32 protein-coding genes and 1 tRNA gene are annotated in these 56,206 nt (G+C 70.3%); 13 read left to right on the top strand and 20 right to left on the bottom strand.

From position 1 onward, the window contains the following. Positions 1-111: 111 nt before the first annotated feature. Positions 112-1,647: a CehA/McbA family metallohydrolase gene (locus tag ACFWX1_RS00250; RefSeq protein ID WP_378382604.1), complete on the bottom strand. Its 1,536-nt coding sequence runs from the start codon at positions 1,645-1,647 to the stop codon at positions 112-114. Between the two features lie 100 nt (positions 1,648-1,747). On the opposite strand from ACFWX1_RS00250, the gene ACFWX1_RS00245 reads away from it, so the two are divergent. Next, positions 1,748-2,422: a response regulator transcription factor gene (locus ACFWX1_RS00245; RefSeq protein WP_378382603.1), complete on the top strand. Its 675-nt coding sequence runs from the start codon at positions 1,748-1,750 to the stop codon at positions 2,420-2,422. Continuing rightward, positions 2,422-3,732 (top strand): sensor histidine kinase, encoded by a 1,311-nt coding sequence (locus ACFWX1_RS00240; RefSeq protein ID WP_378382602.1) that lies wholly within the window; start codon positions 2,422-2,424, stop codon positions 3,730-3,732. Before ACFWX1_RS00245 ends, ACFWX1_RS00240 begins: the two co-directional genes overlap by 1 nt. 342 nt (positions 3,733-4,074) lie before the next feature. Here ACFWX1_RS00240 and ACFWX1_RS00235 read toward each other — a convergent pair whose 3' ends face one another. From ACFWX1_RS00235 to ACFWX1_RS00215, 5 genes are all read right to left on the bottom strand, one after another. Further along, the gene (locus tag ACFWX1_RS00235) at positions 4,075-5,304 is read right to left on the bottom strand and encodes a DUF1501 domain-containing protein (protein WP_378382601.1); all 1,230 of its coding nucleotides are present in this window, start codon (positions 5,302-5,304) and stop codon (positions 4,075-4,077) included. 6 nt (positions 5,305-5,310) lie between these two features. Further along, positions 5,311-6,609 (bottom strand): DUF1800 family protein, encoded by a 1,299-nt coding sequence (locus ACFWX1_RS00230; RefSeq protein WP_378382600.1) that lies wholly within the window; start codon positions 6,607-6,609, stop codon positions 5,311-5,313. Between the two features lie 110 nt (positions 6,610-6,719). Then, positions 6,720-7,046 (bottom strand): hypothetical protein, encoded by a 327-nt coding sequence (locus ACFWX1_RS00225; protein ID WP_378382599.1) that lies wholly within the window; start codon positions 7,044-7,046, stop codon positions 6,720-6,722. Between the two features lie 196 nt (positions 7,047-7,242). Further along, positions 7,243-9,207 carry a glycerol kinase GlpK gene (gene glpK, locus ACFWX1_RS00220; protein WP_378382598.1) on the bottom strand — a complete coding sequence of 655 codons (1,965 nt, stop codon included), beginning with the start codon at positions 9,205-9,207 and terminating at the stop codon, positions 7,243-7,245. 13 nt (positions 9,208-9,220) lie between these two features. Further along, the gene (locus ACFWX1_RS00215) at positions 9,221-9,988 is read right to left on the bottom strand and encodes an IclR family transcriptional regulator (RefSeq protein ID WP_378382597.1); all 768 of its coding nucleotides are present in this window, start codon (positions 9,986-9,988) and stop codon (positions 9,221-9,223) included. Between the two features lie 154 nt (positions 9,989-10,142). Here ACFWX1_RS00215 and ACFWX1_RS00210 point away from each other — a divergent pair, with 154 nt between their 5' ends. From ACFWX1_RS00210 to ACFWX1_RS00195, 4 genes are all read left to right on the top strand, one after another. Then, positions 10,143-10,967 (top strand): MIP/aquaporin family protein, encoded by an 825-nt coding sequence (locus ACFWX1_RS00210; RefSeq protein ID WP_378382596.1) that lies wholly within the window; start codon positions 10,143-10,145, stop codon positions 10,965-10,967. Between the two features lie 20 nt (positions 10,968-10,987). Then, on the top strand, positions 10,988-12,505 hold the full coding sequence (glpK, locus tag ACFWX1_RS00205; RefSeq protein WP_378382595.1) for a glycerol kinase GlpK: 1,518 nt from the start codon (positions 10,988-10,990) through the stop codon (positions 12,503-12,505). Next, positions 12,502-14,211, top strand: coding sequence for a glycerol-3-phosphate dehydrogenase (gene glpD, locus ACFWX1_RS00200; RefSeq protein ID WP_378382594.1), 1,710 nt, complete (start codon positions 12,502-12,504; stop codon positions 14,209-14,211). Before glpK (ACFWX1_RS00205) ends, glpD begins: the two co-directional genes overlap by 4 nt. Before the next feature lie 138 nt (positions 14,212-14,349). Then, the gene (locus ACFWX1_RS00195) at positions 14,350-15,318 is read left to right on the top strand and encodes a zinc-binding dehydrogenase (protein ID WP_378382593.1); all 969 of its coding nucleotides are present in this window, start codon (positions 14,350-14,352) and stop codon (positions 15,316-15,318) included. An 8-nt stretch (positions 15,319-15,326) separates the two neighbouring features. Here ACFWX1_RS00195 and ACFWX1_RS00190 read toward each other — a convergent pair whose 3' ends face one another. Then, positions 15,327-16,205, bottom strand: coding sequence for an alpha/beta fold hydrolase (locus ACFWX1_RS00190; RefSeq protein WP_378382592.1), 879 nt, complete (start codon positions 16,203-16,205; stop codon positions 15,327-15,329). Between the two features lie 97 nt (positions 16,206-16,302). Here ACFWX1_RS00190 and ACFWX1_RS00185 point away from each other — a divergent pair, with 97 nt between their 5' ends. Continuing rightward, positions 16,303-19,464, top strand: a complete 3,162-nt coding sequence (locus tag ACFWX1_RS00185) for a BTAD domain-containing putative transcriptional regulator (protein WP_378382591.1) — start codon at positions 16,303-16,305, stop codon at positions 19,462-19,464. A gap of 31 nt (positions 19,465-19,495) precedes the next feature. Here ACFWX1_RS00185 and ACFWX1_RS00180 read toward each other — a convergent pair whose 3' ends face one another. Then, positions 19,496-19,903 carry an HD domain-containing protein gene (locus tag ACFWX1_RS00180; RefSeq protein ID WP_378382590.1) on the bottom strand — a complete coding sequence of 136 codons (408 nt, stop codon included), beginning with the start codon at positions 19,901-19,903 and terminating at the stop codon, positions 19,496-19,498. Positions 19,904-19,932: 29 nt separating this feature from the next. Then, complete coding sequence (locus tag ACFWX1_RS00175; RefSeq protein ID WP_378382589.1) at positions 19,933-20,088, bottom strand: hypothetical protein; 156 nt, start codon at positions 20,086-20,088, stop codon at positions 19,933-19,935. A gap of 148 nt (positions 20,089-20,236) precedes the next feature. Between ACFWX1_RS00175 and ACFWX1_RS00170 the strand changes: the two genes are divergently transcribed. The 4 genes from ACFWX1_RS00170 to ACFWX1_RS00155 all read left to right on the top strand — a co-directional run bounded on the left by ACFWX1_RS00170 (position 20,237) and on the right by ACFWX1_RS00155 (position 23,720). Then, complete coding sequence (locus tag ACFWX1_RS00170; protein ID WP_378382588.1) at positions 20,237-21,499, top strand: DUF222 domain-containing protein; 1,263 nt, start codon at positions 20,237-20,239, stop codon at positions 21,497-21,499. Positions 21,500-21,592: 93 nt separating this feature from the next. Then, complete coding sequence (locus tag ACFWX1_RS00165) at positions 21,593-22,453, top strand: helix-turn-helix transcriptional regulator (RefSeq protein WP_378382587.1); 861 nt, start codon at positions 21,593-21,595, stop codon at positions 22,451-22,453. A 4-nt stretch (positions 22,454-22,457) separates the two neighbouring features. After that, positions 22,458-22,649: a DUF397 domain-containing protein gene (locus tag ACFWX1_RS00160; RefSeq protein ID WP_378382586.1), complete on the top strand. Its 192-nt coding sequence runs from the start codon at positions 22,458-22,460 to the stop codon at positions 22,647-22,649. 6 nt (positions 22,650-22,655) lie between these two features. Continuing rightward, positions 22,656-23,720: an FkbM family methyltransferase gene (locus ACFWX1_RS00155; protein WP_378382585.1), complete on the top strand. Its 1,065-nt coding sequence runs from the start codon at positions 22,656-22,658 to the stop codon at positions 23,718-23,720. Positions 23,721-23,730: 10 nt separating this feature from the next. Here ACFWX1_RS00155 and ACFWX1_RS00150 read toward each other — a convergent pair whose 3' ends face one another. The 3 genes from ACFWX1_RS00150 to ACFWX1_RS00140 all read right to left on the bottom strand — a co-directional run bounded on the left by ACFWX1_RS00150 (position 23,731) and on the right by ACFWX1_RS00140 (position 31,621). Next, the gene (locus ACFWX1_RS00150; RefSeq protein ID WP_378382584.1) at positions 23,731-25,620 is read right to left on the bottom strand and encodes an alpha-L-fucosidase; all 1,890 of its coding nucleotides are present in this window, start codon (positions 25,618-25,620) and stop codon (positions 23,731-23,733) included. An 11-nt stretch (positions 25,621-25,631) separates the two neighbouring features. Beyond that, positions 25,632-27,446: an alpha-L-fucosidase gene (locus tag ACFWX1_RS00145; RefSeq protein ID WP_378382583.1), complete on the bottom strand. Its 1,815-nt coding sequence runs from the start codon at positions 27,444-27,446 to the stop codon at positions 25,632-25,634. Positions 27,447-27,568: 122 nt separating this feature from the next. Next, on the bottom strand, positions 27,569-31,621 hold the full coding sequence (locus ACFWX1_RS00140; protein WP_378382582.1) for a glycoside hydrolase family 2 TIM barrel-domain containing protein: 4,053 nt from the start codon (positions 31,619-31,621) through the stop codon (positions 27,569-27,571). A 302-nt stretch (positions 31,622-31,923) separates the two neighbouring features. On the opposite strand from ACFWX1_RS00140, the gene ACFWX1_RS00135 reads away from it, so the two are divergent. Both ACFWX1_RS00135 and ACFWX1_RS00130 read left to right on the top strand, forming a co-directional pair. Then, complete coding sequence (locus ACFWX1_RS00135) at positions 31,924-32,352, top strand: hypothetical protein (protein ID WP_378382581.1); 429 nt, start codon at positions 31,924-31,926, stop codon at positions 32,350-32,352. Between the two features lie 132 nt (positions 32,353-32,484). After that, positions 32,485-32,568: transfer RNA gene (locus tag ACFWX1_RS00130), tRNA-Leu, on the top strand. A 35-nt stretch (positions 32,569-32,603) separates the two neighbouring features. Here the strand turns inward: ACFWX1_RS00130 and ACFWX1_RS00125 are convergent. The 8 genes from ACFWX1_RS00125 to ACFWX1_RS00090 form a co-directional block, all read right to left on the bottom strand. Further along, a complete protein-coding gene (locus tag ACFWX1_RS00125; protein WP_378382740.1) occupies positions 32,604-32,927 on the bottom strand; it encodes a hypothetical protein in 324 nt (107 codons plus the stop codon). A 124-nt stretch (positions 32,928-33,051) separates the two neighbouring features. Further along, complete coding sequence (locus ACFWX1_RS00120) at positions 33,052-34,122, bottom strand: MupA/Atu3671 family FMN-dependent luciferase-like monooxygenase (protein ID WP_378382580.1); 1,071 nt, start codon at positions 34,120-34,122, stop codon at positions 33,052-33,054. A gap of 36 nt (positions 34,123-34,158) precedes the next feature. Continuing rightward, complete coding sequence (locus tag ACFWX1_RS00115) at positions 34,159-35,472, bottom strand: MFS transporter (RefSeq protein ID WP_378382579.1); 1,314 nt, start codon at positions 35,470-35,472, stop codon at positions 34,159-34,161. Next, positions 35,469-42,548, bottom strand: a complete 7,080-nt coding sequence (locus ACFWX1_RS00110; RefSeq protein WP_378382578.1) for an amino acid adenylation domain-containing protein — start codon at positions 42,546-42,548, stop codon at positions 35,469-35,471. The genes ACFWX1_RS00115 and ACFWX1_RS00110 overlap by 4 nt, the downstream gene beginning before the upstream one ends. Next, the gene (locus ACFWX1_RS00105; protein ID WP_378382577.1) at positions 42,548-53,365 is read right to left on the bottom strand and encodes an amino acid adenylation domain-containing protein; all 10,818 of its coding nucleotides are present in this window, start codon (positions 53,363-53,365) and stop codon (positions 42,548-42,550) included. The genes ACFWX1_RS00110 and ACFWX1_RS00105 overlap by 1 nt, the downstream gene beginning before the upstream one ends. A gap of 23 nt (positions 53,366-53,388) precedes the next feature. Beyond that, positions 53,389-54,336 (bottom strand): pyridoxal-phosphate dependent enzyme, encoded by a 948-nt coding sequence (locus ACFWX1_RS00100; RefSeq protein WP_378382576.1) that lies wholly within the window; start codon positions 54,334-54,336, stop codon positions 53,389-53,391. A 35-nt stretch (positions 54,337-54,371) separates the two neighbouring features. After that, the gene (locus ACFWX1_RS00095) at positions 54,372-54,596 is read right to left on the bottom strand and encodes an MbtH family protein (RefSeq protein WP_378382575.1); all 225 of its coding nucleotides are present in this window, start codon (positions 54,594-54,596) and stop codon (positions 54,372-54,374) included. 33 nt (positions 54,597-54,629) lie between these two features. Next, entirely contained in the window at positions 54,630-55,844 is a 1,215-nt protein-coding gene (locus tag ACFWX1_RS00090) for a Zn-dependent hydrolase (protein WP_378382574.1), read from the bottom strand. Between the last annotated feature and the right edge of the window lie 362 nt (positions 55,845-56,206).

The raw sequence follows: 56,206 nt of genomic DNA, 5'->3' as shown, positions 1-56,206 counted from the left end.
GCCCGGCCCCGCGCGGTCCCCGGCGCGGCCGGGTGGTGCGGGGCGCCAATTGCCGCCACGGCCGCGCTAGCTACGCCCCCTTCAGCTCATCCGACGAGACGAAAGTCCCCTTCAGCTCTCCGTGCGGGGGAAGCGGTCTTGGCCGAGGAAGATCGGGTTCGACATCGCGACCATGGCGTTCGGCACGGTCGTCTTCGGGCCGCCGGAGGGGCGCCGTACCTCGACCCGCATCCAGCGGCTGTAGCGCGGGTAGGTGGTCCAGGTGACCGTCGCGGTGCCCGAAGCGGGAACGGTTTCGGTGTGTTCCGGGCCCAGCTGGTCGAGGAACGTCACCGTCGTGCCCGGCACCCCGCCGACGACGGCCTTCACGGTGACCGGGGTGCCGATGCCGGCCGACAGCCGTTCGCCGATCCCGGCGGTGCGTGATCCGGCGGCGGCCGTGAAGTCGAGGGACACGTCTGCCGACTCGGCCAGCCAGGAGCGCCCGGCCTTCAATCCTGCCAAGAGGTCTTTGCGGGCGAGGCTGTCCGCGCGGACGACGGTGTGCGGCAGACCGACGGTGTGATCCGGGGTGTGCGCGTCGGAGTCGCCGATCGCCGGGATCCAGCGTCCACCGCGCAGCAGGCCGTCCCAGTGGATGACGCTGGCCTGGTCGTCCTCGGTCCACGGGCCGTTCCACACCTCGACGAGGTCGGCCAGTTCGTAGGCGTACTCGTAGGTGCAGCCGAAGCAGTTGGCGAACGGATGCGCCGCGGTCACCAGCCCGCCGGTGCGGTGCACCTGATCGACGAAGCGCCGGAACTCCACCGGATCCGACGCGCGGTACCGCCAGTCGATCCATTTCCCGGCCGGGATGCCGATCGCGGGCCAGTGCCCGGAGCGGGTGGTCACCTCTTCGCCGTTGAGGATCAGCAGATCGTCGGTCGCGTGATCGCCCCACTGCAGGGACGCGCTCGGCGTGTTGTGCTCGGTCGAGACGATGAAGTCGAGTTTCGCCGCGCGGGCGGCGGCCACGAGTTCGGCGGGCGTGCGCTTGCCGTCGGAGTGCACGGTGTGCAGATGGCTGTCGCCGCGGTACCAGGACGCGCCGCGCTGACGGGCGGGCGCGGTTTCCGGCGCGGGATGCGGCTTGAACGGCGCGCCTTGCGGGCCGAACGTCAGGGTGATGTCCACCCGGTAGTTCAGGCCCTGCGGCGCGACGGTGTAGGGCCCGAGGATGACGTGCCATCGGCCCGGCGTGATCGGGCCCGCCAGGTATCCCGGCGTCGCTTCCGAGGCGCTGATCGAGAACCGGTCCCGGAACCCGCCCGACCAGCCGCGGAAGCCGCGCTCGTTGCCCAGCTGGTGCCCTTCCGGGCCGAAAACGCCGATGTCGCAGGCATTTCCGCGGACGCCGCCGGGCACCTGCGGCCGGTCGTAGGAGTAGACGACGTCGATCCGGGCGACCCCGCGCGGGACGTCGACGGGGAGGTAGTACCAGTCCGGGATGTCCGGGGTGAAGGTGCCGGTGACGGTCTTCGTCACCGGGCCGCCGCCCGCTTCCGGCGCCGCGAACGCCACGCCCGGCAGCATCGCCATGGCCGCGCCCGCGGCCGCCGCGCCGCCGCCCCACAACACCGAACGCCTGCTGATGTCCCCAGTAGACATGCGTACCTCCGCATTTCCGCTCGGGCTCGACGCTAAGTCACCGCGACGCGGCCGCTCAACCACCAACGGGTGAACACTGGCCCGGGGTTAAGCTGCCCCGGTGTCAGGTGAGCCGCGGATCCTGGTGGTCGAGGACGCCGAAGCCATCCGGGTCTCGGTGGAGACGGCGTTGGCGGCGGCGGGCTTCTCCGTGCGCGTGCTCGCCGACGGCACCACGCTGGAACCCGAACTCGCCCGTTTTCGCCCGGATCTGGTGATTCTCGACGTCATGCTCCCCGGCCGCGACGGGTTCGAGCTGCTCGGTGTCGTCCGGCGGCGTTCCGCGGCCGGGGTGGTGATGCTGACCGCCCGTGACGGCGTCGAGGACCGGCTGCGCGGCTTCGGCGAGGGCGCGGACGACTACGTGGTGAAGCCGTTCGTGCTGGCCGAACTCGTCGCCAGGGCGGGCGCGGTGCTGCGGCGGACCGGACGGACCCGGCCCGCCATCGAAATCGGCGATCTCGTCGTGGACGTCGAAGCCGGGACGGTGCACTACGGCGGGAAACCGGTCGACCTCACCGCGACCGAGTGGAAGCTGCTGGGCTATCTCGCCACGCACCGCGACCGCGTCGTCGGGAAGACGCAGATCCTGACCGCGGTGTGGGGCTACGAGGACTACGCCGCGAACCTCGTCGAGGTCAATGTCAGCACGCTGCGCAAGAAACTCGAGGCGCACGGGCCGCGGTTGCTGCACACGGTGCGCGGCCAGGGGTACATCCTGCGCGGGGATTCGTGATGAGCGGGCTCCGCACGGCGTCGTTGTACCGCAGGGTCACCGTCACCGCGCTCACCGTGCTGGTGGTCGTGCTGGTGATCGTCTTCTTCGTGGTCAACGCGGTGTTCCGCGCGCAGGCGGAAAAGGACGTCAACGGGTTGCTGGCCGCGCGCGTCCAGCTGGCCCAGCAGCTGGCGAAGCAGAACCTGAGCCCGCCGAACCTGCTCCGGCGGGTCGAAACACGCGGGGTGCGCGGGCAGCTCGCCATGCCGGACGGCGCCGTGTACGGGGCGCTGCAACCGCCGTCGACGACCCGGCTGCGCCAGGTGAAGGCGACGTTGTCCGGCGGCACGAAGATCAACGGCGCCAAGCTGACGCTGACCGCCGACGACTCGATCGTGGCGGGGACGGAACGGACGCTCCAGCGGCTCCTGCTGATCACCGGGCTGGTCGCGGTCCTGGTCACCGCGCTCGCCCTGCTGGCCGGTGTCCGATTCGCACTGTCCCCTTTGGACGCCATGACGCGGCTGGCGCGATCGATCGTCTCCGGCCGCAGGGGCGGCAGGCTGGCGCCGGTGCGCACCACCACCGAGCTGGGCCGGACCGCGGCGGCCTTCGACGCCGCGCTCGACGCTCTCGAAGGCGCCGAGCGGACGGCCAGGGCCTCGGAGGAACGCACGCGCCGGTTCGTCGCCGACGCCGCGCACGAGCTGCGCACTCCGCTCACCGGCGTCCAGGCCGCGGCCGAGGCCGTCCTCCAGCTGCCCCCGGACGCCGACCCCGAACAGCGGGAACGGCTCCAGCTCCTGGTCGTCCGCGAATCGCGACGGGCCGGGAAGCTGGTCAACGACCTGCTGGAGCTGGCCCGGCTGGACGCCGGTGCGGAGATCGGCCGCGTCCCGGTGCCGCTGCTCCCGCTGGCCGAAGCTCAGGCGGAGCGGGTGGGCCTGCTCGCCCCGGAGGTCACCGTGACGGTCGGCGGCGCGGACGCCAGGGTGCTCGGCGACGCCGACCGGCTCACCCAGATCCTGGCGAACCTGGTCGACAACGCCCTGCAGGCGATGGACGGGCACGGCACGCTGACGATTTCCGTGGCGCCGGACGGGTTCGCGGTGTCCGACACCGGTCCCGGCGTGCCGGAAGCCGACCGTGAACGGATCTTCGACCGGCTCGTCCGGCTCGACGACGCCCGCGACCGGCGCGCTGGCGGCTCCGGCCTCGGCCTGGCGATCGCCCGGGGTTTCGCCCGCGCTCACGGCGGCGACCTGCGCTGCGACGCGGCCCCCGGCGGCGGCGCCAGCTTCGTCCTCACCGGCCTCACCCCCGCCTGACGCACCCTCGCCGCCTCCGTGAAGGCCCCCTTACCGGCGCTCAGGTCCGTGAAGGACTCCTTACCGGCGCTCAGCGCTGTGAAGGTGGCCTTCACGGACCCGCCCGCCCGCTCTCGACCCCGTTTCGTCGGTCCCTCTCCCTATGCTGTTCGGCAAGGGGGCCTCGGGGTGTCCTGAACGACGCGTTCGGGACGATGAGCGTCTCGTACGCGTCGTTCGCGACACGTTCCTCGCCGACCGCGAGCCGTCCGACCTGCCGTGAACGCTCCGTTGCCGACGTTCATCGTCCTGAACGGAGCGTTCGCGACATACGGACGCGGCCGCCGGGGAACCCGCGTGGGATCAGGCAAGGAGGCCGTCGACGCGGCCGGAGTGGCCCGGCAGCACGCGTCCGGCGTCGGTGCCCAGCACCTTCTCCAGCATCGTCGCGTAGACGTCGCGGAAATCCGTGCTCTGCTTCAGGTCGCCATTGTCCAAATCGGACAGACTCGGCTCGGTGCCGTGGAAGCCGCCGCGTACCCCGTTGCCCAGCACGAAGACCGGGCCCGCGGTGCCGTGGTCGGTACCCTCGCTGGCGTTGGCCGCGACCCGGCGCCCGAACTCCGAGTACACCAGCACGACGGCCTGCTTGCCGCGGTCGGTCTTCCCGAGCCGCTGCACGAACGGCGTCAGCGCGCCGTCGAGTTCGGTCAACAGCCGTTGCTGGGTGCCGCGCTCGTCGGCGTGGGTGTCGAAACCGCCCAGTGACACCGAATACGCGCGGGTCGGGACGCCCGCCTCGATCAGCCCGGCCACGACGTCGAGCTGCGCCGCCAAGGCGCCCTTGCCCTTCGCCTTAGGCGCGCCGCCCGCCTGGTGCGCGCCCGCCGGGTGGACCGCACCGCCGAGCACCCGGACGGCGTTGTGCAGGTCGCCGATCGACTTCGCCGCCTTCGCCTGCCAGAATCCCTCGCCCGGCTGCGCGGCGCCGAGTCCCTCGAACGACTTCCCGAGCGCTCCCTTCGGCAACGCGAGCCCGCCGACCGGCAGCGACGCCGCCGCGGTCTGCGCCCCGGCCAGCAGCGGGGGCAGCACGGGTTCGACCGAGACCGCGCGCAGCGGGTCGTCCCCCGACGTGTCGAGCCACCGGCCGAGCCAGCCGGTCGGCACCGAGGTCTCCGGCGAGGCCGTCTGCCAGATCGCCATCGACCGGAAGTGGCTGTGATCCGGTTTCGGGTAGCCGACCCCGCGCACGATGGCGAGTTCCTCGCTGTCCCAAAGCCCTTTGAGGCCCTTCATCCCCGGGTTCAGGCCGAGTCCCTCGCCGAGGTCGAGCACCTCCTCGGGCTTGTACGCCAGCTCGGGCCGGGCGTCCTGGTAGCGGCTGTCGCCCGCGGGCACGACAGTGTTCAGCCCGTCGTTGCCGCCGTAGAGCGTCACCACGACGAGCACGCCCGCCTTCGGGTCGAGCGGTGTCTGCTGTGCCGCGGTCATGAGGTCCGCCCAGTCGACCTGGGTCGCCCCGGCCGCGAGCGCGCCCGCCGCGGTGACACCGGAGGCGATCAGGAACCTCCGCCGAGTCAGTTTGTTCATCGGAATCTACCCGCTCACCACGTATTCGGGGGCACAAGCGGCCACAGTGGACAGTTGCTTGACGTCGCCGCCGACACCGGCGAGCGCCGCGCGGGTCCGGTTCGACCAGGCGTCCACGCCCAGCAGGTCGCCGATCGCGGCGGGCTTGTCGGACGCCTTCGCGACCGCGCCGAGATCCGCGTGCTGCACGATCAGCTGCGCCAGATGCAGCCGGGCCACCCCGGCCGACGTCGTCAGCCAGGCGCCACCCGCCGCCCAGCCGCCCACGCTCGGCGGCTGGAACGGCACCTGGCCCATGCCCCGCAGCCCGGCCAGCAATTGGGTTTTCCCCTTGTCGTCCAGTTTCGACGGCCGGACGCCGAGCGCGCGCATAAGCCCGGCAAGCCACTCCACCGGCTGTTTCACCAGCGACGTCGCGCTGTCACGGAACAACGGCTCCGCGGCGATCGCGGTGAGCAGGGCGCGGATGTCCCGGGCGCCGCCGTAGGCCGCGACGAGCCGGTTCAGCACGTCGGCCGGGGGTGGCGTCGCCGAGACGAGCCGGAACCACAGCCGTCCCACCACGAACGGCGCCGATTCCGGTCTGGCCAGCACGAGGTCCACAAAGGACTTGGCGTCGAAGTTCGCCGTGCTGCCGAGGACGTTTTTCGCGGTGTTGTCGTGCCGTTTGGCGACGAACTGCGCCGTCGTGGTGTCGCGCTTGGCCGCCCAGCCGGTCAGCGCCCGCGCGGCCTCCCGGACATCGGTTTCGCTGTAGTGACCAACCCCGAGGGCGAACAGTTCCATGAACTCGCGGGCCAGGTTCTCGTTGGGCTTGCCCGCCTTGTTGCTGTTCCCGTCCAGCCACAGCAGCATCGCGGGGTCGACGATCATCGCCTGCGCCAGCGCGGTGAAGCCGCCCATGCCGAGCGTGCGCTGGGCTTCGTTCTGCGCGAGCATCAGCTCCGGGCTCTTGACCTTCTGCTCACTCGTCGCGAAATGCCCGTGCCAGAACCAGGTCAGGCGCTCGACCGAGGCGAGATCGGCCGCGACCATCCGGTCGAGCCACCAGATCGCCGCCTGGGTGGCCTGCGCCTGCAGGCTCTTCGCGTACGCCTGCTTTCCCGGCTTGTCCTGCTTTCCCGGCCGGTCGGGCGGCGGGCCCGGCCGCGGGATCGGGGTCGCCTTCGCGCCGGGGTCCTCCCCCGGTGTCAGCAACCGCGTCACCGTTTCGGCGAAGCCCCGGTCCAGGTCGCCGGGACGCGGCCCGAACCCGAACCGGTCGTGGAGCCGGCGCACCGCCGCTCGTTCGGAAATACCCGCCATGCGGTGATCGTCCTGCGGATTCCGCGGTCCGGCGAGCTTCCGGTGTCCTCCTTAAGCAGATCTTCAGGCGGCGGGCACCGTCGGTGACGAGGCGGGTACGCCCAGGCCGGTCAGAGCACGTCGACGTCGTATCCGACCACCGAAGCGGGCGTGAGCAATCCGCCGACACACTCGGCCGAGGACGGGCCGAACGACACCCAGTACCCGACCGTCATCCAGAACGCGTTCCCCGCCGCGCAATGCGCGACGGCCCGATACGTGTAGCCCGGGTAAGGCGGGAAACAGCGCACGACTATGCCTTCGCCGAACAGGACGCTGTATTCCGCCGCGGCGCAGGAGCGCGGCGGACGGCTGCTCTCGGCGGCCGATGCGGGCGCCCCGACCAGGAAAGTCAGCGCGACAATCGCCATCGCAATGGCCGCCATCCGTTTTCGCACGGCGATCTCCCTTTCTCGAAGGACTAAACCATTTCGGGAACGAGAGTACGTATCGCCACGAATTAACGGCAATTAACCGGGTAAGTGAACAACAATCGCACCGTGTCACCCGCGCTGCTCCGATTGAGGGAGCGGCGGGGCCAGGCGGACAGTAGTGGGTGAGGCGGGGCCACGGGTGGTCGCTGTCGGACACCGGTCAGAGGCACAGCCGCGCGGCGTTCTCCTTGACGTGGGTGAGGGTGCCACAGCCGAGGTCGAGTTGCCTGCGGCGCTCGCCGGTGAAGGCCCGGCCCAGCGCGGTGCGGTCCGAAAGGGACAGTGTGCGCCGGAGTTCGTTGAGCAGCCCGCGCTCCTCGCCCCGGACATGGGCGTCCACGACGGACTCCAGGCCGATCAGCGCCTTGTCGAACTCGTCGCCGTCGAACGGGTCGGCCTCCAGCACCGCGAGCAGTTCCGCGCCGAACGCACTGTCCTGTCCGGACGGGTGAACCACGCGCTCGGTGGCGGTGGCGTGCGCGACGAGCAACGCCGACAGTTCGGCGCGCGAAGTCTCCCGGTCGGCCTCGTGGTTGCGCAGCTCACGGCACAGCTGCTCGAGCCTGCGGTGATCGCCGAGGACGACCTCGACGAGGTCGGAACCCGGCGTGGCCGGCGTCTCGGCGGGACGCATCCAGCCGAAGGTCAGCTCGACGGCCTGCCGCCAGTGCGCGTACTCGGTGTCCCGGCGCCCGGGGTCCATCGACGGCAGCCACTGACCCGCCCGGTGCCAGTTGCGCCGCAGACCTTCGAGGTCCGGCCAGTACCCCACCGACAGCCCGGCCGCGTACGCAGCGCCGAGCGACACCGTCTCCGCCACCATCGGGCGCACCACCGGTACGTCGAGCACGTCCGCGACGAACTGCATGAGCAGGTTGTCCGCGGTCATCCCACCGTCCACTTTGAGCGTCGAGGCGGCCAGGCCGGAGTCGGCGTTCATCGCGTCGACGACCTCGCGGGTCTGCCAGCCGGTGGCCTCCAGCACAGCCCGCGCGAGGTGTCCCTTCGTGATGTACGAGGTCAGTCCGGCGATCACCCCGCGTGCCTCGCTGTGCCAATGCGGCGCGAACAACCCGGAGAACGCGGGCACGATGTAGCAGCCGCCGTTGTCCTCGACCGTCCTGGCGAGCGTCTCGATCTCGGGGGCGCTGCCGATGAGTTCGAGGCCGTCACGGAACCACTGCACCAGCGAACCGGTGACCGCCATCGACCCTTCCAGCGCGTACACCGCGGGCTCGTCGCCGATCTTGAACCCGACCGTGGTGAGCATGCCGTGAGTCGAGAGCACCGGTGTCGCGCCGGTGTTGAGCAGCAGGAAACTCCCCGTCCCGTAGGTGCATTTCGCCTCGCCCGGCGCGAAACAGGTCTGGCCGAACAACGCCGCCTGCTGATCGCCCAGCGCCGCCGCGATGCGGATGCCCGGCACCACCCGGCTGGTGGTGCCGTAGACCTCCGTGGACGACCGGATCTCCGGCAGCATCACCCTCGGGACGTCGAAGAAGTCCAGCAGTTCGGCGTCCCAGTCCAGCGTGCGGATGTTCATCAGCATGGTGCGGCTGGCGTTGGTGACGTCGGTGACGTGCACGCCGCCCTCGGGCCCGCCGGTCAGGTTCCAGATCAGCCAGCTCTCCATCGTGCCGAACAGGACGTCGCCGCGTTCGGCGCGCTCGCGCAGGCCGGGCGTCTCTTCCAGCAGCCAGCGGATCCGCGGCGCCGAGAAGTACGTCGCCAGCGGCAGCCCGCACAGCTGCCGGACGCGCCGGGCGGCCGGTTCCCGTTCGAGGTGTTCGAGCATCCGGTCGGTGCGGGTGTCCTGCCAGACGATCGCCCTGCTCACCGGTGCCCCGGTGTGCCGGTCCCACAGCACCGTCGTCTCGCGCTGGTTGGCGATGCCGAGCCCGACCACCTGCTCCGCGCTCGCGCCGGCCTGCGCCAGCGCCTGCGGGACGATCCGCCCGAGGTTCTTCCAGATCTCGACGGCGTCGTGCTCGACCCAGCCCGGACGCGGGAAATGCTGCTGGTGCTCGCGCTGTACGACCGAGACCAGCCGTCCGCGCGCGTCGAACAGGATGCACCGCGTCGACGTCGTGCCCTGGTCGATCGACATCACGAACCGCTGGACCATGTTCTCCGCTCCGTCAGTGCCGCGTGTTTTCGAGATCACGGGACACGGCGCGCGCGGCGTCGCGCACGTATCCGAGCAACCGCGCGTTCGGGCTGCCGTCGGGCTCGCAGATCCGCTCCACCGCGCCGGAAACCCCGATCGCGCCGACCACTATGCCGCCGTGCCCGCGGATCGGCGCGGCGATCCCCGCCTCGTCGGGCGCCAGCTCGCCGCGCTCGCTCGCCCAGCCCGCTTCACGGACCTTCGCGCACGCGCGCTTGATCGCGGTCGGCGAGGTCAGCGTCCGCCGGGTGTAGGCCTCCTGCTCGCCGCCGCGCAACGATGCCACGAGAGTCACGTCGTAGGCCAGCAGGACCTTGCCGAGCGCGGTCGCGTGCAGCGGTAGCAACGTCCCGACGTCGAGGCTCTGCAACGAGTCGTCCGGCCGGAAGACATGGTGTACCACCAAAACCTTGCCCTCCAGCGGCGCGCCGATGCGCACGGTTTCCCCGCTGCGCGCGGCGAGCGCGTCCGCCCAGTTGATGGCTCGCGAGCGCAGTTCGTTGACGTCGAGGTAGCTCGTGCCCAGGTGCAGCAGCGCGGCACCGAGCTGGTACTTGCCGCTGTCGCGGTCCTGTTCGACGAAGCCGACGCCCTGCAGCGTGCGCAGGATGCCGTGCGCGGTTCCCTTGGCCAGCTCCAGCGAATCGGCGATCTCGCCGACGCCGAGGCGGCCGGAACCGCGCGCCAGCAACCGGAGGATGGCGGCCGCGCGCTCGATGGACTGGATGGGACCTGGCACGGCGCGACCCTAACCCGACCAGTGCCGATTCGACAATGTCGAACCCCCGCGCGGGTCGTTCGACAATGCCGACCCGACCTCGTTGACCCCGTGTTTTCGCGAATTTAACGTCGCGGCACCGGCAAGGGAGCCGGTGTCCTAAGTGGAGGAAGCAATGGTGCGAAACCTCAAGGCCCGGGGGCTGACCGGCGAACTCGCCGCGGAGTTCGTCGGGACGATGATCCTCATCCTGTTCGGCTGCGGGGTGGTGGCGCAGGTCGCCGCCGGGGGTATCGGAGATCACGACAGCATCGCCTGGGCGTGGGGACTCGGCGTGACGCTGGGCGTGTATGTCGCGTCGCGGATCAGCGGCGCCCACCTCAATCCCGCCGTGACGATCGCGCTCGCGGTGTTCAAGGGATTCTCCTGGCGCAAGGTCGCGCCCTACGCGCTGGCGCAGACGGCGGGCGCGTTCGTCGCCGCGCTGCTCGTGCGCTGGAACTACACCGAGGTCCTGAACGCGAAGGACCCGGGGCTGACGATCAAGACCCAGGGTGTTTTCTCGACGCTGCCGGGTAACGGCACGCTCCCGGTGAGTGACTGGGGCGCCTTCCGCGACCAGATCATCGGCACCGCGATCCTGGCGCTGCTCATCTTCGCCATCACCGATCTGCGCAACACCGCGCCCGCCGCGAACATGGCGCCGCTGATCGTCGGCTTCGCGGTCGTCGGGATCGGGATGGCCTGGGGCACCAACGCCGGCTACGCGATCAACCCGGCCCGCGACTTCGGCCCGCGGCTCGCGTCCTGGCTCACCGGCTACGACACCGCGTTCACCGACCAGTACGGCTATCCCTACTGGTGGATCCCGATCGTGGCGCCGATCATCGGCGCGCTGATCGGCGCCGCGATCTACAAGTACGTCGTCGAGCGCTTCCTGCCCGGCGACGAGCTGGAGACCGTGCCCTCGCCCACCCAAGACGCCGAACCGGTCGCCTGAGTCCACAGAGGAGTTCACCCATGCCTGATTTCGTCGGAGCCGTGGACCAGGGCACCACGAGCACGCGCTTCATGATCTTCGACCACGGCGGCAACGAAATCGCCCGCCACCAGCTCGAACACGAGCAGATCCTGCCCCGGCCGGGCTGGGTCGAGCACAACCCGACCGAGATCTGGGAGCGCACCCGCGCGGTCATCGCCTCCGCGCTGACGAAGGCGAACCTCGCCGCGAGCGACCTCGCCGCGCTCGGCATCACCAACCAGCGCGAGACGACCGTGGTGTGGAACCGCCGGACCGGCCGTCCGTACTGCAACGCGATCGTCTGGCAGGACACCCGCACCGACCGGATCGCGTCCGCTCTGGAGCGCGAGGGCAAGGGCGACGTCATCCGCCGCAAGGCCGGGCTGCCCCCGGCGACGTACTTCTCCGGCGGCAAGCTCCAGTGGATCCTGGAGAACGTCGAGGGCGTGCGCGCGGACGCCGAGCGGGGCGACGCGTTGTTCGGCACCACCGACAGCTGGCTGCTGTGGAACCTCACCGGCGGGACCGACGGCGGCGCGCACGTCACCGATCCGACCAACGCCAGCCGCACCATGCTGATGGACCTGGAAACGCTGGACTGGGACGACGAGCTGCTGTCCTTTTTCGACATTCCGCGCCGGATGCTGCCGGAGATCAAGCCGTCGTCGAATCCCGGCTTCTTCGGCACCACCAGGGCCGACGGCCCGCTCGGCGGTGAGGTCCCGATCGCCGGCGACCTCGGCGACCAGCAGGCCGCCACCGTCGGCCAGGTCTGCTTCCGGCCCGGCGAGGCCAAGAACACCTACGGCACCGGCAACTTCCTGCTGCTCAACACCGGACACGAGCTGGTCCGCTCGAAGCACGGCCTGCTCACGACGTTGTGCTACCAGTTCGGCAACGACAAGCCGGTCTACGCGCTGGAGGGGTCGATCGCGGTCACCGGGTCGGCTGTGCAGTGGCTGCGCGACCAGCTCGGTATCATCAGCGGCGCTTCGCAGAGCGAGGCGCTGGCTCGCGAGGTCGCCGACAACGGCGGGATCTACTTCGTCCCGGCGTTTTCCGGGCTTTTCGCGCCGTACTGGCGTTCCGACGCGCGCGGCGCGATCGTCGGGCTGACCCGCGCGACCACCAACGCGCATCTGGCGCGCGCGACGCTCGAGTCCATTTGCTACCAGAGCCGCGACGTCGTCGAGGCGATGGAGAACGACTCCGGCGTCAAGCTCGACGTGTTGCGTGTGGACGGTGGCGTCACCGCGAACGAGCTGTGCATGCAGCTGCAGGCCGACATCCTCGGCGTGCCGGTCTCGAAGCCGGTCGTCGCCGAGACCACCGCGCTCGGCGCCGCCTACGCGGCCGGGCTGGCCGTCGGGTTCTGGCGGTCGACCGACGAGCTCGAACAGAACTGGAACGAGGACAAGCGCTGGCAGCCGTCGTGGACGGCCGAGCAGCGTTCCCAGGGCTACGCCGGCTGGCAGAAGGCGGTCGGCCGCACGCTCGACTGGGTCGACGTCCAATGAACCACGATCCGAGGAGAACCACCGTGTCATCACTTCCCCTGTCCCCGTTGTACCGCGCGGAATCCCTGCGGAAGATCGGCAAGCACGAGCTGGACGTGCTGGTCGTCGGCGGTGGGGTGACCGGTGCGGGCATCGCGCTCGACGCCGCGTCGCGCGGGCTTTCGGTCGCGCTCGTCGAGGCCCGCGACTTCGCGGCCGGAACGTCCAGCCGGTCCAGCAAGCTGATCCACGGCGGGCTGCGCTATCTCGAACAGCTCGACTTCAAGCTGGTACGCGAGGCGCTCAAGGAACGCGGGCTGCTGCTCCAGAAGCTGGCCCCGCACCTGGTCCGCCCGGTCAAGTTCCTGGTGCCGCTGCAGCACCGCGTCTGGGAACGCGGGTACATCGGCGCCGGGGTGACGCTCTACGACACGCTCGGCGGAGCGCGGGCACTCCCCCGCCACCGGCACCTTTCGCGGCGTCGCGCGTTCGAGGTCGCGCCCGGACTGGCCGACGACGCGCTGATCGGCGCCATCCAGTACTACGACGCGCAGGTCGACGACGCACGGCACACCATGATGATCGCGCGGACCGCGGCCGAGCAGGGCGCTTCGGTGCTCACCCGCACGCGGATGACCGAGCTGCTGCGCGAGGGCGACCGGGTCGTCGGCGCGAAGGTGGTCGACCTGGAGAGCGGCGCCGAGATCGAGGTGCGGGCGAAGACGGTCATCGCCGCCACCGGCGTGTGGAGCGACGACATGTCGAAGGCCGCGGGCATTCCCGCGCCGTTCACCGTGCGCGCGTCGAAGGGCGTCCACCTCGTGGTGCCGCGCGAGAAGATCGACCTCGACACCGGGCTGATCCTGCGTACCGAGAAGAGCGTCCTGTTCGTGATCCCGTGGGGCAGGCACTGGATCGTCGGCACCACCGACACCGAATGGGAGCTGGACCGCGATCACCCGGCGGCCAGCCGCGCCGACGTCGACTACGTGCTCGATCACCTCAACGCCGTGCTGCGCAAGCCGATCACGCACGACGACATCGAAGGCGTGTACGCCGGGCTTCGCCCGCTGCTGGCTGCGAAAGCCGCTGCCACGACGAAGCTGTCGCGTGAGCACGCGGTCGCGCATCCGGTGCCGGGCCTGGTGATCATCGCGGGCGGGAAGTACACGACGTACCGGGTGATGGCCGCGGACGCGGTGGACGTCGCGATGGAGGACGTCGCCAAGCCCGCCCCGCCGTCGTGGACCGACCGGCTGCCGATCGCCGGCGCCGAGGGCTACCACGAGTTGTGGCGGAACCGGGCGACGCTCGGGCTGCCGATGGAGCGCGCCGAGCACCTCCTCGGGCGGTACGGGACCAGGATCACCGACCTCCTCGCGATGATCGACAAGCGGCCCGAACTCGGCGAACCGATTCCGGGCGCCGAGGAGTACCTCAAGGCCGAAGCCGTGTACGCGGCGTCGCACGAGGGCGCGCTGCACCTCGAAGACGTCCTCACCCGCCGGACCCGGATCTCCATCGAGGTCACCGACCGCGGGGTCACCGCCGCGCCCGAGGTGGCCGCGCTCATCGCGCCGCTGCTCGGGTGGGACGCCGCGCGGCAGCAGCGCGAGGTGGACAACTACCTCGCGCGGGTGAAGGCCGAACTGTCCGCACAGGACCAGCCCGACGACGTCGCCGCCAACGCCTCCCGGCTCGACGCCCCCGCCCTCCTGCCCGGCTGAGGCTCGCTGCCGGTCCGTGAAGGACTCCTTCACAGCGTTCAGCGCCGGTAAGGAGTCCTTCACGGACCTGAGCACCGGCAAGGGGGCCTTCACGGCAGGGCTTGACCTCCAGTTGGGTGGAGGTTCCAGACTCGGGGCATGCGAGCGATCATGGCGACCCGATTCGGCGCCCCCGACGTCCTGGACCTTGTCGAACTGCCCACCCCCGACCCCGGCCCCGGCGAGGTCCGGATCGCCGTGGCCGCAGCCGGAATGGGATGGCTCGACGCGCGGATCCGCTCCGGCGACGGCCCCGACGTCTTCGCGGTGAAGCCGCCGTACATCCCCGGCGGCGCGGTGGCCGGGACCGTCGACGCGGTCGGCGCCGGGGTCGACGATCACTGGCTGGGTACCCGCGTGCTCGCCCAGGCCGGTTCGGGGTACGGCGGTGGCTACGCCGACACCGCGATCGCGGCCACGGACAACCTCTTCCCGGTCCCGGACGGGCTCGGCCTGCACAGCGCGCTGGCGTTGCTCGACGACGGCAGCACCGCGGTGGCGCTGCTGGAGAAGACGCCGGTGCGTGCCGGGGAACGCGTCCTGGTGGCGCCCGGCGTCGGGGGCCTCGGCAATCTGCTGGTCCAGCTCGCCCGCGCCGAGGGCGCCCAGGTCATCGCCGCGGTCCGTGGCCCGGAAAAGCTCGCGATAGCCCAGGATCTGGGCGCCGACGCGGTCGACTACTCCGCGCCGGACTGGGGCACACAGGTGCACGACCTCACCGGAAACCACGGGGTCGACGTCGTGTTCGACGGCCTCGGCGGCGACGTCGGCGCGGCAGCGGTCGCGCTGCTCGCCGACGGCGGCCGTTTCTCCGGCTACGGCATGGCGAGCGGCGCCGAGACCACCATCGGCGACGCGGACCGGCAGCGCCTGACCGTGGTGGACATGGCCCAGCTCCCGGAGTTCTGGCCGGAAACCCCGCGCCGGGTCAAGCACGTCCTCGCCGAGGCCGCAGCGGGCAGGCTGCAACCGGTGGTCGGTCGCACCTACCCGCTCGCCGACGCCGCCGAGGCCCACGCCGACATCGAAGCACGCCGCTTCGTCGGGAAGAGCCTCCTCGTGCCGTAACCCTCGGACTACCTGGCGAGCAACGCGCGCAGCGCCTTGACGACCTGCGTGGGCGCTTCCTCGGCCATGAAATGCCCCGAGGACATCATGACGTGCTCGAGATCGGGTGCCCACGCACGCCAGAGCGCGGCGCCGTCGAAGCCCATCGCCGCGCCCCAGTCCTCCTGGAGCACGGTCACCGGCATCTCCAGCCGCCGTCCGGCCTCGCGATCGGCGAGGTCGTGCTCGACGTCGATGTTCGCTGAGGCCCGGTAGTCGGCCACGATCGAGTCGATGGCGCCCCGTGACGCGGCGAGGTATTCCGCACGGACCTCGGCCGGGATCGCCTCGGGGTCCCGGCCCCAGAGGTCGAGGAAGTAGCCGAAGAACGCGTCCGGGGCGCCGGCGATCAGCTGTTCGGCCAGTCCGGGCCGCTGGGCCATCAGGTAGAGGTGGAACCCGACCGCGGCCTCCCTGCCCTTCATCGCCGCCCACGTGTCCAGTATGGGCAGCACATCGAGCATGGCGAGGTGGCTGATCGCGCCCGGGTGGTCGAGGCCCGCGCGGAACGCCACCAGCGCACCCCGGTCGTGCCCGGCCAGCGCGAAACGGTCGAAGCCGAACTCCCGCGCCACCGCGACGGCGTCGGCGGCCATGGTGCGCTTGGAGTACGTCTCGCCGTCGGTGTCCGCCGGCTTGCCGCTGTCGCCGTAGCCACGCAGGTCGGGGCAGATCACGGTGTGGTCCGCGGCCAGATCGGCGGCCACGTGCCGCCACATCAGGTGGGTCTGCGGGAAGCCGTGCAGCAGCACCACGGGACTCCCCGAGCCGCCGACGGCCACGTTGAGCCGCACACCGTCCGGGGTGGTGACCTCGTGGTAGCCGAATCCGGCGATCTTCGTCTTCACGGTGTTTCCTCTCGTTCCCGGCGCCGGTCCGGCGCCTGGTCACCACCTTGCGCGGCGGAGATCAGCACCGGATCAGTGCCGGATTAGGGTGGTTCCCGTGACGGTGGAATTCGGCGTGCTCGGCCCGCTGGTCGCCACGCGCGACGGGGCCGCGATAGACCTCGGCGGGCCCCGGCAGCGCGCGGTGGTGGCGCGGCTGGTGCTCGCCAAGGGCCGCGTCGTCCCGCTGCCGCGGCTGATCGACGACCTGTGGGAGGAACCGCCGGAGAACGCCGTCGGCACGATCCGGACGTTCGTCTTCGCGCTGCGCCGCGCGCTCGAACCCGACCGGCCGCCCCGGTCGCCCGCCCGGCTGCTGATCACCTCCGCGCCCGGGTACGCGCTGCGCGCCGAGCCCGGATCGGTGGACGCCTGGCGGTTCGAGGCCGCGGTCACCGCCCGGGACGTCACACTGTCCGGTTTGGACGATGCGCTGGCGTTGTGGCGTGGCCCCGCCTACGCCGAGTTCGCCGACGAGCCTTGGGCACGGGCCGAAATCGACCGTCTCGACGAGCTGCGGCTGCTGGCCGTCGAACGGCGGGCCGAGGCGGCACTCGCGCTGGGCCGGGCTGACGCGGTCGTGCCCGATCTGGAGGCCCACCTCGCCGAGCGACCCTGGCGGGAGGCCGCCTGGCGCCTGCTGGTCCTGGCGCTCTACCGCGCGGGACGCCAGGGTGACGCCCTCGACGCGCTCCGCCGGGCGAAGAAGATCCTTGCCGCCGAACTGGGCGTCGATCCCGGGCCGGAACTGCGGCAGCTCGAAGCCGACGTCCTCGCCCACGCTCCGCACCTCATGCCGCGACAAGCCACTGACGTGGTGGTCGTCCCTCCTAGCACCGATGAACGGTCTTTCGTCGGACGTGACACCGAAATCGCCGACCTGCGGGCCGCCGCCGCGACGGCCAGGGCACACGGAAAGCTGAGCCTGGCGCTGGTGTCCGGCGAGGCAGGGTCCGGCAAGACCACGCTCGCCGAGACGTTCAGCGAACGGCTCGCGGCGGAAGGCTGGACCACGGCGTGGGGCCGCAATCCCGAACACGCCGGCGCGCCCGCCGCGTGGCCGTGGACCGAGCTGCTCACCGCGCTCGCGGTACCGGCCGCCGAAGCGCCCGACGGCTCCCCCGCGTTCCGCAGACGCCAGGCCATCGGCGCCGCGTTGAGCACCGCCGCCGCGAAGTCGCCGCTGCTGCTCGTGCTCGACGATCTGCATTGGGCGGACGAGGAAACGCTGGCGACGCTCACCGCGCTGGCCGCCGCTCCCGTGCCGGGGCCGATCCTGCTCGTCGGGACCTATCGCACCACCGAGATCTCCGCCGAGCTGACCGCCGCGCTCGGCCGCGTCGCCCGCGCCGGACCTGTCCGGATCCACCTCGGCGGACTGTCCGAAGCCGACGTCGCGGAGCTGCTGAGTTCGACCGCTCACCACGACGTCGGCCCGGACCTCGCCCGGACGGTCCGCCATCGCACCGGGGGCAACCCGTTCTTCGTCACCGAACTCGCCCGGCTGCTCGACGCCGAAGGACCCGAGGCGCTGACTTCGGTGCCGGCCGGCGTACGAGACGTCGTCCGGCATCGGCTCGGCACGTTGCCGGAATCAGCGCTCACGACGTTGCGTCAAGCCGCCGTCATCGGTCTCGAACTCGACCTCGATCTGCTGATCCCGTTGTCGGGCAAGGAAGACGACGTGCTCGACGACGTCGAATCGGCGCTGCTGGCCGGGTTCCTCTTCGACGACGACGGCGTCCGGTTCTCCCACGCCCTGGTCCGGGACACGCTGTACGAGGACATCTCCCGGCCGCGCCGCGCGCGCTGGCACGCCGCCGTCGCGGAGACGCTCGAACGCTTGCGCCCCACCGACTTCGACGCGCTCGCCCGGCATTTCCTCCGCGCCGAAGGCCGGTCCGCCGCCGCCCGCGCGGCCCGCTACGCCCGCGCCGCCGCCGAACAGGCCGAGCGGCGTTTCGCGCCTCACGAAGCGGCGCGGCTCTGGCGCGACGCCGTCGAAGCCCACGATCGTTCCGGCGCCGACGACCCGCGGGTTCGCCTGGACGCCGTCATGGGCATGGTGCGGGCGCTGGCGGTCACCGGCAGGCTGGAGTCCGCGCGGACACACCGCGCGGCGGCGATCACCGCCGCGGAACGACTCGGCGATCCCGCGCTCACCGCCCGCGTGATCACCGCTTTCGACGTCCCGGCGATCTGGACCCGCAACGACGACCCGGACCTCTCCCGGCAGGTCGTCGACGCCGCCGAACGCACCCTTTCCGCTCTCCCACCGGAAGAAACCGAACAACGCTGCCGTCTGCTCAGCACCATCGCGCTCGAACTCCGGGGCATGCCGGACGACCGCGGGCCGAGCGCGGCAGCCGAAGCCGAAACGCTGGCCCGGCGGCTCGGCGATCCCGGCCTCCTCGCGTACGCGCTGAACGCCCGTTTCATGCAGTCCTTCACCGACGCCGGGCTCGCCCCGGCACGCGCGGAGATCGGCCGGGAACTGGTCGAGCTCGCCGCACGGCATGAATTGGTGCCCTTCGAGGTGCTCGGACATCTGATCCTGCTGCAATCTTCGGCTGCACTCGCGGATTTCGCCGCCGCGGACCGCCACGCGCAGGCGGCGGACGCGCTCGGCGAACGCCACGAACTCCCGCTCGTCAGCGTCTTCACCGACTGGTATGCCGCACTGAAGCTGGCGGCAGCGGGCCATTCGGCCGAGGCGGAAGCGGCGTATCGCACGGCGGCGGTCCAGCTGCCCAGCACCGGAATGCGCGGCGTGGAGGACGGTCTCCTCGCACTGGCCCTGTTGTGCCTTCGCGTCCAAGACGGACAGTCCGTTGTGGACACTCGGGACTACGGCCCGTACGAGCCGTGGGCCCGCCCGGTACTCCTGCTCGCGTCCGACCGTCGCGACGAAGCAGCCGCCGCCGTGCGTGACCTCCCCGACTCGCCCCGCGACCTGCTGTACGAGGCCAGGCTCTGCCTCGCGGCCGTCGCCGCGCTCGGCGTCGGCGACAAAGCCTTGGCGCGCAATACTTACGACGACCTCCTGCCCGCCGCCGAGGAACTCGCCGGAGCTGGCAGCGGTCTCGTCACCCTCGGCCCTGTCGCCCAGTATCTTGCCGATCTCGCCGATGCCCTGGGCCTGGCCGATGAAGCCGCAGCCCACCTCGAACAGGCCCACGCGGTTCAGACACGAGTCCGTGCCATGACGGCCGCGGACTAACCTCGGCCGCCATTCCCCTGTCAGCCCTGGATCACGCCGCGACCGGGCAGCTCGCCTGAAAGGCCAGTCTGGCGTCCGCGTCAGCCGCGATCTGCTCGAGCACGTCGTCCAGCGCCATGAACGCCTCCCACGGCTGCTGACCGCTCGCCGCTGCGAGGTGCCCTGTTATCAGGTGCTCCAAGTCCGGCACACGTTTGCCCTTCCACACCTTGTCGGCGAGGCTGACCAGGAGGTCCTCCACACCCGTCTCGGCTGCCGTCCATGACGCGTGCGTGCGAGCGAAACGCGCTAGCTTCTCCTCGACCCCATAGCTGCGCAACAGCCGATAGCCGGCGTGTTCATGAGCCGAACCAGGCCCGGACAACTCGCCGGGGTGCTCGACCTTCCCGATGTCGTGAATGGCCGCGCCGAACTCCACTACTTCCCGATCGAATCGCACGTCGGGATAGCGCTGCTGAAGCCAGTTCGTCAGCTGGCAGGCAACGTCGTGAACACGCGCAGGTGCGCGGCCAGCCGAGGCGGAGCCTGCAGTCCCTCGAGCAGAAGCACGGCGCGCGACGGCAACGGGCGCAGCGCAAGGTCACCAGGATCGGTCATGGCGCGGCGCAGCAGTTCGGAACTCACTCCCGCCACCTTATCCCAGCGGCGCGCGATCTTACGACCATGCGCCACCCGGTTTGTCGAACTCCCTTATACAGCAAGGAAAAATGCATTCTTCAGGTTCACCCGATCGATAGCACACATGTTCGATCGGGCGGCGTATCGTGGAGGTATGTCAGTCGACAGCAGCACCCAGGCATCGCGCACCGAGTGGTGGCGCGAGGATGTGGGCTGCCTGCTGGACAGGCTTCTGGAGTCCGAGTGTGTGCAGCGTCGTGAGGCTGCTGTCCAGGGCGAGGTCATGGCCGAGCTGGAACGGCGCGGGATACGCGACACCACCGGCTACGGAAGTCTCGTGCGGTTGTTACAGGAGACGTTGAACATCCCGTACGCCGAAGCGAAGGCACGCGCGGCGCGAGCGTTGGCGTTGAACGGCACCCGCGACCTCACCACCGGCGAACAACCACCTACTGCGCCCGCGACCGCGCAGGCCGCGAGCGAGGGTGCGGTCGGGGCCGCGCAGATCGATGAGATCCTGCGGGTGCTGGACAAGCTTCCCAAGACCCTGTCGATGCAGGATCGGGAGCAGGCGGAGAAAATCCTCGCCGAACTGGCCCGCGCCGCCGGACCCCGAGAAATCCGCGCCGCCGGACGACGCCTGCACTCCCAGCTCGACCCCGACGGGAAAGAGCCCAAAACCCGGGAACCGAAACCCTTCCAGCCCGAGTTCTCGATCGCTCCGCACCGGGATGGCGGGCATCAGATCAAGGCCCGCGTCGACGACGAAACCTCGGCACGCTTGCAAGCGATGCTGGATCCGCTCGCCAAGCCTCGCCCGGCGACCGAGGAGGTGGAGGAGGAGCGCGACACCCGTACTCAGTGGGAGCGACGTGGTTGCGCGTTCTCGGAACTGGTGCGCATGTGGGCCGAACATCCCGACCTGCCCACGCAAGCCGGGGAAGCCACCCACATCGTCGTGACCGTCAGCTTGGAAGAGCTGCGGTCCGGGATCGGACAGGCCACCCTCGATCTGCTCGGGGAGATCACCGCCGCCGAGGCACGACGACTCGCCTGCGACGCCAAGATCATTCCCATGGTGCTGGGCTCACACAGCGAACCCCTCGACGTCGGCCGGGCACAACGCCTCGCCACCCCGGCCATCCGCCGCGCGTTGATCCGCCGCGACGGTGGTTGCGCGTTCCCGGGGTGCGATGCGCCTGCGTACCGTTGTACGGCGCACCATGTCGTATTTTGGGCACACCATGGTGAGACCAAAGTGGACAATCTCGTGCTCTTATGTTCCGTCCACCACAACGTAATCCACCACTCTGAATGGGAAGTCCGCATCGCCAGCGACGGACTACCCGAGTTCGTGCCGCCCGCCTGGCTCGACGCCACCCGCACACCACGACGCAACACCATCCATAGGACCTGACGGTGTATCACCGGCGTAACACCACCTCCCTTTCGGTGAATCCGCGCGTGCCTGTCATGACGATGGGCCGCGGACTCCGTACCGTTCGCGGGCATGAGGACAAGAGTCGCCGCGATGCGGCGTGTGGAAGCCGGTGCCGAACTCAAGGCGCGACGCGAGGAGCAGGGCCTGACCCTGCGGGAAGTCGCGTACAGGATCGATTACAACCCGGGCATGCTTTCCATGTGGGAGCGGGGTTTGCGCACCATGGACACCTGGGAGGCCGCGCTCTACCTCGGCGCCTGCGTGACCCCGATGCGCGAGGCCCTGCGCATCATCAGCCTGGTCCAACCCCCCAGCGACCTGTACTGGGTCCGCCCCTACTTCGACAGGCTGGAGGATCCGGTCAAATCCGTGATCATCCAGGAAAATCTCGCGAAAACGATGATCTGCTACAACCCCGATTACATTCCCGGTCTGCATCAGACTGAAGACTATGCGCGAATCGTTTTCGGATACCAGCCGCACCACTCTCCCGAAGAGGTCAACTTCCTGGTCAACGCTCGCCTCGACCGGCAGAAGCTGTTGCAGCGGCCGAAGCCGCCGCATTGCGTGTTCTTCATCCATGAAGACGCGCTGCGGAAGGTCGTAGGACACCCGCAGACCACGTACGACCAGCTCCAATACTTGTTGCTCTCCGCCAGCCTGCCGCACTGCTCCATCCGAGTGGTACCCGAAGCGAGTCCCGCAGGCCGGGCTCGCCGCTTTCCGTTCCGGATCATGGAGTTCCCCGAACCGCGACCTGCGATGGCCTACGCCGAAATCGACACCGCGAACCTCTTTATCGAAGACCGACCCGCCGTCGAGACCTACTACGCCCTAGTTACACAGCTGGAACAGTCTGCCCTGGATGAGGGACAATCGCGAGACTGGCTCATCCGGCTGGCGGATGAGTACGAGCGTATGAAGGAGTAACGCGATGGTGGCCCGTAAGCTGACCTGGTCCAAAAGCAGCCACAGCGGCAGCGAGTCCACCAGCGAATGCGTCGAGGTCGCCCTCACGCCCCAGTTCACCGCCGTCCGCGACTCCAAGGCCCCCACCGGTAACCTCACCCTCAGCCACCACGCCTGGGCCGCGTTCCTCACCGCCCTGAGTGCCGCTGAAAGGTAGGGATACATGTCGCGTCTCGCTCCGCGTCTGGACGGATTCGACCCGGAGCTGGCGCGCCGGATGGCCATGACCGTCTCCTGCGGGGACGCGGACGCCATCCCGAAGGTCGGCCAGGCCGGGGAGTGCCGTGACCACGACGGCGGCCGGGTCCAGGTGATGCACAACGGCCTGCTCGTCGAGGAAGGCGGCTATTACGGCGCGTGGATGGCCGAGATCATCCGCGCGCTGCGCGGTCACCACGAACCGCAGGAAGAGCGGGTCTTCCACCACCTCGTCCAGCGGCTCGCCGCGGACGGCGGCACCCCGGCGATGATCGAGTTCGGCAGCTTCTGGACCTACTACGGCCTGTGGTTCTGCCATGCGCTCCCCGGCGCCCGCGCCGTCGCGATGGAGCCCGACCCGGCCTACCTCGAGGTCGGCCGCCGCAACGCCGCGCTCAACGGCTATACCGACCGCGTCACCTTCGTCCACGCGGCGATCGGCGACCGTCCCGGCGACGTCCTCCCCTTCCCCGCTGAAAGCGACGGCCAGACCTACGACGTCGTCCAGCACGACCTCGCCTCCCTGATGGAGGCCACCGGTCTCGGCCACGCCGACCTCGTCCTCGCGGACGTCCAGGGCGCCGAAACCCTCCTGATCGAACGGGCCGCCCACGACCTCCGCGCGGGCCGTGTGCGGTTCCTGATCGTCTCGACCCACCACCATTCGATCTCCGGCGATCCGCTCACGCACCAGCGCGTCCTGCGGATGCTGACCGACGCGGGCGCGCACGTCGTCGCCGAGCACAGCGTCGGGGAATCCGTCAGCGGGGACGGGCTCATCGCCGTCTCGTTCGACCAGCGGGACAAGGATTTCCACGTCCCGGTGAGCCGCGCCCGCTACCGCGACTCGCTGTTCGGCGAACTCGAACACGACCTGGCCGCGGCCACCGCTCCCCTCCGCGCGGAGCTGGCCCGGGTGACCGCCGAACGGGACGACCTCCGGACCCGGCTCGACGCCATCACGGCCACGAAGACCTGGCGCTGGGCCGCCGTCCCCCGCCGCCTCTACGCCCGGCTCCGCCGCCGCTGACCCGCACCCCTCATGCTCCTGCCGTGCGGTACAGGGCGAACGTGCTCAGATACGGCCGGGCCCTCGACTGCGTGATCTGCACCCGGACCCGGTCGGTCGTGACCGGGGAAGACAGCGTCACGATCCGCGAATAGCCGATCGTCGTCACCGTCGCGACCGTCGTCCACTGGCCGTTCTTCAGAGCCTGCACGACGGCGCCCTCCACGTGCTGGCCGTGGCGGATGTCCTCGCCGAGCCGGAGCTGGTCGAACGTCCTCGCCCCGGACAGCGGAATCTCCAGCGTTCCTTCGAGCGCACCCCGTTCGGGCGACCACGACGTGGCGAGCGCGTCGTCGGTCACCGCCCGTACCGCGGGCGAGGCCGGCTGCCCCGGCGACGGTGCGGCGAGGTTGACCGACTCGGTCCGGCGGATCGCGGTGCCGAAGGCGGCCAGCGCGGCCGAATCCGCCGGAGCGATCGAACCGTCGGTGCCGGGCGGGACGTTGAGCAGCAGGGAGGCGTTGCGGCCCACGGATTCCCGGTAGAGATCCACGAGTTGTCGCGGTGTCTTGGGCTGTTCCGCGGGATGCCAGAACCAGCCCGGCCGGATGGAGACGTCCGCCTCGGCGGGCGCCCACTGCAGGTACCGGACCGACGGATCGGCCAGCACCGCACGGGAACCCAGGTCGGCGGCCTCCGCACCGCCGAGGAACAGTTCCTCGTTGTGCGCGGTCCGCGGATCGCCGGTCGTCGGCAGCGGGCTCCATTCGGTGGTGCGGGCGCGGCCGTTCTCGTTGCCGACCCACCGGACGCCGGCGGGCCCGGCGAACGTGACCGTGTTCGGGGAGAGCTGGTGGATCAGCTTGAACCACGTCGTGAAGTCGTAGTTCTCGGTGACGCCGGAGCCGCGCCACGGGTTGGCGCCGTCGAGCCACATCTCGTCGATCGGGCCGTACTGGGTGAACAGTTCGTAGAGCTGGTTGAGGTAGTAGGCGTTGTAGTCGTCTTCGTCGACCGAGAACTTCGGGAGCTTCCCGGCGGCCAGCGCCGTCGCGCGGTCGTCGCCCGGTACGAGGGTCGGGATGGTCCGCCGGGTGACCGCGCTGCCGGAACCGTAGCGGCCCTGTCCCGCAGGCTTGTTCGCCCGATCCTCGTACACCGCGCGCTCTTCGATCGAGAGCGGCTGGCCCGCAGCCACCTTCGCCTCGACCGCTTTGACCTCCTCCGCGAAGAAGGACGACGTCAGCTCCGAGCCGTCCGCGGGCGACAGGTAGACGCCGATCTTCAACCCGGCCTTGCGCGCTGAGGCCACATAGTCGGCCAGGATGTCGCCGCGCGCGTTGGCGCATCCCGCGTCACGGACCTGCCAGTACGCCGACGGGTTGCTCGCGCGTTCGCGCTGGGCCTTGTCCCGCGCCGCCTGGACCTCCGGCAGCGTCGCGCAGTCCTTTGCAGACAGCCACCACGGGCTCGCGACGACCGAGTGGTTGGTGTAGCGGCTGGGGTAGAGCACGAACCCGTCGTGGTGCTTGACCGTGAGCATCACCTGGGAGACGCCCGCGGTCTTCAGCGAGCGCATCCACTGATCGGTGTCCACGGTGGACGGTGCGAACGTCGCCTCCTTTTCCGCACCCGAACCCCATTCGCGGTTGGTGAAGGTGTTCATCCCGTAGTGGGTGAAGGCGGTGACCGGACGCTGCTGCCAGGCGAGCTGCCCCTCATCCGGCACGGTGTTGGCGGCCTTCGCGAGAATCCGGGCGAAATCGTCGCACGGCAGCACGGGGATGATCGACGACGGCGTGATCTGCTGGCCGCACCGGGAATTCGGGGCCGGGGCGGCTCCCGCCGGTGCACCGGGCACCAGCGGGAGCACGGCGGCGAGCGCGACGGCTCCGGTCAGCAGGCGGCGGAAACGAGGCATCGACGATCTCCTCAGGACGCCGGGTAGAGGTTGGCGGCGGGGATGATCCGCTGCGGGGTGTCCGGGCTGGACCACAACAGCTTCATCGTGGATTCCCCGCCCTGCTGGGTTTGTTCGACCTTGATCGAGTACCACTGCCCGGCGAGCAGGCGGACACTCGCCTTGTCGATCGTGGCGTCGTGCGGCGTGGAGTTGTCGATCACCAGCTTGCCGTCGATCCACACCTTCACCGTGTCGTCGGAGATCGCGGTGATGGTGTAGTCCTCGGAGAAGTCCGGGGTGATCGCGCCGGTCCACCGTGAGGAGAACGTCCCGCTCGGCACCGACGGCGCCGGCGAGCCGCTGTACTTCCAGCTGTAGTTGACCGCCGGGTCCACCCTGGACACCACGGGCTGGCCGGAGAACGTCGCGTTCGGCCAGAACTGGGCGGTCAGCCCGGTCCCGGCGACGGCGGCGGGACGCGGCGTCCGGATGGTCAGTTCGATCTCGGTGGCGGTCGGGTTGGTGGCACTGCCCGACGGCGTGATCACGACCTTGTTCCGGTCCCGCACCGCGGTCACCTGCTGGGCGCTGCCCAGCACGCGGGCGCCGGTGACGTCGAACGGCGCCAGCGCGTCGAGTGTGAGCGGCTTGCCCGCGCCGGGCCATTGGAACACCGACGCGTACAGCTTGTCGCCCTTGCGGCTGACCACACCCCACGACGGTTCGGCCACCACGCCGGGGCTGCTCGCACCCGCGATCGCCTTGCCCTGTCCGGCGGTGCGCTGCCAGTCGCCGATCGCCTTGAGCCGGTCGATCGACTCGGCGGGCACCGCGCCGTAGCGGTCCGGGCCGATGTTGAGCAGATAGTTGCCGCTGCGGCTGGCGATGGACAGCAGTTTCCGCGTCAGGTCGGCGGGCGACTTCCAGTTGTGGTCGTACTCGGCGAAGCCCCAGTGATCGTTGAGGGTCATGCAGGATTCCCACAGCTGGCCGTCGACCGGCGCGCCGGGGATCTCCTGCTCGGGCGTGCCGGTGTCGCCGTCGGTCACCCGCCGCTTGCCGACCCGGTTGTTGATCACGATGGCCGGATCGAGGCTGCGCACGTAGGCCTGGAGTTCCTCGCCGTCGCGGGCGGACCAGGTGTTGACCGGGTTGTCGGTGTTCCATTCGCCGTCGAACCACAGGATCTTCGGGTGGTAGTTGTCGACGAGTTCCTTGAGCTGGGCGTACATCCGCGCCTTGTACTTCGGGAACGTCGCCGGGTTCGCGAAGTCCGGGTCGTGCCAGTCCCAGATGGAGTAGTAGAGGCCGTAGGCGATGCCCGCCTTGTCGGCCGCGGTCTTCATCTCGGCGAGGATGTCGCGCTTGCGGTCGAACGACGAATGGTCGCGCAGATTCCAGGTGTTGACCTTGGTGGGCCACATCGCGTAACCCTCATGGTGTTTCGCGGTCTGCACGATGTACTTCTGCCCGGCGGACTTGGCCGCGGCGACGATCTTGGCGGCGTCGAAGTCCTTGGGGTTGAACTGCGACGCGATCGTCTCGTACTGGTCCATCGGGATGCCGCACTGCCGCTTGATCCACTCCGCGTCGCGGCAGACCGTCCCGTCCGGCCGGGTGTAGGTGCCCTGTAGCTGGGAGTACGCGCCGAAGTGGATGAACATCCCGAACCGGTCGTCGCGCCACCACTGCGTGCGCGGCGAGGTGAACGGGTCGTCGATCGCGTAGTTCGTGCCCGGCCCCGGCTGTTCCGCCGGGGCTGCCGTGGCGGTAACTGGGGTACTCAGCGCGGCCGCGGCGGCCAGTACCGCCACCAGCCCGCGTCGCATGGTCCGACCGATCATGACGCCCTCCGCGATGAGGTTCCTCGAGACGCTCCGACGTTAGCCGATAAACATCCGATGAAACACCCTCCAATGGCGGATACCTGCGGACTTGTCCCGGGATTCAGCGACAGGACATCGGATCACTGCACGCTGAACTCCTGCGGGAGTGCCTCGGTGTGCTCGTCCACGACCGCCCGGACCTCCCCCGCCGTCACGGGCACCCGGAGTTCGACGGAACTCTCCTGCCCCGCCGCGACCCGGAACGGCGCGGTGAGGGTCCCGACGAGGACGTTCCCCGCGGAAGCACGGCCGCTGACGCTGGTGAGACGCACGGTCAGCACGGTCTCGGCGCCGTCCCGGCGCGCGGTCACCGCGGCGATCCGGACCGGGCTGGTGAGCACGCGCCATGCCAGCTTCTCACCGTTCGCCGCGCGGTCGTAGGTGAGCAGCCCCTTGTTGTGGAAGCCGGGCACCGGGATCGGGTTGCCGCCACCCCCGGCCGGGGTCAGCGCGAACTCGGTGGAGGTCCAGTACATCTGGCCGAGGAAGTGCGGACGATCCTCCAGCTGCCGGTTGTGGATGTCGACGAACTCGGCCTGGTAGCGCTCGGTTCCCTTGCCGCTGCCCGGCCGGTCCTTCACCGCCTCGGCGCCGTATTCGCTGAGCACCAGGGGTTTGTCCCCGGACAGCCGCTGGAGGGTGTCGACGTCCTTGCCGATGTCGGTCGCCTTGCCGTAATACCAGCCGTCGTAGCGGTTGAGCGCGACGAAATCGTCGGAGGCGAGCGCCTTGTCCTTGTCGAACCAGGCGCTGACATGGGTGAACAGCCGCTGCGCGTCCAGTGTGCGACCGTAGCAGATCAGCTCGTCCACATAGGACGCGCCCTCGGTGGTGTTCGTGGCGTTCTCGTTCCCGACCGACCAGGCGAAGATCGACGGATGGCCGCGGTCGCGCCGGATCATCCGGGACAGCCGGTCCTTGGCGTACGTCCGCGTCTTCTCGCTCGCCAGCTGCCCGGCGTTCGCCTGGGTGACCGGGATCTCCTCCAGCACCAGGATGCCCAGCCGGTCGGCGGCGTCGAGCTCGGCTGGCGTCGTCGGGTAGTGCGCGGGCCGGAAGAGCGTGAATCCCTTGGCACGCATGGCTTCCAGTTCCCGCACGGCGAGGCCGTCAGGCTGGGTGCGGCCCAGTCCCGGATAGTCGGCGTGCCGGTTGAAGCCACGCAGATCCCGCACGATCTGTCCATTGAGGACGACATCGGAACCGCGTACGGCGATCGTGCGGAACCCGGCATGGGTCGTCACGTGCCGCCCTGCCGCCGGGCTGACGGAGACTTCGTAGCGCGCGGGATCGGCCATCGACCACAACCTCGGCCGGTCGACCTTCAGCATCACCGGCTCCGCCGCGTCCGCACCGGCAGGCACGGTGAATATCTGGTGCGTCCGTAACGCGATCCTGCCGTCGGGGTCGCGCACGATGACCTCCGCCGGAACCGTTTTCGGGCCGGTGCCCGGGTTCGTGGCGTCCGCGCGCAGGGTGAGCGTCCCATCGGCCTCCGCCTGCGCGGTGATCCCGGTCAAGGTGCCCGGGTCGGTGTATTCGAGGCGGACGCCCTGGGTCAGGCCGCCCCAGTTCCAGTAGAGGTCGGTGTTGATCCCGTACGGGCGGATCGTCGAGACCCGGTTGTCCAGCACGACGGCGAGTACGTTGCGGCCGGCCCGCAGCGCGGCGGTGACGTCGAGCTCGACCGGGAGGTACCCGCCGGTCGCGCTGCCGACCTTGGTGCCGTTGACGAAGAAGGAGCAGGCGAAGTAGCAGGACTCGAAGACCAGCCTCGCCTGTTTGCCCGGCTTCGCGCTGAACTCCTTGCGGTACAAGGCGAGCTGGCCCGCGTCGTCGTTCCAGCGGGCCCGCACCGCGCCGTAGCTGCTCGGCACGAGGATCCGCGACATCCCGGCCTCGCCGAACCCGGCCGCCGCACCCGGCGGCGTATCGCCGTCCAGCGCGCCCGCGGGCAACTCCGCCGCGGGCGCGAATTTCCAATCCCCGTCAAGGTTCGTCACGCCTGGTTCGTCGGCCGGACGCCGGGTGGTCACCGTCTTGGCGGCGGTCACCGTGCCCTGGCCGGTCACCGCTTCGGCCACGAGCATGTGCCTGCCGGACGTGAACCAGGCGGCGTCTGTCGCGGTCTTCCACACCGGCGCGAGCCCCGTGCCGTCGGCATAGGTCCGTGTCACCTCGGCGAAAGCCGTGCCATCCCAGGAGAATCGGACCGACCGGGTGTCGAACGGCGCCGTGACCTCGATGTCGGTCAGTCCGGTGAGGTCCGTTCCGGTCGGCTGGGTGAAGCGCACCGTCCTGTCCTGGGGCGGCGCGTCGGCGCCCGCCTGCGCGATCACCCGCCGGGCGTCCTCGGGGAAGCTCGTCAGGCCCATCTGGTTCGGTCCCCACTGCTTGGTGGGGCCCGGGTTGTGCGGCGGCGCGGGCGGCGCGTCGGTCCAGTTGCCGCGGATGATCAGATTGGTGCTCCACGAGGCCCAGGACGAGATCCAGTTGAACTCGGCGGTCACGTTCTTCGCGTTGCGAATCACGTTCGCCGTCGTCGTGTAGTAGGAGCTCTTCTCGTCGTGGTAGATGCCGTTCCCGTGGTCGGTCCCGGCGAAGTCGACGTCGTTGCCCTCGACGCGCGAGCCTGGCGACACGGCCTGTGTGTAGATCGCGCCACCGTCGTACAACTTGCCCATATGGTGCGCGATCCTGTTGTGGGTCACCAGAATGTCGCGCTGCGTCGGCGCGTCGCCGACGAAGTTCCAGCCCCACCCGACCGAGATCCCGGTGTAGGGGACGTGCTCGACGGTGTTCCGCTCGACGGTGAGCCCGTCGTTGTAGAGCCCCACGATGCCGACGGCGTCACGGAACTCGCGGCCGATGTAGGTGATCGTGTTACCCCACACCACATTGTCGGCCGTCTTCGCCTTAGACGCGTGCTGCGTGTCGCCGACGAACACGCCGCCACCGTCGATGTCGGTGAAGACGCTGTTTTCGATGACGCTGTCCCGAGTTCCGCCGTCCAGCGTCAGCCCCGCGCCGCCGAGCCCGGTGAACGTGCCGCCGGTGAACCGGACCCTGAGCCCGCCGGTGACCGTGACCGCCGCCGGCGTGCGCGCGTAGTCCTCCCCCGCTCCGCCGATCGTGCCGGTGCGCACGCCGTTGACGTAGTAACCTGCCTGCGCCCCAGCGTATCCCTCGGGGGTATCCGGATTGCGCCACGTCGTGCCGGTGAACGTCAGCCCCTCGAACGCGACGTCATGCACGTTTTTCAGGACGAGCAGCTGTTCGGCCACACCCAGCTCGACATCGGCGGTCTTCAGGTTCTCACCGGGCTGCGGGACGTAGTAGAGCTTGTTTTCGCGCTGGTCGAGGAAGAACTGGCCGGGCTGCCCGAGGAGTTCGTACGCGTTCTCGAACCAGTCGACGCCACGCCAGCCCTTCAACGGACTGGCGCTTTCCCAGCCCGTCTGGGTTTTCGCGTTCGCGTTGTCCCAGCAAGGCTGCGCCACGGTCACCTCGGCGCCCTTCGCCGAGGTGATACCGCAGTGGAAGTCCCGCCACCGCGAGTTCGTCACGAGCCGCAGATCCTCGGGATGCGCGAACGAGGCGATCCGCGGATCGACGCCACCGACCCCGGTGGCGTCCGGCCTGCAGACGTCCTTGCCACAACCGAGCCCCTTGACCCGCTCGGCCCGCACACCGTTGACGGACATGTCGCGCGACCGGGTCCCAGCGGGCACGTCGGCCACCCAGATGCCCGCACGGTGTGTCTTCCAGCCGGTCACCCGGACTGCGCCGGTGAACCGCGGCCGCGCTCCCCGCTCGGCACGCCAGGTGACGGAGTGACCGCCTGCGCCGGAATCACCCGCGTCCAGCTCCATCGGCGCGGCCATCCGGTAGTCCCCGCCGGCCAGCTCCACCACGATGTCGCGACGCGGATGAGCCATCCTCTCCCGCACGACCTGCCGCGCGCCCGCCACCGAACACGGCCGCCCCGCCGAGCACACCGCGCCCGACCCGGCGGGCGCGGCATGCAGGACCTCCGGCCCCTTCTCGGCACCTGCCGCGTCCCCTGCCCCGGCGATCATGCCGCCGACCACAGCCGCCAACGCCACCCAGAGCGCACTTCGCCGTCGCCGCATGCCCCACCACCGCTCATCCGATGTCTGGATGCTCATAGTTGCGCGCAACGTCGATAAAGGCAACAGCTTCTAGCAGATACTCCTGCACGAACGCACATCACGCTCACTAGCCCGAACGCCGTACATCCGATGTATCCCTTGCACGAACCGAGCACCACTTCGTGACACTCATCACGGCGAGTTACATGAAGGTTGAACTATTCGGGTGAACATGACGCCACAACCGTGTCTCCCGCTGCTCAGCGTCATCCCCATTCATGACCCTCCGCGGGGGCGCGGAGGGGAACGCTAAGGAGACGCGGATGGCGACAGGACCGAACATCACCGATCACCGTGCGACGCCGCGCATGACCGCCCGCGGACAGCTGTACGCCTCCGTCGAGGCCTACAACTCCGCGCACCCGGACGCCGCCCTGCCGCTGGAGATGGCGCAGCGGCACCGCCTGCGTTGTTACACCGCCGCGCACCGCGGCCTGATCGACGACGTCACCGGCACCGACTTCACCTGGACGATCGCCTTCCTCCCGGACCTCCCCACCGACCGCGACCGGCCCGGCGTCGTCCTGGCCACCCGCTGGGGCGCTCCTCCGCTCCTGGTCCTCGCCCAAGACGTCGGCCTGCGCACCGCCTGGACCACCCTCGTCGAACGCTGGCCGACACACCTCTCGGAAGCCGCCACCCTGCTCGACTCACTCGCCCGCGTTCCGGCGTCGACCGACTCCTCTGTGTAACCACCTGCGGCCCGCCCTCGGCCCGGCACTCCCCGGACCGAGGGCGCCCACGCCCCATCAGGCCCCGCCGCCGCGTACTCCTACCCCCCTGAAGGTCCACCCCAGGCGGACGTATACTCTTTTCACCAGCAGGTCCGAGTGGCGGAATGGCAGACGCGCTAGCTTGAGGTGCTAGTGCCCTTAACGGGCGTGGGGGTTCAAGTCCCCCCTCGGACACGTTCGCTACGCACACGGGTGGTTGCGGCTGAGTTTCAGCGGTAGCCATCCGTTTTTCGTGGTCGTAGGTCGACTTCACTCCCAGTTGTCGGTAGACCTCGAGCTTGTCCGCAGGGTCTGCGTCTCGCAGAACAGCCAACAGGCCGCCCAGCGCTTCGACCAATACCCGGATCTCTTCGCGGCTCATCCCGATGGCTCCGGGCGGATCCGCCGTCATTCACTACGAGCCGTGCCTTCAGCGCCAGCTTGGTCTCGTGCCCCAGCGCGACATCCTCGACATCGATCAACGACTCCTGCTTGCGTTGCTTGTTCCACACCTCATGCCCGGTGTAGCGCGGATTGCCCAAGATTCCCCGCACCGCACTCTTCGACCACGCCACCCCCGAACGGTGCGGGTCAGCGCCCGCCCCTGCTGAATCACTCTCGGCGGGCGCATGACATTCGGCCACGCCGGCGCGTTCGCCCTGGCAGGTCCTCCTCGGTTCAGGGAGCTGCCGGGGCGAAGCGCTGGGCGAGGGCGACCAGCGGGGGAAGCCCGGCGAGGATCTGCTCGGAGCCGAGGCCGAAGTCGACGAGACAGGCGACTTCGTCCACCCCGGCGCCCGAGAAGCGGTCGACGACCTGCCGGCAGCTGTCCGGGGACCCGATCAGCGAACCGTCGCGCAGGTATCGCTCGTAGGTCATGTCGAGCAGATCTTCGACGACGTCGTCGGGGAGATCGTCCGCGGGCATCTGGTGGCCGCCGCTGATGGTGCCGCCGCCCTTCGCGGCCTTCGTCTCGAGCGAGACAGCCGAGCGGAGGTACTCACGGAACGGCGTCCTCGTCCGGGCTTTCGCTTCGGCCTCGTCCTCCGCGACGTGGGTGTGCAGCATCAGCGAGACGATGCCGGTGTCCGGATCGAGGCCGGCTCCGGCTCGTGCCTCGCGGTAGAGCTTGATCTTCTCGGCGAGCTGATCCGCGTCCTGGCCGATGAGGTGCGTGAGGATGTTCGTGCCGCGCGCGCCGGCGTCCACGAAGGTCTGCGGGTTTCCCGACGAAGTCATCCAGACCGGCAGCTCGCGCTGGACCGGCTTCGGGAAGAGGCTGACCGGCACCTCGCGCCCGAGACCGTTGGGCAGTTCGACCGCAGCGCCGCTCCACAGCCTCCGCATGTCGTCCAGCTGCGCGAGCATCACGTCCCGGCGACCGTCGTAGTTTCCGGGGCTCAGCACGAAATCGTTGACGTTCCAGCCCGCGCCGAACGAGACGGCGGCCCGGCCGCCGGAGAGATTGTCCACAACGGACCATTCCTCGGCCATGCGGACGGTGTTGTGCAGCGGGGAAATCAGGCTGCCCGCCCGCAGCTGCAGCGAGTTCGTCGCCACGGCGAGCGCCGCGCTGGTCAGTGCCGGGTTGGGGAAAACACCGCCGAACTGGTCGAAATGCCGTTCCGGCGTCCAGACGGCGACAAGGCCGCCCTGATCGGCGAGCCGGGCGGCGGCGAGCATGGTCTCGTAGGTTTCGGGCGCGGCCGCACCGTCGGGGGCGGCGAAGAACATGATGCCGAAGCGCATCGGATGGTTCCTTTCGGTGTGGGAGCGGGGATCCGGTCAGGTGACGGGATCCGCTGTCTGCTGCTTGTCTTCGCCGGGCAGCGCGGGCGGGTGCCGCAGCGCGGGGACGACGGTGCCCGCCAGCGCGACCAGCAGCAGCCAGCCGAGCAGGACCAGCACGGTCGTCGTGCTGCCGTAGTACTGCAGGAGCAGGCCGGCCAGCACCGGGCTGAGCGGGGTCACCGACTGGCTGAAGAACCGGCAGGCGCTGTCGACGCGGCCCTGCAGCGCGTCGGGGACGAGCACGATGCGGTAGGCCGAAAGCACCGAGTTCCACAGCGGCGCGGCCGCGAGCATGAGCCCGAACACCACGCCCATCACGATGATGTCGCCGGTGACGAGCATGACCGGCAGCAGCGCGGCCCATACCCACGGGAAACCGATGACCACCCAGGACGCGGGAATCCGGTCGGCCGCCCACGCCGCGGCGAACGACCCGATCAGCCCGCCCGCGCCCGCCAAGGTCAGCACGGTCCCGACGACCGCGGCGGGCGTGTGGGATTCGTGCCCGATGACGACGAGCAGCGTGGGCATCGCGTTCCCGACGAGGTTCGTGGCGGCGACCATGAGGATGCTGCCCCGGAGGAAGGGCTGGCGGACGACCCAGCGAAGCCCGTCTCGGACACCGGAGAACAGCGACAGCGTCTTGGTGTCGGGCGCCGGAGCGGACCGGAACCGCGTCTTGATCATGGATACCGTCGTGAACGAGACGAGGTACGACAACGCGTCACCGAGGAACGGCAGCAACGAGGCGACCGAGAACAGCGCCCCGCCGATCGGCGGCCCGGCGAGCATCGCGCCGTATTCGCGGCTTTCGTTGCGCGCGGTCGCGGACCGCAGTTGCACGGCGGGCACCACGTGCCGCAACGCGCCCACCTCCGCCGGCGAGAACAACACGGTCGCCGCGCCTTCGATCAGTGCGACCGCGATGACGTGCGGGTACGTCAGCCAGCCGGTCGCGAGCCCGGCGACGATGCTGGTGAGTGCGACGCAGCGGACGAGATCGCAGGTGAGCATGAGCTTGCGGCGGTCCCACCGGTCCGCGAACAGGCCGGCGGGGAGGCCGAGCAGCCACTGGGGCACGCCCCTGGCGGTGGCGACGAGGCCGGCGAGCACCGGTGACCCGGTCAGCGACAGCACCAGCAACGGATAGCCGACGTAGGACATCCTGCTGCCCAGCACGGACGCGAGCTGGCTCACCCAGAGCAAGGTGAAATCGCGGTTCTTGCTCAGCGGCACCGGTGGCTTCGGAGGATCAGCCGTTCCGGCTTCACCCGCCTCGGCCACGTCGTGTTCTTCGCGGGGAGTCATTCCGCCGCCTCCAGCCCGGCCCTGAACACGGAAACCACCTTGGTGAGCTGAGGTTCTTCGAGTATCGACAGATGCGTTCCCGGCGTCTCCAGCAGTTCGGCGCGCGGCGCGTAGTCACGCCACGCCTCGTACCAGGACAACGTCCAGTTGCCTTCGGTCGCCTTCAGCACGGTGAGCGGGACGTCGGCGGGCAGCGGCCGGTAGTTCCGTTTGGCCATCCGGAAGAACCTGTTGCGGCGCAAGGTATTCTCCAGCGCCTCCTTGCCGAGCCCGAGCTGTTCCTCGCGGAAGTCGAGCCGGCGCAGATGCGCGGTCAGCCGGCGCGGGGCGAGCTCGGTCCACTCCTCGTCCGCGATGTCGGCGGACAGCGCGATCAGTTCGTCCAGCAGCTGATCGACCTCGTCGCGGTTGCGGGTTTCCGGCGCCAGTACGACGGAATCGACCAGGCCGACCCAGCCGACCTCGGCTCCGGCCCGCGTCAGCTGGGCGGCGGCTTCGTAGGCGACGATGCCGCCGAACGACCACCCGCACAGGCGGTACGGGCCAGCGGGCTGCCACCGCCGGATCCGCTCGACGTAGACCGCGGCCATTGCCGCGACCTGGTCGGCCGCCGAAGCCGTCACCAGCGACTCGTCGAAGTCGACGCCGACGAGCGCGAAGTGCGGCTCCAGCGCGCGTGCCAGCCCGTAGTACCCGGTGATGCTGCCGGTTCCTTCGTGCACGCAGAACAGGGTGCGGTCGCGGGGCCCGGTGTTCAGCGGGACGAGGCCGGGCGCGGGTGCCTCCTGCCGCCGGTCCGTCATCCGCCCGGCCAGCTCCGCGACGGTGCGCGCGTCGAAGATCGCGCGCAGCGGCACCTTGAGGTCGTGCTGGGTCCGCAGGCGGGCGACGACGTGCGCGGCGAGCAGCGAATGGCCACCGAGGTCGAAGAAGTCGTCGGACACGCCGACCCGGTCGACGCCGAGCACCTGGCACCAGACCGCGGCGATCGCGCGTTCCAGCTCGGTACGCGGTGCCACGAAACGCGATCCGAGTTCCGGCCGCGCCGAGTCGGGGTCCGGCAGAGCCAGCCGGTCGACCTTCCCGCTGGCGGTCCTCGGCAGCGCGGGAACGAGGACGAACCGGGCCGGGATCAGGTGGTCCGGCAGTCTTTCCTCGAGCGCCGCACGCAACTCGGACACCGGCGGCTCGCCGTCGGCGGGCACGAGGTACGCGACCAGCCGCAGGTCTCCCCGATCGTCCTTCTTCGCGCTCACAACGGCTTCGGCGACGGCTTCGAGCGCGCGCAGGTGTGCCTCGATCTCCCCGAGCTCGACGCGGAAGCCGCGGATCTTGATCTGGTGATCGGATCGGCCGAGGTGTTCGAGGACCTGGTCCGGTCCCCAGCGGCAGACGTCGCCGGTGCGGTACAGCCTGCCGTCGCCGAAGGGGTTGGGCAGGAACCGTTCCGCGGTCAGGCCCGGCCGATGCCAGTAGCCCCGGCCGACTCCGGCGCCGCCGATGTAGAGCTCGCCGGGCACCCCGGCCGGGCACGGCGACATCGCCTCGTCCAGGACGTACACCTCGGTGTCCGCCATGGGACGGCCGACGGCGTAGGTCCACGACGGTCCGCTGCCCGCCGGCACCCTGATCCGCGTCGCGGTCATCGTGGTTTCGGTCGGGCCGAACTGGTTGACCACCTTGCCCGCGAGCCAGGCACAGTCCGCCAGCCGCTCGGCGTGCAGCCGCTCACCGCTGCACAGGACGAGGCGAAGGGCGTTCAGCCCGCCTTCCGGTGCCTGCCGCGCCGCCAGTTCGTAGAGCAGCGTGGGCACCACGCTCAGGATCGTCGTCACCCGGTGCTCGGCGAGCAGGGCCACGACCGCGTCGGGGTCCTTGGCGATGTCGGGTTCGGCGACCACCAGCTTCGCTCCCGCCGACAGCGCGCCGAAGATTTCGCGCACCGAGGAGTCGAAACCCCAGCCGGAGAGCGCGATACCGGTGTCCCCCGGCACGATTCCGTACTCGTCACGCAGGTAGCCGATGCGTGCCAGCGCGTTGGCGTGGGTGGCCACTACGCCCTTGGGACGCCCTGTCGAACCGGACGTGTAGACGACGTACGCGGCGCTGTCGCGGTGGATCTCGGCCGGGACGGACACGGACGGCGGCGGTTCGGTGTCGTCGCTGTCGTCGGTGTCGATCAGGAGCACCTTGCCCGCGAATCCGTTCAGCGCGCGTTCGGCGGTCGTGGTGTCGGTGAGCACGAGCCGGGTGCCGGTGTCGTCGAGGATGAACGACACCCGGTCCCCCGGCTGTCGTCCGTCGATCGGCACGAACGCCGCTCCGGTCTTCGCCACCGCGAGCGCGCAGATCACCGCTTCCGGGCCGCGCGGCAGGCAGATCCCGACGAAGGTCTCCGGAGCGGCGCCGTTCCGCCGGAGCCGCCGGGCCAGCGCGTTCGCCCGATGCTCGACCTCCGCGTAGGTCAGTTCACCGGCCCCGGCCAGCGCGACGACGTCGGGCCGGAGGGCGGCCTGCTCTTCGAAGAGCTGGTGCAATCCGGTCACGCCCGCGGGCACGCGGCTGGTGCGGTCCGCGTTGCGGCCGTTCACCAGGCCTTCGTGCTCCGCTTCGGAAAGCAGGGACAGGTCGGAGAGCCGGGCCTTCGGATCGGCGATGACTGCCGAGAAGAGGCGCCGCACATGCTCGCCCAGCCGGCGCATGCGTCCGGCGTCGAACAGCGCGGTGCTGTACCGGATACCGGCCAGCAGACCGCCGGGTGTGTCGGCGAAGGCCAGGGTCAGGTCGAACTTCGCCTGCCCCGTGGTGAATCCGTACTCCTCGGCGTGCACGCCGGGAAGCTCCCAGCCGGCGGAAGGGACGTTGTTGACCGACAGCATGACCTGGAACAGCGGTGTCCTGGCGAGATCACGCTCGGGCTGGAGTTCCTCGACGAGCCGCTCGAAGGGCAGATCCTGGTGCTCGTAGGCGCCCATCGTCACCTCGCGGACCCGGTCGAGCAGGTCGACGAACCGGGGATCGCCGCCGAGGTCGGTGCGCAGCACCAGGGTGTTGACGAAGAAGCCGATCAGTCCTTCGACTTCCCGGCGGTTGCGGCCGGCGATCGGGGTGCCGACGGCGACGTCGGTCTGGCGCGTGTAGCGGCTGAGGACCAGCTGGACGCAGGCGAGGACGACCATGAACAACGTCGTCCGGCGCTCCCTGGCGAGCCCGCGCAGACCCGCGGCGATCTCGGCGGGCATGACCAGTTCCAGTGCGGCGCCCTCCGTCGCGCGGACAGCGGCGCGCGGACGGTCCGTCGGCAATTGCAGCGCGGGGATACCGGCGAGTTTGTCCCGCCAGTAGCCGAGTTGCTCCTCCAGCACTTCGCCGCGTAGCCAGTTCCGTTGCCAGACGGCGAAATCCGCGTACCGGACCGCCGGGGCCGGGGTTTCGTGCCCCGCGCCGCGCAGCGCGGCCCGGTACCCCTCGCCGAGTTCGCCGACCAGGTTCCGCGCGGACCAGGCGTCCATCGCGATGTGGTGGGTGGCGAACAGCAGCACGTGTTCGTGCTCCGCGGCCCGGAACAACGCGGCTCGCCACAACGGCCCGGTCGCCAGATCGAACGGGTCGCGGGCCAGCGCACCGACAGCGCTGTCCAGCGCATCGGGGTCGACGTCGACCACCGGAAGCGAGACCGGCCCGGCGGGGTGGATCCGTTGTCTGGGCTCGGTTCCCTCGGTGACGAACGTCGTCCGGAGCATCTCGTGCCGCGCGACCACCCCGCCGAGCGCGGTTTCCAGCGCGGCGACGTCGAGTTCGCCGGTGAGGCGCCAGGCCAGTGGGACGATGTACTCGGTACTGCCCGGTTCGAGCTGATCGAGGAACCAGAGCCGCTGCTGTGCGAAGGACAACGGGAACACGTCCCCGTCGACGCGTTCGATGGCCGGGATCGCCCGGCCGGTCCGCCGTTCGTCGAGCAGCCACGCCAGTTCGGCGACCGTGGGGAAGGTGAACAGGGCGCGCAGCGGCACCTCGGTACCGCCGAGCCTGCTCAGCCTGGACACCACCTGGGTGGCCAGCAGCGAATGCCCGCCGAGTGCGAAGAAATCGTCGAGCACCCCGATTTCGTCGATCCCGAGCACTTCGGACCAGACGTCGGCGACCAGTTCCTCGGTCGGGGTCCGTGGCCGGACCGGGCCCGCGGCGAGGCCGGGACGGGCGCCGTCGGGTGCGGGCAGCGCGCGCCGGTCCACTTTGCCGTTCCCCGACAACGGAAGTGCCGGAAGGAACACGAAAGCCGCGGGCACCATGTAGCCGGGCAGCACCGCTTCGACCCACTCGCGGACCTCGGGCTCGGCGAGTCCGCCGTCCGCGACGAGGTAGGCGACCAGCCTGCGGTCCCCCGGTGTGTCCTCGCGCGCGACGACCACCGCTTCGGAGACGCCCTCGAGCACCAGCAACCGCGCTTCGATCTCACCGAGTTCGACCCGGTAGCCGCGGATCTTCACCTGATGGTCGGTGCGGCCGAGGAACTCGAGGTCACCGTCGGGACGGAACCTGGCCAGATCCCCGGTGCGGTAAAGCCTGCCGGCGCCGAAGGGATCGGGCACGAATCGCTCCGCGGTGATGCCCGGCCGTCCGAGGTAACCGCGGGCGACGCCGTCACCGCCGATGCAGAGTTCGCCGACGACGCCGGCAGGCACCGGGTTCAGCGCTTCGTCGAGCACGTACATCCGGGTGTTCGCGATCGGGCGCCCGATGGGCACCGGCACCGAGGGGTCGAACCGCTCGTCCGCGACGTAGATCGAACAGCCGACGACGGTCTCGGTCGGGCCGTACTCGTTGATCACCCGTGACTTGGGGGCGATCCGCTGCCACGCCGCGAGCGTCTCCGGTTTGACCTCGTCGGCGCCGACCACGTAGGTGCGGACGGAATCGAGCTGCTCGTCCTCGCCGATCATGCCGCGCAGGAGGTCGAGGTGCCCGGGGGTGATCTTGAGCAGGCTGAAATCCCCGGGTTCGGCCAGCACCCGCTTCAGGGAGTCGTGGCTGCGGTCTGGCGAGAGCAGGGTGACGTCCTTGCCGCCGATGAGCGGCAGGAAGAAGTTGGGCATCGAGAGGTCGAACGCGATCGAGCCGAGCATGGGCGCGCCGGACTCGCCGGCCAGCCCGTAGCCTTCGATCCCCCACCACAGGTAGTTGACCAGGCCCTGGTGCGCCACCAGCACGCCCTTGGGGCGGCCGGTGGAGCCGGAGGTGTACATGACGTAGGCGAGGTTGTCCGCCCGGACCGGCGTATCGGGGTTTCCCGTCGGCAGCCGCGCGGCCACCGAGACCTCCGCGTCGAGCAGGATGGTCCGGTCCGCGTACTCCGCCGGCACGTTCGAGAGTGTTTCCTGCTCGACGATCACCCGCTCCGCACCGGTGTCGTCCAGCATGAACCGCAGCCGCTCGGCCGGATATCCCGGATCCAGCGGCACGTAGGCGGCGCCCGCCTTGAGGATGCCGAAGATCCCCACCAGCGCCCGCACCGACGGGCCGGCGCAGATCCCGATCCGCTGCTCGGGCCCGGCCCCGAGGGCGCGCAGGTGCCGGGCCAGCCGGTTGGCCCGCTCGTTCAGGTCGCGGTAGGTCAGGCGCGTGCCGTCGGTGTCCACCACGGCGACCGCGTCGGGCTGCCGGGCCGCGCACGCTTCGAACAGCTCGTGCACGCAGCGGTCACGCGGATACTCGGCCGCGGTGTCGTTCCATTCGGACACGATCCGCCGCCGCTCCCCGGCGGTGAGGATGCCGACGTCCCCCACCGCGGCCGCGGGATCGGCCGAGAGACCGAGCAACAGCGTCCGCAGATGCCCGGCGAGCAGATCCGCGCGGTCACGGTCGAACCGCGAGCGGTCGTAGGTGATCTCCATGCGCAGCAGGTCGCGGACCGCCGCGACGACGCTGAGGGGGTAGCCGTTCCGTTCGCGGGCGCCCATCGGGACGAGCTCCAGCCCGTCGGCGGGCTGATCCTCGGCGGCCGCGGCGGGATAGTTCTCGAACACGAGCAGGGTCTCGAACAACGGAGTTCCCTGCGGCACCCCGCTGCTGCTCTGCGCGAGCACCAGGGGCGTGTAGTCGTACTGGCGCAAGGCCAGCTGAGCTTCCTGTACCGACCTCAGCCACGCGCCGACCGGCCGCGCCCGCTCGACGCGGACCCGCAGCGGCAGCGTGTTGATCATGAGCCCGACCATGGACTCGACCCGCTCGGCTTCGGGTGGCCGGGTGCTCATGGTCGCGCCGAACACCACATCGCGCTCACCGGTGTAGCGAGACAGCAGCAGGGCCCACGCCCCTTGCAGGACGGTGTTGACGGTGATCCGCTGCGTCCTGGCGAACTCCCGCAACCGTGCCGACTCCTCGGCGTCGAGTTCGAGTTCGACCGTGGCGAAGCCGTCATCGGTGCCCGGCCGATCCGCGGTGATCTTCGTCGGGGCGCTGAAATCCGCCAGCTCCGCCTTCCAGTACCGCTCGGCTGCGGCGGTGTCCTGCGCGGCGAGCCAGCGCAGGAACGAGCTGTACTTCGGCGCGGGCTCCAAAGTGGACGGACGGCCTCGGACGGCGGCGCGGTAGTACGTCATGAGATCGCGCAGCACCAGCCGGACGCTCCAGCCGTCCAGCAGGACGTGGTGGAAGCTGAGCACCATCAGGTGTTCCCTCGCCGCCACGCGGAACAGCGTCACCCGCAGCAGCGGTGCCTCGGCCAGTGCGATCCCCTGGCGCCGGTCCCGCTCGAGCCACTCGTCGAGCCGCTCCGCCCGCGCGAAGCCGTCCCCGGACCAGTCGAGCACCGTGAAGGGCACCCGGACCGTCCGCTCGATCAGCTGAAGCGGACGGTCGACGCCCTGCCAGAGCAGCCGGGCGCGCAGCGCGCTGTGCCGTGCCACCACTTGCTGCCACGCCTTCTCGAGCGCGGCCTCCTCGAGCGGTCCGTCGAACCGGTACAGCAACTGCTCGAAGTCGACGCCGCTGCCGGGGTCGAGCAGGGTATGGAACAGCATTCCCTCCTGCATGGGCGACAGCGGCAGAATGTCTTCGAGGGGCGAGGACTCCATCAGACGTCCCTTCGGTAGCCGTGGATGATCATGTCGAGGGTCTGCTGATCGAGACCGGCGAGCGGGAAGTCCGCGGGCACCGCGCCGGTGGTGCCCGGTGCGGTGCAGTGGGCGATGACCGCGCCGAGTTCGGCGATGAACGCGTCGGCGAGCCTGGCCACGGTTTCCGCGCGGTGGAGGTTGCGGGAGTAGCCGAAGCTGATCCGGAAGACGCCGCCGCTGACTTCGGAATTGAGCTCCAGCACATGGGATCGCCGCCCGCTGGCGGCCTGTCCCCTCCCGCGTGCTTCCTCGGCACCGCCGAACGTGCGGTCCGCCGCGAGCACGTTGTCGAACTGCCCGAGGTAGTTGAAGAGGATCTGCCCGCCCGAATCCGTGAGCCCCGCCCCGTCGGGTGCGAGGTGGCGCAGGATTCCGTGACCGACGCCGTTGCGCGGAATCTCGCGCAGCGTCTGCTTGGTTTCCTTGAGCACTCCGGCGATCCCCGCGTCGTCGTCGGTCGTGAGGGTCACCGGGTAGATCGAGGTGAACCAGCCGACGGTCCTGGACAGGTCCACCCCCGGCAGGATGTCTTCGCGGCCGTGCCCCTCCAGATCGATGACGACGTCCGAGGCACTGACGTGCGGCCGGATCGCCAGCGCCAAAGCCGTCAACAGCACGTCGTTGATCTGCGTCCGGTACGCGGCGGGCACGTCGACGAGCAGCGCGCGGGTCGCTTCCGCGCTCAATTCACGCGAGATCCGCGCCGCCGACTCGACGGTGTTGTCGCCACCGCGGTGATCGACGGCCACCGCGGCCCCCGATCCCGCGGTCTTCCGCCAGAAGGCGCCTTCGTCGGCCGCGGCGGGCGAAAGCGCGTACTCCGGCAGCATCCTGGCCCACTGCAGGAACGACGTCGTCTTGGCGGGCAATGCGATCGGCTGCCCGGCACGCACCTGGCGATAGCCGGTCTCCAGGTCTTCGAGCAGCACTCGCCAGGAGACCCCGTCCACCACCAGGTGATGCGCCACGAGCAGCAGCCGCCGCCCGCGGGTGCCGAGATCGGCGAGGAGCGCGCGGAAGACCGGACCGCTTCCGATGTCGAGGCTCGCCTGCAGCCGATCCGCCTCGGCGGTGAGCGCGGCCTCGTCCGCGCATCGCACCGTCAACAAAGGATCGGCGGGCGCGCAGGGCACACCGGGCTGCGTCCAGCTGTCCGTACCGGGAGCGAACCGCGCGCGCAGGACGTCGTGGTGCTCGACGAGCTTGCCGAGCACCACCGCGAGATCCCGCTCGGTCGCTTCCCGGGGCACGGTGACCATGACCGACTGGTTGTAGTGATCGGGATCGGGCGGGTTTCCGGCGAAGAACCAGCGCTGGATGGGCGTGAGTGGCGCGTCTCCGGTCACCACCCCCTGCTCCGCGCGCACGACCGGTGCCGTCTCGGCGGCCGCCGCCAGCGCCGCGATGGTCTGGTGCTCGAACACCATGCGCGGGGTGATCCGGACACCGCCCGCCACGGCCCTGGCGACGATCTGGATGCTGAGGATCGAGTCCCCGCCGAGGTCGAAGAAGTTGTCGAACACCCCGGCCCGGTCGAGGCCGAGGACCTGGGCCCAGACGTCGGCCAGCAGCTTCTCCGTCGCCGAGCGCGGCTCGGCGAAGCCTGCCGCGAGGTCGGGCCGGGACGTGTCGGGAGCGGGCAGTGCGCGGCGGTCGACCTTGCCGGTCGAGGTCAGCGGCAAGGCGGGCAGGAAGACGAAAGCCGAGGGCACCATGTAGCCGGGCAGGGTCCGCTCCAGCCACGCGCGCAGGTCCGAGACCGACGGCGTCCGGCCGGCGGGCACCACGTAACCGACCAGGCGGCGCTCACCGGGCTTGTCCTCCCGCGCCGCCACCACGGCCGCGGCGACGTCGCCGGACTCGATCAGCCTCGCCTCGATCTCGCCGAGCTCGATCCGGAACCCGCGGATCTTGACCTGGTGATCGGACCGGCCGAGGTAGTCCAGGACCCCGCTCGCCGACCACCGGCCGACGTCGCCGGTCCGGTAGAGCCTGCCCGCGCCGAAGGGATCCGGGACGAACCGCTCCGCGGTCAGCCCCGGGCGGCCGAGGTAGCCTCGCGCCACCCCGGCGCCACCGACATACAGTTCCCCCGGCACGCCGATCGGGCAGGGCGCCATGTCCGCGTCCAGCACGTACGTGCGCAGGTCGGCCAGCGGCCTGCCGATCGGGCTGGCCGCGGCGTCACCGCCGGTCGTCGCGGACAGCACGAGCGACGTCGTGTGCACCGTCGTCTCGGTGATGCCGTACATGTTGACCAACGTGACGTCCCTGGCCCGGTCGTCGGAGTACCACGGCTCGAGCATCGTCAGGTCGAGTGCCTCGCCGCCGAACACGACGAACCGGAGCCTGCCGGGACCGCGGGCGATCACCGGCGCCATCAGCGTCCGGAACGAAGTCGGGGTCTGGCTTAGGATGGTCACTCCCCGCTCGGCGATGACTCCGGCCAGCCGTCCGGGATCGCGTGCCACCGCGTTCGAGACGATCACCGTCTGCCCGCCGGTGGTCAGCGCGCCCCAGATCTCCCAGACGGAGAAGTCGAACGCGTAGCTGTGCGTCGACAACCACACCTGGTGCTCGTCGAACGGGAAGGTCTCCCGTGTCGCGTCGAAGAGGCGGCACGCGTTGGCGTGGCTGACCTGTACTCCCTTGGGTTTGCCGGTGGAGCCCGAGGTGTGGATGACATAGGCGAGGTTCCCCGGGCTCATGACCGGCCGCGGATCGGTGTCCGGCCGGGCCGCCAGTACCGGGGCGAGCCCGGAGTCGTCGAGGTTCACCACCTCGCTCGCCCAGTCCCCCTCAGCCGTGCCGGAATCGGCGATGACGAGTTCGGCACGCGTGTCGCCGAGGATGAACGCGAGGCGTTCGGCCGGGTAGGCGGGATCGAGCGGCAGGTACCCGGCGCCGGACTTGAGCACGGCGAGCAGGCTGACCACGGTCCGGACCGACCGCGGCAGGCACACCCCGACGAGCCGTTCCGGACCGGCGCCGAGCGCGCGCAGGTGATGGGCGAGCCGGTTCGCCCGCCGGTTCAGCTCGCCGTAGGTCAGCGTCGCGCCGTCGGTGTCGGTGACCGCGACGGCGTCCGGGCGCTCGGCGGCGTGGCGCTCGACGAGCTCGTGGATCAGCTGGGGTCCGCTCGGCAGCGCGTCGCCCGCGTTCCACTCGTGGACGACCTTGGCGTGTTCCCGCTCGGTGAGCAACGGCAGTTCCGACAGCGGTGTGCCCGGGTCCTCGGCGACGGCACCCAGCAGCCGCTGGATGTGCTCGCCCAGCCGGGTCACCCGGCCGGCGTCGAACAATGCCGTGCTGTAACGGATGACGCCGGTCAGCCCGTCCTCGGTGTCGGTGAACGCGAAGGTGAGGTCGAACTTCGCGTGACGAGCGCCGAGCGGGAACTCTGTGACCTCGACGCCGGGAAGCGACCACTCCCCCGGTGGCGTGTTGTCGACGGTGAGCATGACCTGGAACAGCGGCGTGCGGGCCAGGTCGCGATCGGGCCGCAGCTCGTCCACCAGCCGTTCGAACGGCAGGTCCTGGTGTTCGTAGGCGTCGAGGGTGACCGTGCGGACGCGTTCGAGAAGCTCCGCGAAGGACGGGTCACCCGCCAGATCCGTGCGCAGGACGAGGGTGTTGACGAAGAACCCGATCAGGCCCTCGACCTCGGCGCGGTTGCGGCCGGCGATCGGCGTCCCGATCGCCACGTCGTGCTGTCCCGCGTGCCTGCCGAGCACGGTCTGGACCGCGGCGAGGACCACCATGAAGAACGTCACCCGCTGGTCCCGCGCCAGATCCCGCAGTCCGGCGGCGACCTCGGCGGGCACGGTGAACTCGACCGCGGCGCCGTCGTTCGAGCGGACCGTCTCCCGTGGACGGTCGGTGGGCAGCTCCAGCGCCGGGACGCCGGCCAGCTGATCGCGCCAGTACCCGAGCTGCCGCTCCAGCACCGGCCGGGTCAGCCAGTTTCGTTGCCAGGCGGCGAAATCCGCGTACTGCGTGGTGATCGGCGGAAGCTCCGCGGCTTCCTCGCGGTAGTGGTGACTCAGCTCGCGCACGAGCACGCTGGACGACCAGGCGTCGGCGACGACGTGGTGCATGGCGAGGACGAACACGTGCTCCCGCGGTCCGGTCCGCACGACCGCGGCGCGCCACAAAGGACCTTCTCCGAGATCGAAGGGCCGGTAGACGAATTCGGCGACAACCTGATCGACCGGCCGGTCGCCCGGCTCGATGACCGGCATCGTCACCGGCTGGCCGGTGACGATGCGCTGGGACGGCTTGCCCTCGACGGTCGGGAACGACGTCCGCAGTACCTCGTGCCGCGCCACGGTCCTGGCCAAGGCCGTTTCCAGCGCGACCACCTCGATGTCCCCGGTCAGCCGCCACGCCATCGGCGCGACGTATTCGGTGCTGCCGGGCTCGAACTGGTCGAGGAACCACAATCGTTGCTGCGCGAAGGAAAGCGGGAGTTCCGCCGTGCGATCCGCGCGCGGGATCGGGCTCAGCACGGCGCCGTCACCCGCACCGGACAGCCGCCGCGCCAGTCCCGCCACCGTCGGTGCTTCGAACAGCAGCCTGAGCGGGACCTCGCGGCCGCTGGTCTGGGCCAGCCGGGACACGACCTGGGTGGCGAGCAGGGAATGACCGCCCAGCGCGAAAAAGTCGTCGAAGACCCCGACCACGTCGACACCGAGGACGTCGCGCCAGATGTCGGCGACGAGTTCCTCCAGCAGGCCACGCGGCAGGACCGGGCCGTCGTCGCCGAGGTCGGGCCGCGCGCTGTCCGGAGCGGGCAACGCGCGCCGGTCCACCTTTCCGCTGCCCGACAGCGGCAAGGCGGGCAGCACCACGAACGCGGAGGGGAGCAGGTAGCCGGGCAGGGATTCCGCCAGGTGCGCGCGAAGCACCGGCAGCTGGGGCGATTCCGCCGCAGGCACGAGGTAGGCCACGAGCCTGCGGTCGCCGGGGGTGTCCTCTCTGGCGATCACCACCGCCTCGGCGACACCCGGCTGCTCCAGCAGCTTCGCCTCGATCTCGCCGAGTTCGACGCGGTGGCCGCGGATCTTCACCTGGAAGTCGGTGCGCCCCAGGTATTCGAGATGTCCCGCCGCCGACCAGCGGCAGGCGTCCCCGGTCCGGTAGAGCCGCCCAGGGCCGAGGGGATTCGGGACGAACCGCTCCGCGGTCTGCCTTGGCCCGCCTCGATATCCGCGAGCCACGCCGGCGCCGCCGACGTACAGTTCCCCCGCGACGCCGAGGGGACACGGCGACATCGCCGAGTCGAGTACGTAGGCCTGTGTCCCGGCGATCGGCAGTCCTATCGGGACACTTCCCTCGCCTGCGGCGGCCGCCGCGGGCACCGTGTGCACGCAGCAGCCGACCACCGTCTCGGTCGGCCCGTATTCGTTCACCAGGTATCCGCCCGGCGGCAACGCGGCGAGTACGCCGGCGGCCGCGGCCCACGGCAGGTCTTCACCACCGACGACGACGGCGGGCGGGAAGGCGGCGCCGTCGAGCATCCTGAGGTGGGTCGGGGTCAGCTTGATCAGGGCGGTGCCGGGCGCGGGCAGCAGCCCGGCCGGATCGGCGTTCTCCTCGGTCAGCCGCACGGCGCGGCCGTTCAGGAGCGGCAGGAAGACCGAGGTGACGGTCATGTCGAAGGCGAGCGACGAATGCAGGACCGCGCCACCGTCACCGGGGAACGCGTAGCTCGCGCGGGCCCAGGCGAGGTAGTTCGTCAGCCCCCGGTGGGTGATCTCGACTCCCTTGGGCGTCCCGGTGGAGCCGGAGGTGTAGATGACGTACGCGAGGCCGTCCCGGTGGACGGCGGGCTCCCCGGCGAAACCGTGGTGGCCCGTGATGGCGCTGTCGTCGACGTCGACGAGCTGAGCACGGATCCGGGTACCGAGCCCGGCCGCGTGCGTCGTGTCCGTGAGCACGATCTCCGCTCGCGCGTCCTCGATCATGAAGGCGAGGCGTTCCACGGGATGCCGTGGGTCCAGCGGCAGATAGGCGGCTCCGGCGCGCAGCACGGCGAGCAGGGCCACGATCGCCTCGGGCCGGCGCGGCAGGCAGATCCCGACGACCACCTCCGGTCCGGCGCCACGGTCCCGCAGGTAACCCGCGAGGCCGTCGACGCGGCTCGCCAGCTCACGGAAGCTCAGTGTGCCGCCGTCGGCGGCGCGCACCGCCACGGCGTCCGGCCGCTGTTCCGCGTGCCGCGAGATCAGCCGGTGGATCCATCCCGGCCGCTCGGCCGTTTCCCGGCGTTCGGCCGGCCCGGCGCTCCACTGCTCGACGACCGTCCTGCGTTCGTCCGCGGTGAGCAGCGGGAGTTCGGAAAGCCGGGCACCGGGATCCGCCACGACGCCGGCGAAGAACGTCCGCAGATGATCGCCGAGCCGCTCGATCCGGCTTTCGTCGAAGAGCGCGGCGCGGTACATGATGACGCCGGAGAACTCCTCGGCGTTGTCGGTGAACGCCAGTGCCAGGTCGAACTTGGCGCGGTGGGTGGACAACGGGTGGTCGAGTGCCCTCAGGCCGGGCAGCCGCAGCCGCAGCGGTGGGGTGTTGTTCACCGAAAGCGAGACCTGGAACAGCGGCGTCCTGGTGAGGTCCCGGTCCGGGCGCAGTTCCTCGACGAGCCGTTCGAACGGCAGATCCTGGTGTTCGTACGCGCTCAGCGTGGTGTCGCGCACCCTGGCGAGCAGATCGGTGAACGCGGGGTCCCCGCCGACGTCGGTCCGCAGGACGAGGGTGTTGACGAACATGCCGACGAGCGGTTCGGTTTCCGGCCGGGCGCGCCGGGCGACCGGGGTGCCGACGGCGATGTCGTCCTGGCCGGTGTAGCGCGCGAGCACGGACTGCAGGCCGGCGAGGACGACCATGAACAACGTCGTGCCCTCGGCTCGGGCGAGTTCGCGTAGTCCGGTGGCGACCCGGGCAGGCAGCGTGAAGTCGAGTGCGGCGCCGTCGGAGGCGGCCGGGGCCGTGCGGGGCCGGTCGGTGGGAAGTTCCAGCGGGGCGAGACCGGCGAGCTGGTCGCGCCAGTACGCCAGCGGTCCGTCCAATGTGGACCCGCTCAGCCGCCGGCGTTCCCACCTGGCGACGTCGGTGTACTGGATCGGCAGATCCGCCAGCGCCGGCTCGCGTCCTTCGACGACGGCCTGGTAAGCCCGGCTCACCTCGTCGACGAGGATGGCGGCCGACCACGCGTCCGCCACGATGTGATGGATCGTCAAGGCGAACACCGAATGCCGGGGTCCGGTCCGGATCAGCCGCGCGCGCCAGATCGGACCGGTGCTCAGGTCGAACGGTTCAGCCACGAAAGCGGTCAGCAGTGCGCCGAGCTCACCGTCGCGTGCGTCGAGCACGGTGAACGGCACCGGTCCCGGCGGCGAGACGATCTGGGCGGGCTCGCCGTCCACCGTGGTGAAGGTGGTCCGAAGGGTCTGGTGGCGCGTCGCCACCTCGGTCAACGCGGTCCGCAGCGCACCGGCGTCGACCACCCCGGACAGCTCCCAGCCCAGCGGAATGACGTACTCGGTGCTGCCGGGCTCGAGCTGATCGAGGAACCACAACCGCTGCTGCGCGAAGGAAAGCGGTGCCGGGCCGTGAAGCTCGGTTCGCGTGACAGGCTCTTCGAAGGCGGGCTCGTCCGCCTCGGCGGGTGCTGTGTCGTCGACCAGCGCCGCCAGCGCCCCGACCGTGCGTGCCTCGAAGAAAGTACGCAGGGGCAACGCGAACCCGTGCCTGGTCCGCAGCCGGGCCACCACGTGTGCGGCGAGCAGGGAATGACCGCCCAGCGCGAAGAAGTCGTCGAGGACGCCGACCTCGTCGATGCCGAGCACCTCCCGCCAGACGTCGGCGATGGCCGTCTCGGCCGCCGTCCGCGGCCGTACGAGGTCTTCGCCGAGTTCCGGCCGCTCGGATCCGGGAGCGGGCAGGGCGTTGCGGTCGACCTTGCCGTTCGCGGTCAGCGGCAGGACGGGAAGCGCCACGAAGACCGACGGCACCAACTCGGCGGGCAGCACCCGCTCCAGCTCGGCACGCAGCCAGGAGGTCGGGGGCGGCTCGCCGGGCGACGTGAAGTAGCCGACCAGCCGCTGGTCGCCGGGGACGTCCTCGCGGACGGCGACCACGGCGTCGGTGACCGGGCCGAGGTCGCGCAGCACCGCCTCGATCTCCCCCGGTTCGACGCGCAGTCCCCGGATCTTGAGCTGGTTGTCGACGCGTCCGAGATGTTCGACGGTGCGGGCCGGCGACCAGCGGCAGCGATCACCGGTGCGGTAGAGCCGGTCGCCGCCGAACGGATCGGGCACGAAGCGCTCGGCCGTCAGCCCCGGCCGGCCCAGATACCCGCGAGCGACGCCGGGACCACCGATGTACAGCTCGCCGGGCACACCGATCGGACACGGATTCAGTGCCTCGTCGAGGATGTACAAGGTGGTGTCGCCCGCCGGGGAACCGACGTCGTAGCGCCACGACGATCCGGCCCCGGCGGGCACGCGCACCCGCGTGGCGGTCATCGTGGTCTCGGTCGGGCCGAACTGGTTGACCACCTTCCCGGCGAGCCACGAGCCCGCCAGACGCTCGGCGTGCAACCGCTCGCCGCTGCACAGCACCAGCCGGACGGCGGCCGGCTCGGCCGACTCGACCGGGTGGGCGGCGAGTTCGTAGAGCACCGTCGGCACCACGCTCGCGAGCACCGTGATCCGCGCCGAGGCGAGCAGACCCACCACACCGGCCGGGTCCTTCGCCGCTTCCGGCTCGGCCAGCACCAGCCGTGCCCCGGCGGTCAGCGCACCGAAGATCTCGCGCGCCGAGGCGTCGAAACCGAGACCGGCGAGCCCGAGGACGACGTCGGCCTGGTCCAGGTCGTAGTCGTCGCGGAGATGCCGGATCCTGGTCGACACCGCCGCATGAGTGGCCACGACACCCTTCGGTCGTCCGGTCGAACCCGACGTGTACGCGACGTACGCGATACCCAGCGGATGGACCGGCAGACCCAGGTCGTGCGCGGCATGGCGGGCGATCGCCGGGTCGTGCGGATCCACCCGCTGTCCGGCGAATCCCGGCGGGAGACCGGCCGCGTGGTCCCGGTCGGTGAGCACCAGCTCGATCCCGCTGTCGGCGAACAGGAACGCGAGCCGGTCCGGCGGGTATGCGGGGTCGAGGGCGACATAGCCGAGGCCTGCCTTGAGCGCGGCGAGGATGCCCACGATCGCCTCGGTCGAACGCGGCAGGAAAATGCCCAGCGGTGCGCCGGTTCCCGCTCCCGCCTCGATCAGATGCCGCGCCAGCCGGTTGGCCCTGGCGTTGAGTTCGCCGTAGCCGAGGTTCTCGCCTGCCGGGCCGCTGAGCGCGATCGCGTCAGGAGAGTCCTTGGCGTGCTTCTCGAAACACGCGTGAAGCAGCTCCGGCCGCGGCGGATTTCTGTTGCCACGCAACAGTTCCTCGTGCTCGGCGTCGGTCAGCATGGGCAACTCGGACAGCCGGAGCCCTGGATCACGGACGACGGTGGCGAGGATCTGCTGCAGATGCCCGCACATGCGGGTCATCCGCGCCTTGTCGAACAACTCCGTCCGATAGCGCACTGAACCGGACAGGCCACCGGCGCCCTCGACGAAGCCGACCGTCAGGTCGAACTTCGAATGCAGGAACTCGACCGGGAACGCTTCGACGCCGAGCCCGTCCAGCGCCAGGTCGTCGAAGGAGGTGTTCAGCACGAGCAACGCCTGGATCAGCGGGGTGCGGGTCAGGTCCCGCTCCGGGTGCAGTTCCTCGACCAGCCGCTCGAACGGCAGATCCTGGTTTTCGTAGGCGTCGATGGCCACTTCGCGAACCCGGATCAGCAACTCGGCGAACGTCGGGTCACCGGACAGGTCGGTCCTCAACACGAGGGTGTTGACGAAGAATCCGATGAGCGCCTCGGCGTCTTCACGGCCTCGGCTGGCGATCGAGGTGCCGACCGCGACGTCGTCCTGCCCGCAGTAGCGGCCGAGCACCACCTGAACCGCCGCGAGCGCGATCATGAACAGGGTCACCCGGTGTTCCCTGGCCAGCCCGGCGAGTCCTTCGGCGACCTCCGGTGGCACGGTGAACTCGACGGCGGTGCCCTCGGCCGAGGAAAGCCCGCGACGCGGGCGGTCCGTCGGCAGGTCGAGCGGCCGGAGCCCGTCGAGCCGGCGGCGCCAACGGCCGAGCAGCCTGGTCACGGCCGGGCCGTCGAGCCATTCCCGTTGCCACCGCGCGAAATCCGGGTACTGCAGGGTCAGCTCCGGCAGGTCCGGTTCCCGCCCGGCCAGTGCCGCCCGGTAGCACTCGCCCAGCTCGTCCACCAGGTTCCGCGCCGACCAGGCGTCCATCACGATGTGGTGCGCGGCGAAGACGAACACGTGCTCGCGCCCGGTCACCCGGATCAGGCCCGCACGCCACAGCGGCCCGCGGCCGAGGTCGAACGCCCCGGCCGCGAAATCCGCCACCACCTTGCCGAGATCCGCTCCCCCAGCGTCGAAGACCGGCAGGCGGGACGGTTCCGCCGCCATGACGAGCTGCGCGGGTTCACCGTCTTCGGCGACGAAACGGACGCGGAGCACCGCGTGACGGGCCACCACCCTGGTGACCGCGTCTTCGAGCGCGGAGACGACGAGATCGCCGGTCAGCCGCCACGCGAACGGCACGACGTACTCGGCGCTCCCCGGCTCGAGCTGATCCAGAAACCACAGCCGCTGCTGCGAAAAGGACAGCGGCATGGGCCGCAGTTCGCCGGACATCGACATCCTCCGAAACGTGACGGTCAGGAACGGGCGGGGTGCGGGACGGCACCGGTGAGCTGGCGGAACTCGGCTGGCTCGACGTTCCCGCCGCTCACCACGGCGACCGTGCCCCCGGTGCGGGGCAGGGCGCGTGCGGCGGCGAAGGCCAGCGCCCCGGTCGGCTCGACGGTCATGCCGAGCAGGGCGAGCTCCCGCATCGCCGCGCGGACGTCGTCCTCGCCGACCTCGACGACGTCGTCGACCAGGCGCTGGATCAAGGGAAAGGTGAACTCTCCCGGGGACTGGGCGAGCACGCCGTCGCAGATGGAGACCGGCGGATCGATCATGACGCGGCGGCCGGCCGCCAGCGAGAGCGCGGTGTCGTTGGCCGCCCGTGGCTCGGCCCCGATCACCCGGACCGGCCTGCCGGAGATCTCCACCGCGGTGGCCACACCGGCGAGCAGCCCGCCGCCGCCGACCGGGACGACGATGGTCGTGGCCCCGGCCACCTGCTCGAGGATCTCGAAGCCCACCGAAGCCTGACCGGCCACCACCAGCGGGTGATCGTAGGAGGACACGGCGACCGCGCCGGTCGCGGCCGCGATCTCGGTGACCCGGTCGCCCCTGGCGTTGTTCCCGCCGGGGCAGGTGACCACCCGCGCGCCCAGCCGCCGGATCCGGTCCTGTTTGAACGCGCTCGCCGCTTCGGTCATCACCACCGTGGCGCCGATCCCCAGCCGGGAGGCGGCCCACGCGGTGGCGATGCCGTGGTTCCCGGACGATCCGACGACGACCGCGTCCGGGGCGAGCGCGGTCAGCGCGTTGAGCGCGCCGCGCGCCTTGAACGAGCCGGTGGTCTGTTCGTTCTCGCACTTCAGGTGGATCTTCGCGGCCGGGGCGGTCAGGACCGGGGTACACCGGATCATCGGGCTGATGCGGTCGCGCGCCGCCAGGCACTGCACGGCGAACGGCCTTCTGAATGCACGCATACTTCCTCGGATGGGCCTCATGACGCGGGTCGGGATCAGCTCTCGGCGGCCTGTTTGTCCATGAAGGAGCGCAGGCTCAACGGCCGCATGTCGACCCAGACCCGCTCGATGTGCTCCAGACAGTCCTCTTTGGACCCACGGGTCCCGTCGGCCCGCCAGCCCTTCGGGATTTCCTTGCCCAGTCGCCAGATCGAGTACTGCTCTTCCTCGTTCACCACGACCTGGTACTCGAATTCGTGTTCGACGATGTCGTTCGGCATGGTTGCTCCTGTTTCCTCGGTTGCCCCGGCTCGTCAGGCGCGGAGCGCTGCGTGCAGAAGGACGTTGGCGCCCGCGACGAGATGTGTCGGCGCGGTGTACTCCTCTGGCGCGTGGCTGATTCCGCCACGGCTGGGCACGAAGATCATTCCGACCGGCGCGACGGCGGCGATCAGCTGCGCGTCGTGCCCGGCGCCGCTGGGCATCGCCATCGCGGGCAGTGCGAGGTCGGCGGCCGCCGCCTCGATCGCGGCGCGCAGCGGCGGCGCGGTCCGGACCGGCGCCGATCGCATGGTGGTGACGCACTCGATGCCGACCCCGGTCTCGCGCGCGATCCTCGCGGCCTCCTCGCGGAGCACCGCCTCGGCGACCTCCAGGCGGGCGGCGTCGAGATCCCGGATCTCGGCGGTCAACCGGGCCCTGCCCGGCACGACGTTCGCCTGGCCGGGCTCGACGCCGAGCTCACCAACGGTGCTGACCGCGCACAAGTTCCGCTCCGCTGAAAGCGCTTCGATCCGCAGCACCAGCTTCGCCGCGGCCACGAGGGCGTCCCGCCGCTGGTCCATCGGCGTGGTTCCCGCGTGGTTCTGCCTGCCGCGCACGTCGAACTCCACGATGGCGCGGCCGACGATGCCGGTCACCACACCGATCGGGACGCCGCGGGATTCGAGCACGGGTCCCTGTTCGATGTGCAGTTCGAGGTAGGCCCCGACCGCGCCGGGCGGCCAGACGGCGTCGCCGATCGCGTCCAGGTCGCCGCCGGCGCGTGCCAGCGGCTCACGAATCGAGTGGCCGGCGCGGTCGACAGTGGACGCGGCGGCGTCCAGTTGCCCGGTGACCGCCAGCGAACCCCAGAAGGGGCAAGGGAAACGTGCCCCCTCCTCGTTGGCGAACGCGACCACGACCGGGGCGTGCCGGGTCGGCAGGTCGTGCTCGGTCAAGGTCCGGAGGACCTCCAAGGCGGCGACGACTCCGTACGCACCGTCGAAGCGACCACCACGGCGGACCGTGTCGACGTGCGATCCCATGAGCACCACCGGATCGTCCGGAAGCGCTTTCCCGGGGTGGAGGAACAGGTTGCCCGCCTGATCCACGGTGCTGCCGAGTCCCGCGCGTCCGGCCGCCTCGCGCAGAAAGCGGCGCGCCGAATCCTCCTCGGCGGTGAACCCGAGCCGGGACAAGCCTCCCCCGGGATCGACACCGTAGGTGGCGAGTTCGTCGAGATCGGCCAGCATTCGCGTGCCGTTCACTCGCACGGCGAAGTGATTCAGGCCGAAATCCGCTACCGAACCGGCCGGCCCTGCCGATCGAAATGACATATGACAACCTCCCCCCGCTTGCGCGCCTTCGCACTCAACGCGGACATCCGGACATTCCGTGTGGTCTCGCCCCCTGGCCGACGAACGCGAAGACTCGCAGAACTCGTCGCGCTTCCCAACCATAACGTCAAATTCGGCGATCGAGGGGCGCATCAAAGGGCCGGAAGGTCTGCCCGAAGGGACGGGGCAATTACCGACAGAAATCCTCGTAAACCCTGCTACCGTCGAGCAGCGACGCAGGTCACCGTGACCATCATGAACCTGGGGAAATATACGAATGAACGAAACAGAAT

The organism is Amycolatopsis sp. NPDC059021 (assembly GCF_042739895.1).
Taxonomy (GTDB): Bacteria; Actinomycetota; Actinomycetes; order Mycobacteriales; family Pseudonocardiaceae; genus Amycolatopsis.
This window is presented reverse-complemented; position numbering and strand designations above follow the sequence as displayed.

Bases quoted from the DNA above. Each gene is read 5' to 3' on its own strand.
- ACFWX1_RS00250 (WP_378382604.1), bottom strand. From the start codon at position 1,647: ATGTCTACTGGGGACATCAGCAGGCGTTCGGTGTTGTGGGGCGGCGGC.
- ACFWX1_RS00240 (WP_378382602.1), top strand. From the start codon at position 2,422: ATGAGCGGGCTCCGCACGGCGTCGTTGTACCGCAGGGTCACCGTCACC.
- ACFWX1_RS00235 (WP_378382601.1), bottom strand. From the start codon at position 5,304: ATGAACAAACTGACTCGGCGGAGGTTCCTGATCGCCTCCGGTGTCACC.
- ACFWX1_RS00230 (WP_378382600.1), bottom strand. From the start codon at position 6,609: ATGGCGGGTATTTCCGAACGAGCGGCGGTGCGCCGGCTCCACGACCGG.
- glpK (WP_378382598.1), bottom strand. From the start codon at position 9,207: ATGGTCCAGCGGTTCGTGATGTCGATCGACCAGGGCACGACGTCGACG.
- ACFWX1_RS00210 (WP_378382596.1), top strand. From the start codon at position 10,143: ATGGTGCGAAACCTCAAGGCCCGGGGGCTGACCGGCGAACTCGCCGCG.
- glpK (WP_378382595.1), top strand. From the start codon at position 10,988: ATGCCTGATTTCGTCGGAGCCGTGGACCAGGGCACCACGAGCACGCGC.
- glpD (WP_378382594.1), top strand. From the start codon at position 12,502: ATGAACCACGATCCGAGGAGAACCACCGTGTCATCACTTCCCCTGTCC.
- ACFWX1_RS00195 (WP_378382593.1), top strand. From the start codon at position 14,350: ATGCGAGCGATCATGGCGACCCGATTCGGCGCCCCCGACGTCCTGGAC.
- ACFWX1_RS00170 (WP_378382588.1), top strand. From the start codon at position 20,237: ATGTCAGTCGACAGCAGCACCCAGGCATCGCGCACCGAGTGGTGGCGC.
- ACFWX1_RS00165 (WP_378382587.1), top strand. From the start codon at position 21,593: ATGAGGACAAGAGTCGCCGCGATGCGGCGTGTGGAAGCCGGTGCCGAA.
- ACFWX1_RS00160 (WP_378382586.1), top strand. From the start codon at position 22,458: ATGGTGGCCCGTAAGCTGACCTGGTCCAAAAGCAGCCACAGCGGCAGC.
- ACFWX1_RS00155 (WP_378382585.1), top strand. From the start codon at position 22,656: ATGTCGCGTCTCGCTCCGCGTCTGGACGGATTCGACCCGGAGCTGGCG.
- ACFWX1_RS00150 (WP_378382584.1), bottom strand. From the start codon at position 25,620: ATGCCTCGTTTCCGCCGCCTGCTGACCGGAGCCGTCGCGCTCGCCGCC.
- ACFWX1_RS00145 (WP_378382583.1), bottom strand. From the start codon at position 27,446: ATGATCGGTCGGACCATGCGACGCGGGCTGGTGGCGGTACTGGCCGCC.
- ACFWX1_RS00140 (WP_378382582.1), bottom strand. From the start codon at position 31,621: ATGCGGCGACGGCGAAGTGCGCTCTGGGTGGCGTTGGCGGCTGTGGTC.
- ACFWX1_RS00135 (WP_378382581.1), top strand. From the start codon at position 31,924: ATGGCGACAGGACCGAACATCACCGATCACCGTGCGACGCCGCGCATG.
- ACFWX1_RS00120 (WP_378382580.1), bottom strand. From the start codon at position 34,122: ATGCGCTTCGGCATCATGTTCTTCGCCGCCCCCGACGGTGCGGCCGCG.
- ACFWX1_RS00115 (WP_378382579.1), bottom strand. From the start codon at position 35,472: ATGACTCCCCGCGAAGAACACGACGTGGCCGAGGCGGGTGAAGCCGGA.
- ACFWX1_RS00110 (WP_378382578.1), bottom strand. From the start codon at position 42,548: ATGGAGTCCTCGCCCCTCGAAGACATTCTGCCGCTGTCGCCCATGCAG.
- ACFWX1_RS00105 (WP_378382577.1), bottom strand. From the start codon at position 53,365: ATGTCCGGCGAACTGCGGCCCATGCCGCTGTCCTTTTCGCAGCAGCGG.
- ACFWX1_RS00100 (WP_378382576.1), bottom strand. From the start codon at position 54,336: ATGCGTGCATTCAGAAGGCCGTTCGCCGTGCAGTGCCTGGCGGCGCGC.
- ACFWX1_RS00095 (WP_378382575.1), bottom strand. From the start codon at position 54,596: ATGCCGAACGACATCGTCGAACACGAATTCGAGTACCAGGTCGTGGTG.